The following is a 46,019-nucleotide window of genomic DNA, read 5'->3' on the forward strand; positions in this document are numbered from 1 at the left end:
TTTGTACAGGAGATCAAGGGGCAGCTGGAGAAGACCAACTGTCCGATCATCGGTGCAATTTTGAACAAGGTAGATACTAAGGAATATGGTAAATACGGTAAGTATGGTAAATATGGCAAATATGGCAAGTACGGAGAATACGGAAAATATTGATCCGTCATTATTCGAGATTGTTATATGAAAAGATTGGAAATGGGCGAAGCGAATGAAAGGTATTTATGATATTCACTGTCATATTGTTCCGGGAGTTGATGATGGAGCGAAGGATCTCAAGACATCTGTACGCATGCTCCAGAAGGAATATGATGATGGTGTCCGCAACATTATTGCCACTCCGCATTTTCGATATGATATGTTTGAGCCGTCTCTGGAACAGGTTAAGAAGCAGTTCCTTCGTGTGAGGAAGGCTGCCGCTGAGATTGGAGAAGACGGTATTCAGATGTATCTGGGCTGCGAGCTTCATTCCAGTATGGATATGACAGACTGTCTGAAAAAAGGGGAAAGACTTACCATGTCAGGTTCCCGTTATGTGTTAACGGAGTTTCGGACTTCAGACGAAAAGTCCTATATCAGGGAACGGGTGCAGGCATTGATCCGGAAAGGGTATTATCCTATTATCGCACATGTAGAACGCTATCATTCGGTAGTAAAAAACGGTCTGGATTTTATTGATGAACTCAGGGATATGGGTGCCTATATTCAGATGAATGCGGACAGTATTATTGGTGAGGATGGCTTTATGATCAAGCGTTTCTGCAAGAAAGTAATTAAAGAAGAAATGTTGGATTTTGTGGGGTCTGACGGTCATGATCTGGCCAGACGAACGCCTCACATTGGCAAATGTTACGACAAAATTGAAAAAATGATGGGTACGGATTACGCGGATATGATTTTTATCAGCAATCCGGAGTGTATTATAAATAACGAGAGATTTTGACTTTTATATATGGGATGTCGTTGGAAACGATGTATCTGTTTAGAAAAAGTAAAGAAAATTACAGGGTAACGGAGAAGAAGAATGGAAAATCAGGTTACAAATAATAACGATGAAATTGAAATCGATTTAGGTGAGATTTTTCACCTGATTCTTAGCAGGCTGGGAGTGATTATTCTTTCCGGTATCATTCTGGGTGTGATTTCCATTATCGGAACAATGCTTTTTATCACTCCACAGTATGAATCTACCACGAAGATCATGGTGCTGAATAAACAGGACAGCAATACACTGACCAGTGCTGATATGCAGACCAGTACACAGCTGACTAAGGACTATGCGGAACTTATTAAGAGCCGTACAGTTCTTGAAGGTGTAATTGCACAGCTGAATCTTAATATTACCTATCAGCAGCTGCTTGGCAAACTGACGGTAGATACTTCTACAGACAGCCGTATTGTAACGATCATAGTATCTGATGAAGATCCATATACAGCAAGCGAGATGGCCAATGCTATCCGTGATATGGCAGCAGAGCACATTCAGTCAGTTATGGATATTGAGGCGGTTAACGTAGTTGATAGCGCAAACATCCCAAGTGAAAAAGCCAGCCCAAGCCTTGCGAAGAATGGTGTGATCGGTGGACTTTTAGGTGTTATCATTGCAATGGCGATTGTGATCATCATTTATCTTACAAATGATACGATCAAGGTTGAGGAAGATGTAGAGCGTTATCTTGGACTTTCTGTTCTGGGAAGCATTCCATATTCAGAAAAAGAAAGCAGATCCAAGAAACAGAAATCAAGAAAACGTCGCTGATGAAATTGAGTATAAGGAGCTGCAGATATGCGTAAATGGTTGATTGTTTTAATGGCGGCAGTGGCAATAGGAGCGACCGGAATCCTGGGATGGCTGTATATGAGGCAGGATCGCAAGGGACCGGAAATTACCATTGCAGAGAGCAAGAAAAACAGCTACACTTCGGATATGACAACGGAAGATCTTCTGGAAGGAGTAAAAGCTGTTGACAAGAGAGATGGAGATGTTTCAGCCAGCCTGACAGTTGAGAATGTTTATCCAAATGAAAAAGGGGATGAAGTCACAGTTGTTTATGTTGCAAAGGATAACAGTAACAATGTAACAAAGGTAACTTATCATATGACTTCCGAGGGAAATCTTATGGGATTTACTTCAGAAACCAAAACTTCTTCTGACAATACAGATACAGATGCAGAAACGGATGAAGCCCTGCAGGATGAAAATGAGACTGATTCAGAAGATGAAGAAGAACCAGAAATGACAGAAGAAGAAAAAGCGCAGGAAAGGGAAGAAGAAAAGATTGACCAGCTGAACCCTCAGGATCCGCGTTTTTATCTGAATACTTACTACGTTGAAATTGCCAAGGGAACACAGATTGACAGACTGAGTTATGTCAAAGACATTCAAGACGATAAAGATTCAACAAGTGATCTTTATCGTAAGATTCAGATCACTGGAACCGTTGATGTGAATACTCCGGGTACTTATGAACTGACTTATTATGTTGTTGACTCCAATGGTAATGCTTCAAACGGAGCTGTTCTGACAATTGTAGTAAAATAATGATTACTGTGAACGGAGTGAACAGTAATCAATAGCGACTGCTGGTTATGAAAGAACCGGCAGAAAGATTCCTTTTTGACCATGCACATGTACATAGGAGCAAATATATGAGATCTACCATATGGAAGAAGACCCTTATCTGCCTTGGCGCGGTGCTGTTTCTGGAAAGCCCGGCTGTGAGTACGGCGTTTGCATATACAGTAAAGGCAGAGAATACGGATGCTGAAGCGGCCACCAGCAATATCAAGAGTATTTTGCTGATCGGACAGGACAAAAGAGAGGGAGAGTCTCGTCAGCGTTCCGATTCCATGATTCTTGCTACATTGGACAAGGATCAGGGTACTGTAAGCCTGACCTCTTTTATGAGAGATCTTTATGTTGCCATTCCTGGATATTCGACTACTCGTATTAATGCGGCTTACGCATATGGAGGAATGGATCTTTTGGACCAGACTCTGGAAGAAAATTTCGGAGTAAAGATAGATGGAAATGTGGAAGTGGATTTTGAAGTTTTCCAGGTTCTGGTTGACAAGGTTGGAGGAATAGATCTGGAGCTGACTCAGGCGGAAGCAGATTATATCTGCGGACGAGATCAGAGTGTTCTTTACCCTCAGCCTCTTCGAAGCGACTGGAATCTTCAGGAAGGAATGAACCATCTGGATGGAGAACAGGCACTTATCCATGCACGCAACCGTTCTATTGGAAATTCCGATTATCGGAGAACAGAGCGGCAGCAGGAAGTACTTATGGCTGCTTTTGCCAAGATAAAAGATCTGGGAGTTTTTGATATTGCAGGTCTGGTTAAGGATGTTCTTCCAATGGTTACTACGGATCTTTCTTTGTGGGATATAACCGGATATGCCATGGATGTGATGAACATCGGTACAGATGAAATTGCATCATACCGGATTCCGGAGGATGGAGCCTACACACCTCAGACGATTGACGGCATGCAGGTTCTGGTTCCTGATCTTGAGCAGAATCGGCAATATCTTCAGCAGATCCTGTATCACGCAGGTGAATAAGAATTAAAAAGAATTAAGACGGTTCGCACCACACGAACCGTCTTTTACGCTATAATAACGAAATAAAAGCAGCTGTTGAGTTCCTTTGCAGTTACACACTGTCTGCTGAACCATTATAAAAATAAATTATAGAAATATATAGACAGCAATCAGAATTGAAAGCGGGTGGAGGATAAGTGGAATTGCTTGAATGGATACATAATATTGATGCACAGATTCTGCTTTTTATACAGCAGTATTTAAGAAGTGATCTGTTTACCTGGCTGTGGAAGGGAATTACCTTTCTAGGAGACGGAGGCTGGTTCTGGATTGTTTTGGGGCTGCTCTTTCTTTTTCCAAAGAAGACAAGAAAGGCAGGTGTAACCGCACTTCTGGCACTAGCTATAGGGGCAGTGGTTACGAATTTATGCCTTAAGGATCTGGTAGCGCGTATAAGACCTTATGATTCTGTGGAGGGACTTGTGCCTCTGGTTGCCAGGCTGAAGGACTATTCTTTTCCATCAGGTCATACCTGCGCATCTTTTGCCTGTGCAGGCGTATATTATAAAGCCTTTCCTGGAAAATGGGGAAAAGCAGCCATGGTCCTGGCAGTACTGATCGCTTTGTCCCGATTGTACGTGGGAGTACACTATCCTACAGATGTGCTGGCTGGAGCCCTTGTAGGCACTTTTAGTGCGTTGGCGGCGCTGAAGCTAGAGCACGCTCTAGTCAGATATTATGAAGAACGAAAAGCAAAATAAAGATAAGGGAGAATTTATGGAAGAGAAAAAAACACAGACAGTCTGTCCATACGCAAAAAAGTGCGGTGGGTGCCAGTATCAGGGTGTGCCTTATTCCGCACAGCTTAAAAAGAAACAAAATCAGGTACAGGGGCTTTTGAAGAAGTTTGGGAATGTGAAGCCGGTAATTGGAATGAAAGATCCTTATTTTTACCGGAATAAAGTTCATGCTGTATTTGACCGTGACCGGAAGGGAAATATTATTTCTGGAATTTATGAGGCTGGTACCCACAGAGTGGTTTCTATTGAACAGTGTCTGATTGAGGATAAGAAGAGTCAGGAAATCATCCGTACCATTCGGGGAATGCTGAAGTCTTTTAAGATCAAAACATATGATGAGGATACCGGATATGGACTTCTGCGCCATGTACTGGTGCGTCGTGGCTTTTCTACAGGTGAGGTAATGGTAGTACTGGTGGTCGCCTCTCCTATTTTTCCATCCAAGAATAACTTTGTGAAGGCATTAAGAAAAGTTCATCCAGAGATCAGTACTGTGGTATTAAATATTAATGACAAAAATACAAGCATGGTTCTTGGCGAGCGGGAAATCGTGCTTTATGGCAAGGGATTTATCCGTGATACCCTTTGTGGAAAATCCTTCCGTATTTCACCGAAATCCTTCTATCAGGTAAATTCAGTGCAGACCGAAATTCTTTATGGAAAGGCTGTGGAATTTGCAGGGCTGACAGGGAAAGAAAAAGTCATTGATGCATATTGTGGAATTGGCACCATCGGTCTGGTAGCTTCTGGTAAGGCAAGAGAAGTGGTCGGAGTGGAACTGAATAAAGATGCAGTCAGGGATGCAAGGATCAATGCAAGAGAGAATAAGGTGGTAAACATATCTTTCCGCCAGGGTGATGCCGGTGAATTTATGGAGGCAATGGCAGAAGCTGGTGAAAAGGCAGATGTGGTATTTATGGATCCTCCCCGCTCAGGCAGCAGCGAGAAATTCCTGAATTCCGTAATAAAACTCTCTCCGAAGAAAATTGTTTACATTTCCTGTAACCCGGAAACACTTGCAAGAGACCTTAATTTCCTTACGAGAAAAAACTATATAGTTAAAGAAATCCAGCCTGTGGAAATGTTTTGTTTTACAGACCACACAGAAGTGGTGACCTGGCTGGAGCAAAAATAAGAAACTGTTGCTGTTTGCAGGCTGTGCAGCAATGAAAATACATTCTGTAAGAAAAGGTATCCTGTCAGCAGGAAAAAGGAGGTACCTATGATGACGACCATAACTGGAATTATGGAGTGGGTTCTGGAGAATATTGCTGGTTTCGCCATTGTAATTTTTGAGTTTATTGGAGTTGCCATTATTATCTGGAGTGGAATTACCGGATTTATCAAATGGCTGAAACATGCCGGAGATACTGGTGTCTATCTGGCGAGGGGACTTGCCATGGGACTGGAATTTAAAATGGGAAGTGAGATTCTTCGTACTGTAGTGGTACGTGAGTGGAAAGAAATCGGAATTGTAGCCGGAATTATTGCTCTTCGAGCAGCCCTTACGTTCCTGCTTCACTGGGAAATCAAGGAGGAAGAAAAAAGCGGCGGACATAAGGAATAAAGGTTCGCTGTTTATAGATCATATCTGTGGGTTTAGAAGAGCACATATAAAGGTTGATAAAGGTATAACAAACAATGGAAATGAAAGTAATTGCTCATATCAGAAGCGATTTTCCAACGAAATTTGGAATTCCCCATCAGAGCGGCAGAATACAGGAACTAAAGGCGGATATTATTTTTGAACCGGAATATCGGAACCATGAGGCATTTCGAGGGCTGGAAGAGTATACCCATATCTGGCTGATCTGGGAATTTTCACAGGCTGTCCGCAAGGAGTGGTCTCCTACAGTGCGTCCTCCAAGACTTGGGGGAAACGTCAGAATGGGCGTTTTTGCTACAAGGTCTCCTTTTCGTCCAAATCCCATAGGACTTTCCAGTGTAAGGCTGGAGAGCGTAGAGTTTTCTGAAAAGTATGGACCGGTGCTTCATGTATCAGGAGCGGATCTTATGGACGGAACACCTATTTATGATATAAAGCCCTATCTGGCTTACGTGGACAGCCATCCGGAAGCAGCGGGCGGATTTACCGACCAGATTCAGGATCATAAGCTGAAAGTAGAGTTTCCGGAAAAGCTTTTGAAGAAGATTCCAGAGGAAAAAAGAGAAGCACTTCTGGCTGTCCTTGCAAACGATCCAAGACCTGGGTATCAGAAAGACCCTGAAAGAAAATACGGAATGTCTTTTGGATCCTGGGATATTCATTTTAAAGTAGATGGAGAACAGCTGCAGGTATTGGAGGTATTTAACACTTTCACGAATTAAATCGAAAAAACCCTTGCAAAAAGTCGAATTTTTTCATAAAATGGAGAAAAAGTTTTTGAGGAGCATAAGGATTATGAGAAAAGTAGTAAAATTTGGTGGAAGCTCCCTTGCAAATGCGGAGCAGTTTGAAAAAGTCGGAGATATTATCAGAAGTGAAGAGAGCAGACGTTTTGTTGTTCCTTCTGCACCAGGTAAGAGATTTGACGGGGACACGAAGGTAACAGATCTTCTTTACAGCTGTTATGACGCAGCTGCAAATGGCGGTGATTTTGAAAAGGTTTTAGAAGAAATCAAATCTCGTTATTATGAGATTATTAAAGGGCTTGGCCTAGCTCTTTCCATGGAAGAGGATTTCCAGTTGATCAAAGAGAATTTTAAAGCACAGATTGGCAGGGATTACGCCGCTTCCCGTGGAGAATATCTGAACGGCAAAGTGATGGCTGCTTATCTTGGTTATGAATTTGTGGATGCAGCAGAGGTGATCCGTTTTGATAAAAACGGAAATCTGGATTCGGAGAAAACAGACAAACTTCTGAACAAGCGTCTTTCAAAATGTGAGAATGCAGTTGTGCCGGGCTTCTATGGTGCAAAGGACGATGGAACTGTGACCACTTTTTCCAGAGGTGGTTCTGATGTGACAGGTTCTCTGGTTGCCAAGGCAATTAAGGCTGATATGTATGAAAACTGGACTGATGTATCCGGTTTCCTTGTAACAGACCCGAGAATTGTAAAGAATCCGGCTGTGATTGAGACCATTACATACCGTGAACTTCGTGAGCTTTCCTACATGGGAGCTACTGTTCTTCATGAAGATGCTATTTTCCCTGTAAGAAAAGAGGGAATTCCGATTAATATCCGTAACACCAACCGGCCGGAGGATAAGGGAACTTTTATTGTGGAGAGTACCTGCCGCAAGCCGAAATATACCATAACCGGTATTGCAGGAAAGAAAGGTTTCTGTTCTATCAACATTGAGAAGTCCATGATGAACAGTGAAATCGGATTTGGCAGAAGAGTGCTTCAGGTATTTGAAGACCAGGGAATCAGTTTTGAGCATGTTCCATCCGGTATTGATACCATGACAGTATATGTTCACCAGGATGAGTTTGAAGAAAAGGAGCAGCAGGTAATTGCGGGAATCCATCGCCTGGTTCAGCCGGATTTTGTGGAAATGGAATCTGACCTTGCCCTGATCGCAGTTGTAGGACGTGGAATGAAATCCACCCGCGGTACAGCCGGAAGAATTTTCTCTGCCCTCGCACATGCAAATGTAAACGTCAAGATGATTGACCAGGGTTCCAGTGAGCTGAATATTATTATCGGTGTGGAAAACCGTGATTTTGAAAATGCAGTGAAAGCAATTTATGATATTTTTGTGCTGACACAGATTTGAAATTGAGTGGATAGGTCACCTGTCGGCAGCATTCACATATATGAAAATCTGCTCATACGTTCAGAACGTCTGGTATTCATGAATTCGCTGATGTAAGCATGTACCATTTCTGGCTGTCGTCCGGGAGCTTTAATAGTAAAAGAATGAGATAAGAGCCGTAAATCAAAGGTAGTGTTAGAATTAATCTTTGATTTATGGCTCTTTTTGTATAGAAAAAATTTCGTGCCGTTTTATGATATTGACAAAACAGAACATACGTTCTAAAATAAAACAAGAACAAACGTTCTGAAATTGAGAATAATAAAGAACGCGAAACACAGATTACATAAAAGGAGTTTTGTTACGGGATGATTATTCAGGAATCAATGACATTGAAGCGGAAGCTGGAGATTTTATCGGATGCCGCGAAATATGATGTGGCTTGCACATCCAGTGGTGTGGATCGAAAGGGAGATGGAAAGGGCATGGGAAACAGCATTGCTGCCGGAATCTGTCATAGTTTTGCTCAGGATGGCAGATGTATCAGTCTTTTGAAGATCCTTTATACAAATGAATGTGTATTTGACTGTAAATACTGTATAAACAGAGCCTCCAATGATGTGGTGCGTACCAGTTTTACCCCAGAAGAAGTGTGTCGTCTGACTATGGAATTTTATAGGAGGAACTATATTGAAGGACTGTTTTTAAGTTCCGGAGTAAAGGAAAGTCCAGACAGGACTATGGAAGAACTGCTTTGTACAGTAAATCTTCTTCGTAATAAATATCATTTTCAGGGATATATTCATTTGAAAGCCATTCCAGGTGCTGCTCCTGAACTGATCGCCAGGGCGGGGTATCTGGCAGATCGCATGAGCGTGAACCTGGAACTTCCTACTGCAGACGGGCTTAGGAAACTGGCACCGCATAAGAGCAGGCAAACCATTCTTCGCCCCATGAAGCAGATTCAGCAGCAGCGAGATCAGAATAAGGAGGAATTGGTTCTGTACCGTCATGCCCCTAAGTTTGTACCAGCCGGTCAAAGTACCCAGATGATTATTGGAGCTATGGGGGAGAGCGATTATCAGATCGTGTCAGTAGCAGAATCTTTGTATAAGAACTTTGCATTAAAAAGAGTTTTTTATTCGGCTTTTGTCGCCGTAAATGAAGATAAGGATCTGCTCATGTCCTTATCAGGTCCGCCTCTTCTTCGAGAACACCGACTTTATCAGGCAGACTGGCTTATGCGGTTTTATGGTTTTCGGGCTTCAGAACTGCTTTCAGAGAAGCATCCGGATTTTAACCTTCTTCTGGATCCCAAGGCAGACTGGGCAGTGTCACATCTGGAGTTTTTTCCGGTAGAGATCAACCAGGCAGATTATTATGAACTTCTTCGTGTACCGGGAATCGGTTATACCTCTGCCAGAAGAATCATTGGGGCCAGGAGAACCCATTCCCTGGAATTTGCAGATTTGAAGAGGATTGGTGTGGTTATGAAGCGTGCCTTATATTTTATTACCTGTAATGGCCGCATGATGTACAATACCAGGTTGGAGGAATCTTATATTACCCGTAATCTTCTGGATGAAGAGAACTGTCGGAAGCATGGGAATGAAGCTGCATTTCAGCAATTATCCCTCTTTGGAGATGAGATGGGGAGCAGAAGACTGTATACAGAAAATACAAAGAATCATGTGGACAGAAAGGTGGGAGCTATATGAATCAAGAGAAAAGAATCCTGGTATGTGAGGACTCTATGGAGGGAATTTTTTCTGCTGTCTATGATGGATGGAAAGAGTGTGCAGGCGGCTGTAAAGTGAGCATTCAGACCAGTTTTCCTGTAAGCATGGAATTGTTCACTTCTTATCGGGAGATTGCTACAGATCAGAGTAAGGCTGGTAAGGTTATGAGGACGATTCTTATGAGACTGGGAAGCGAGGTTTACGAACAGATTTGTCTGGCGGCAGCTTCAGCAGATGAAGACAGGGGAACTGCCATTTATTATGTGCTGCACCGGGCTTTGGGGGGAGGCAGATGCGAAAAACGTGTAATGGAGGCACTGGCAGATCCATATGTATCCAGGGTTGCGAAAATGGCACTCTGTGTGAAGCGGGAATATCACCATTATTTTGGGTTTGTCCGTTTCAGGGAGATTGGCGGAAGGTTTCTGTTGGCAAAGATCCAGCCGGGGAATGATATCCTGTCTCTTATGGCTCTTCATTTTTCCAATCGCTTTCCCAATGAGAACTGGGTAATCTATGATGAGAAGAGGCAGAAGGCGTTGTGCCATGAGAAAGGGAAGGAGTGCGTCATGAGAAAAGAAGTGCGTATACAGGTGCCAGGGAGCGCCGTAGGGGATATGGGAGAGTACGAGGAACTGTGGCAGACATTTTGTGATAGCATATCCATTGAAGCAAGGAGGAATGAGAAACTTCAGAAGCAGATGCTTGCTTTGCATTTTCGGAGTAATATGCCGCAGTTTTCTGTGAAAGGATAGGCCGATAAGTAAAATTCGTGTTATAATGCTTACAGATAAGGTATCTTTGTTTGGAAGGCAGCAGACCAGTAAAAGGCGGTAAATTGGAAATGGACAATCCGGTAACACGAATATCAGTAAGAAATCTTGTGGAGTTTATATTGCAAAGCGGTGATCTTGATAACCGAAGAGGTACTATAGACAAAGATGCTATGTTAAAGGGCAGCAGACTGCATCGGAAGCTTCAGAAACAAATGGGCGGAGACTACAGAGCAGAGGTTGCTTTGCGGATGAATTGCAGCTATGAGGATCTGGACATTCGGTTAGAAGGTCGTGCAGATGGAATTTTTACAGAAGATGAAGTTGTCTGGATCGATGAGATTAAAGGAATATATGGAAATGTGGAACAGATGGAAGAGCCTGTGAAGGTTCATAAGGCTCAGGCTATGTGTTATGGCTATATTTACGGTGTTCAGGAAGGCTTGTCGAAGATTGGAATCCAGATGACATATGCCAATCTGGAGACAGAAGTGGTGAAAAGGTTCCGGGAGGTGATCTCCATAGAGGAACTGAAAGAATGGTACCAGAAACTTCTGGATGAATATCATAAATGGCTCAGTTATCAGAAAAAATGGAAGGAAGAGAGAAATCATTCTCTTCAGAGCCTGGAATTTCCATTTTCCTACAGAGAAGGTCAGAGAAAGATGGTGAGCAGTGTTTACCATGCAATTGGAGCCAGTCGTCAGATTTTTATTCAGGCACCTACCGGTGTAGGAAAAACTATGTCTACCATATTTCCGGCAGTTCGTGCTGTTGGCGAAGGGAAAGGGGAGACGATCTTTTATCTTACAGCCAAGACTATTACAAGAACAGTGGCTCAGGAAGCTTTTGAGGTGCTGCGGGAAAAGGGAATGAAATACAAAGTGGTGACCATTACAGCCAAGGAGAAGCTGTGTTTTATGGACGAAACCAAATGTGATCCGGTACATTGTCCTTACGCCAGGGGACATTTCGACAGGGTCAATGACGCTGTCTATGAGCTGTGGACGACGAAGAGCAGATATGACAGGGAGACTATCCGGGAGCAGGCAGAGAAATGGCAGGTATGTCCTTTTGAAATGTGTCTGGATCTGTCTGTGTGGGTGGATGCTGTAATTTGTGATTATAATTATGTGTTTGACCCTACGGTTCATTTGAAACGTTTTTTCGGGGAAGGTGCAGGTGGAGATTATATCTTTCTCATTGATGAAGCTCATAATCTGGCAGAACGGGGAAGAGAGATGTACAGCGCTTCTATTTGCAGGGAAGATGCTGTTCGGGTTCGAAAAGTTATGAAAGAAAGAGCACCCCGGCTTTACCGCTCCCTTGGAAAGCTGGATAAACAGCTGAAAGAACTACAGGTGGACTGTGGAAATTACCTCGTTCTCCCAGGCACGGGTTCCATAACTATGACGATTTTAAAGGTCCAGGGAGAATTTGATGCTTTTCTGGAAGCACATAAGGATGTGGAACTGGAAGATGAAGTAAGGAAGTTTTATTTTGATATTCGTAATTTTCTGAATATTGCAGAACTGATAGATGAGAACTATGTAGTTTATGCTGAGAATGGAGAAGATGGTCTGTTTCGCCTGAAACTGTTCTGTGTAAATCCGGCAGTGAACCTGGGGGAATATCTGAAGAAAGGCCGCAGTGCCGTATTCTTTTCTGCCACATTGCTGCCCATGAACTACTACAGGAAATTGCTCAGCAACAGGCAGGACGATTATGGAATCTACGTGGAATCACCGTTTTCACAGAAGAACCGCTGTATTTTAAATGCCGGCGATGTAAGTTCCTTATATAGTCGCAGGGGATATGAGGAATATCATAAAATTGCGGAATATATAGCAAAGACTGTATGGCAGCGCAAGGGAAATTATATGGTATTTTTTCCTTCTTACAAAATGTTGGAAGAGGTTTATGCAGTCTACGAAGAAGAATTTTCTGTAAACTGGGTGAAGTGTATCTGTCAGAACAGCTCTATGAAGGAACAGGAAAGAGAAGAGTTTCTTCAGGAATTTGAACAGAATCAGGAATCACTGGTAGCTTTTTGCATTATGGGTGGTATTTTTTCAGAGGGAATTGATCTGCTGGGAGAAAAACTGATTGGAGCCATTTTAGTGGGAACCGGATTGCCCCAGTTGGGAAATGAGAGGGAAATTCTTCGTTCTTTTTACACAGAAAATGGGGAAAATGGATTTGATTACGCCTATAGGTATCCTGGCATGAATAAGGTTCTGCAGGCTGCTGGAAGAGTAATCCGCACAAGGGAGGATCATGGTGTTATTCTCCTTTTGGATGAACGGTTCCGGCAGAGAGAATACAGCAATCTTTTTCCGGTGGAGTGGAATGACAGGAAAACGTGTACATTGTCAAATGTGGAAGCACAGCTGCAAAAATTTTGGGAGAGTATTCCGGACAAAATCTCTCACAAATTGTGACGTACATCCTGCAGAAAGTCTTTTCAAACACATTCCAGAGCCTGTAAAAATGTTATGGAAAACAAAGAGGTTGCATACAAAGCAGAAACAGGTTATACTGCCCTTATTAAAAGGAGAATAACATGAAAAAAGGCAAAAAAACCAGATGGCTGTATAAAGCAGCTGGAATGGCAGTCCTTTTGGGGGCAGCATTTTGGTGCAGCAACAGCGGGCTCCTGTTATGGAAGCCTGAAGTTCTGACTGTATTGGCGGAATCAGAAAGTGGCGGCAGCCTGTCATCTGTTACAGAGGAAGCTAAGATACTTCCTATTCCCAACAGTGATGGCAAATATATGTTGAAAAGTGACGGCTTTTACTGTCTGAATGAAGATGGTTCAGGAGACTGCGTTCAGGCTATACATTATTTCGACCATTTTGTTGTAGATGGAACAGTGTTTAATGGATATTATTATCACGACGAGACAGGAAAATTTAAAGCTTCTGAAGCACATCTTACAGCCATTTCACAGGAAGCACTCCCGAAAGCAGAAGATGGAACTGTGGAAGCAGGATGGACTTCGGGGATTTATGTGGTAAATAACCTTGGAAGGCTTTCTGGTACTGGAAGAGTTTGTATTCTAAAAGAAGAGATTGGACAGATAAAACTAGATGGCGGGTATTATGTTGATAGGAATGGAAGAGTGTGCCAGGAAGGCGGTATTTATTATATCCCGGAAATGAATGTAGGAGAAAAGAGATTTTCCGGGTATTATTATTTTGATGAATCAAGCGGCGTATTAGCGGAAGAAGCTGGTACTACACCAGAGGGCTTGACAATCCAAAAAGATGGCAGCATCAAAGAACTGACGGATCCGGGGATCAAAAATCTGAAGAAAGCTGTGAAGAAATTTACAGAAAATTTGGAAGGGGACTGGAGCGTCTATGTGAAAGATCTGAAGAGCGGAGAGAAGTTCTCTATCAATGATAAAGCCATGTCTTCTGCAAGTCTGATAAAAGCATTTACAATGGCTGCAAGTTATGAAAATATGGAAAAAATCAGGATAGCTGAGGGGATGCTTCTGAAAGCAGATTCAGCTAGTCAGACTGTGACAGACAAGCTGTTTCGGCTTATGGAGAATATGGTAACCTACAGTGACAATGAGTCTTTTAATGAAATGGTAAGGCTTCAGACTGCTTCCAATCAATTCAATGCAGGTGCACGTGTAATTAACAGGTATCTTAGGGAACAGGGCTATAAAGAGACCGCTGTGCTTCATACGCTTGCGCCTTCGAATACAGATTCGGAAGGGATTGGCAGCAGTAATATGACCTCTGTGGAGGATTGTGGCACTCTGCTGGAGAAGATTTACCGAAGAGAATGTGTAAGTCCGGAGGATTCTGACCAGATGCTGTCTTTGCTTCTGAATCAGGATACCAGAACAAAGATTCCTGGCGGGCTTAAGGAATCTGTTCAGGTAGCGAATAAAACTGGTGAAAATGATAAAAGCCAGCACGATATTGGAATTGTCTATGGAGCCAGAACGGATTATATTCTATGCGTAATGTCTGAGAATGCAGGAAAGGAAGCAGATGCTGTTTCCAATATTCAAAGGATTTCTGCGATGGTTTATTATTATTTGAATTAGAGCATGTTTGAAAAAGGCTTTCTGCAAGATGTGCGTCACAATTTGTGGGAGATTTCGCCCGGATGAGGGTGCCGTAGCGGGCTACTGCAACCGAATTCGGGTGAAATCTCCCACAAAGTGGGGCGTGCAGATTGCGGGAATGATTTTTTAAACACGCCCTAAGACTGTGCAGCAAACATTATTTATGTAATAGGAAAATCCTGCAAGGCAGAATCCGTTCCAGACTTGTACAAAAAAATTACTTTCCAGATTCGTACAAAAAAATTGCTTGACACTAATAAAATTTTGCGATAGCATGAAGACAATAAAAGAAAAATTGAAAGGAGATTTACACCATGAAAGTAGTTTATACAGAGAAGGCACCAGCAGCAATCGGACCATACTCCCAGGCAATGATCTTAAATGGAGTATTATTCACATCTGGACAGATTCCGGTAAATCCTGCAACAGGCGAGATCAACGGAAATACCATTGAGACTCAGGCAGAGCAGGTTATGAAGAATCTTGGCGAAGTACTGAAAGAAGCAGGAAGTAGCTTTGAGAAGGCAGTTAAGACAACATGCTTCCTTGCTGATATGGGAGATTTTGCCAAGTTTAATGAAGTGTATGCGAAATACTTTGTAAACAAACCAGCACGTTCCTGTGTCGCTGTGAAAACTCTTCCGAAGAATGTTCTTTGCGAAGTTGAGGTAATCGCAGAAGTTTAATAGTACTGTCCACAGGAAAATGTGTCAAATGTTTTTGTATTTAAAGATATGCAAATATTTAGAATATATATTGTCAGGCCTTCTGGGGTTCACCCGGGAGGCCTTTGTCATAAATAAAAATTGTGCAGAATTCTGTTGCAACGCAGTCTGGAATGTCAGACAGAAATCCCTGGCATATTAAACTGTTGACGGATTGCTTTTTAGTTGGAAATCATGTATAATAGCGAACGATAGCATGGGGATTTTTTGCTATGCAGGAAAATCCCTTTCAAGAAGAAAGGCAGGGACGAAATGTGGATAATCTTATGAAAGTGGGAATGGGATATGATGTACACAGACTGACAGAGAACCGGAATCTGATCCTTGGCGGTGTGAAGATACCGTGGGAGAAAGGCCTGCTGGGACATTCAGATGCAGATGTACTGATTCATGCGATTATGGATGCTCTTTTGGGAGCTGCAGCTCTTGGAGATATTGGACAGCATTTTCCAGATACAGATCCGGCATACGAGGGGATTTCCAGCGTAAAGCTGTTGGAACATGTAGCCTCTCTTCTGGAAAAAAAAGGATATGGTGTAGGAAATATTGACGCTGTGATCATTGCCCAGAAGCCGAAGATGGCACCTCATATTCCACAGATGAAGGAAAACATTGCGAAAGCGCTGCATATGGAGCCTGACTGTCTGAATATCAAGGCTACCACAGAGGAGAAGCTGGGTTTTACCGGAAGAGAAGAGGGAATTGCTTCCCAGGCAGTCTGCCTTTTATACAAGAAATAATGTTGTTGTGCGCACAAGTACAAAATGCTGCAGAAGTCTGGAATTGGTAGCTGCGAAATAACATTTAGAGAAATTGACCGGAGGGAGAAATAAAATGAAGATTTTTAATACGCTGACCCGTCAGAAAGAGGAATTTGTACCCCTTGAAGAGGGAAAGGTAAAAATGTATGTCTGCGGACCTACTGTATACAACCTGATCCATATTGGTAATGCACGTCCAATGATCATTTTTGATACAGTCCGCCGTTATCTGGAATATAAAGGATACGAAGTAAACTATGTATCCAACTTTACAGATGTAGATGACAAAATTATCAAGAAAGCAATCGAAGAGGGAGTTTCCGCAGAAGAAATTTCCCAGAGATATATTGAAGAGTGCAAAAAGGATATGGCAGGAATGAACGTGAAGCCTGCTACTACACATCCTCAGGCAACTCAGGAAATTGACGGCATGATCAGCATGATCCAGACTCTTATGGATAAAGGATATGCTTATGCAGTGGCAGACGGAACTGTATATTTCCGTGTAAAGAAATTTAAAGAATATGGAAAGCTTTCCCACAAAAACCTGGATGACCTGCAGTCTGGATTCCGTGCACTTCAGGTATCAGGAGAGGACCAGAAAGAAGATCCGCTGGATTTCGTACTCTGGAAACCGAAGAAAGAAGGGGAACCATACTGGACTTCTCCGTGGTGCGATGGCCGTCCGGGCTGGCACATTGAGTGCTCTGTTATGTCTAAGAAATATCTTGGAGACGAGATTGATATCCATGCCGGTGGTGAGGATCTTATTTTCCCGCATCACGAGAATGAAATCGCACAGAGCGAATGCTGCAATGACAAAATTTTTGCAAGATACTGGATGCACAATGCATTCTTGAATATTGATAACCGTAAAATGTCCAAGTCCCTTGGAAACTTCCGTACTGTGCGTGAGATCAGCGAGCAGTATGACCTGCAGGTGCTTCGTTTCTTCATGCTGAATGCACACTACAGAAGTCCGCTGAACTTTAGTGCTGATCTTATGGAGTCTTCCAAGAATGCCCTTGAGAGAATTACAGAGGCAGCAGGACGCCTGAAAGACCGTAAGGAGAAGGCATCTGCTGTTGAACTTACTGAGGCTGAGAAGAAACTTCTTGCAGAGGCAGAAGGATATGTAAAGAAATTTGAAGAAGCAATGGAAGACGATTTCAACACAGCTGATGCGCTTGCAGCTGTATTTGAACTGGTCAAATTTGCCAATACAAATGTAACAGAAGAAAGCAGCGCCGCTTTTGCAGAAGGAATTCTTGAAATTCTTGTGAAGCTTTGTGATGTGCTTGGACTTGCTGCTGTGAAGAAAGAAGAAATTCTGGATAAAGAAATCGAAGATCTGATTGCAGAGCGCCAGGAGGCAAGAAAGGCAAAGAATTTTGCAAGAGCAGATGAGATTCGTGATGAACTCCTTGCAAAGGGAATCATTCTTAAAGATACACGTGAAGGAGTAAAATGGAAACGGGCTTAAGTGAATTAAAAGAACTGTTTGAACTGAAAGACAGGGATCTGCGAACCTATTCCCCGCTGACACTGGCTTATATTGGAGATGGTGTTTATGAACTGGTGATCCGGACAATCCTTGTTAAAAAAGGCAACTGTCCGGTGAATCAGCTTCATAAAAAGGCCAGCAGCCTGGTAAAGGCAGGAGCGCAGTCAAAGATGATGGAGCTTCTGGAACCTGATCTTACAGAAGAAGAACTGGCTGTCTATAAAAGAGGCAGAAATGCACATTCCCCTACAATGGCCAAGCATGCTACAATGGCAGATTACCGCAGGGCTACAGGCTTTGAGGCACTGATGGGATATTTGTACCTGAAAGAAGATTATTCCAGAATTGTGGAACTGGTGAGAAAAGGAATTCCGGAAGAGAATTTATAAAGAACAACAGCAATGATTTTACAAAGGCAATAAGAGACAGGAGGCTGCAAATGAGCGAGCAGATTGAAGGAAGAAATGCGGTATTAGAGGCATTTCGCTCAGGAAAATGCGTGGACAAGCTTTTTGTTCTGGACAGATGCCAGGATGGACCAGTACGCACCATTATCCGTGAGGCAAGAAAAAAAGATACGATCATTAATTTTGTACAGAAAGAGCGTCTGGATCAGTTAAGCGAGACAGGCGCCCATCAGGGCGTGATCGCGCAGGTGGCTGCATATGAATATTCCACAGTTGAGGATATTTTAAATAAAGCAAAGGAAAAAGGAGAAGCACCTTTCATTATTCTTCTTGATGATATCGAAGATCCCCATAATCTGGGAGCTATTATCCGTACTGCCAACCTTGCAGGCGCACATGGTGTTATCATTCCGAAAAGACATGCGGCAGGGCTTACATCAACAGTTGCAAAAACTTCTGCAGGGGCTTTGAACTACACACCAGTTGCCAAGGTATCTAATCTTGGACAGACCATCGAAGAGCTGAAAAAAGAGGGTATGTGGTTCGTATGCGCAGATATGGGCGGAGATCTGATGTACAATCTGAATCTTACCGGTCCTATGGGTGTGGTAATCGGAAATGAGGGAGAGGGCGTGAGCCGTCTTGTAAAGGAAAAATGTGACTTTGTGGCAGCTATTCCTATGAAGGGAGATATTGATTCTCTGAATGCGTCTGTTGCAGCAGGAATCCTTGCCTATGAGGTGGTTCGCCAGAGAATGAAATAAAATCCGGAGGAAATATGGGAAAGTTCGATGGTGTAAGTGATGAAGAACTGATTGCCCGTCTGCGGGCTGGAGAGACAGCCATAGAAGATTATCTGATGGAGAAATATAAGGGGCTGGTGCGTCAGAAAGCCCGGGCCATGTTCCTCATCGGAGGAGATACAGATGACCTGATTCAGGAAGGAATGATCGGTTTGTTTAAAGCAGTCCGGGATTTTCAGACAGATAAGGAGGCATCTTTTGCAACTTTTGCCAGAGTGTGTATTGACAGGCAGATATACAGTGCCATTCAGAATTCTAACCGCCAGAAGCACCAGCCTCTGAATTCCTATGTATCGTTGAATCAGGAGGATGAAAGCAGTCCAATCTGGGAACTGAGCGTGGAGAATCCGGAATCTATCATTATTGATCAGGAGACTACAGAGGATCTTCGGAAAAGAATTTCAGATTATTTAAGTCCTATGGAAAATAAAGTGCTGGATTTGTATCTGAAGGGAAAAGGATATGTGGAAATTGGAGGAATCCTGAATAAATCTCCAAAATCTGTTGATAATGCTCTGCAGAGAATCCGCTCCAAAATCCGCGAGGTAATAAGCTAGAGCCTTTTCTAGTCCAGGAGCTGGTACAGGAAATAGAAAAATTCTATTTCCTGTATTGACTTTTTCAAAAAACATGTTATCATATCAATTAATCAATGCGTCACAGAAGACGCGTCAATTTAATCTTTAATTCAAATTTGTTAATTCAGTTATTAAAATCCATTTAATTAATTATTGTATCTTAGAAATTGTTAAAATATTAATAATTATAGTTTCTATTTATTTCACTGATCTCAGATGTATTTATAAATCAAATCTTTTATTCTTTTTACTATTTAATTTTCGAAAAAATCCCTAATGACAGATATGACCGTTCTGGTTCTTTGTAAAGGAGGTGGTACCCATGTGCTGATTTTATGGTTACTGGTCTTTTTGAGCAGTAGCTGTTTTGCAGCAGGTCTGCAAAATAACAGAAATTCCAGGAGGAAAGGAGTAAGCAGGAACGGTTCCTGCCGTGATTGATCCATGAGAAAGAAATGGATGCTGTTTGTACTAGCGTTCTGCCTTTTGGCGGGAGCAGCAGGTTCTATGGTGTATGCCTATTTAATTGACCGCCAGGAAACTGTTAACAGGATAAAGATAGTGGAGAATAAGACACACATTGAAGAAGAGTTTGATCCTCCGGCCGATCCTGGACCAGGATCGGTCATAAAGAAAAAGCCATGTATTGTAAATGATTCTGTGATTCCGGTATATGTCCGGGTCAGGGTAGTATTCAGCAATCTGGATGCACAGGCGCAGTGTGAGCCTCTTAAGATAAAAGACAGTTGGAAAACAGGAGAAGACGGATACTATTATTATCAGAAACAGCTTCAGCCAGGACAGCGAACAGATACGGTTTTTGATAATATTGTTATAAAAAACATAGTAAAAAAAGAAGATTTAGTTCCATTTGATATTCTTGTGTATGAAGAGTCGGTTCAGAGCGAAGGATTTTCTTCTCCGGAAGAAGCCTTTGCAAGACTGTAAGGAGGTGCACATGAAAAAAATGAAAAAGGCAGCACTGATCTTTGGAACCGGGTTATGTCTGGCTGTGGGAACTGGCGGCACACTTGCTTATCTTGGTGACACAGGACAAGTTGCAAACAGGCTGACATTTGCCGGGGAAAAAGGCCTGGATGCAGTTCTTACAGAGCCGTCATGGAATCCACAGAAAGGATTACTTACTGTTCCAGGTTCTTCTGTTGCAAAAGATCCTCAGATAACCAATACATCAGAACTGAATATGAATGAGCTTGCAGCATTGAAATGTGAGTTCGTTTACAGTCAGAATTGCCCGGATAAGAGCAAAAGAGGAAAAGTCTTAAGCGCTCAGGATATGGAAAAAGTAGTCCAAGTTTATACCATTGATTATAACAGTGATGATGCCGCTAAAGGAGAATGGGTGCGATTTGCTGATCAGAAAAAGACAGACCCTGTACAGTATTTTTACTATTCGAAAGTTTTGAAAAGGAACCTGAATGGTACAGGAGAAACAACTGTTCCTCTATTTACAAAGGTCTGGGTGGATAAAAAGGTAAATAACCGCAGGCAGACCTGGATTCAGGAAATGGGCGGGGTGGAAATTAAGATTTCCGGACAGATTCTTCAGCAGATGACAGGAGAAGAATATTTTGGTCTTAACAATCCAAAAAGTGCGTATGAAGCAGGATTGTTTCATTTTTAATGAGAGAAAGGAAGAGAAAATATGAAAATGAGCAGAGGAAAAAGAAATGTATTATTTGCGGGAGCACTTTCATGTGCCATGTTATTTGGAATTGGAAACACAATGGCTTATTTCACGGAAAATTCTGTGCAGACCAATGTTTTTACCACAGGGGACCTTGATATTGGTCTGAAAGAACCGGACTGGGATCCAAATGAAAACGATGGAAAGAATATGTATCCGGGATACACGGTATACAAAAATCCAACTGTAAAGAACATCACCTCCGACAAAAACGGGGACGAGCCCTGTTATGTGAGAATGAGTGTGGACATTCTGAATAGTCAGGGGACACCGATCACAGACGATCAGGCGTTGAATCTGATTTATAAGACCATTTATTTTGATAAGACTTTTACCGGTGGATATGACAAAAAAGAAGGTAAGGCTACCGGACTGATTCAGGATAGGATTCCTGGCTACAACCTTGCACAGCTGGCAGCCTATCCAATGGTAAATCCATTGTGGACAAAGGACACGGCACGCTCCACTGCTTCAAAACTTGTTTTCAATTATATGGGAGCAAAAGGGGATGGAATTTTAAATATTGGAGAGGAGTCTACCCTGTTTACCAATATTGCGATTCCTACAGACTGGAACCAGACACAGATGCAGAAAGTTGGAAATTATCAGCTGAAAGTAACAGCACAGGCAATTCAGAGCAAAGGATTTGCTACCCAGTCAGAAGCTTACCGCATGTTGGATGAAGAAATTAAAGGAGGAACCTTGCAGGAAATAAACCGCGGCAGTGAGAACTGATCAGAAAGGAAGAGATACCATGAAGAAGCATAAGTGCACAAGTATCTGCATAACTGTGGTGGCAGTACTGCTGCTTGCATGCGGTACTGCGCTGGCTGCCTGGAATGTATCTGAATATGCAGTAAATCTGCTGTCCATGTCCTCTTACAAAAATTCCATACAGGAAAATTATGTAAGGCCAGATCATGTAGATCCGGGACAGAAAGTGGTGAAAGAGGTAAATATAAAAAATGAAGGAACTGTGGATTCCTTTGTCCGGATAAAAATTGGAAGAGTGTTTGGGAGTATCAGTGAAACCGGTCAGTTTCTGGAAAATCGGGAACTGGATCCTGAGATGATCGAAATTCATTACAACACCGATCTCTGGAAGCTGTGTGAGGACGGCTACTGGTACTATAAGGATGTATTGCCGGCAGGAAAAACCACGAAAAAGCCTCTGATGGACAGCTACTATCTCTCTGAAAAAGCAGACAACCGTTATAAGAACAAAGAGGCAAGAATTATTGTAAATCTGGAGAGTATACAGGCAGAGAGCGGCGAAATGAAAGCAATATGGGGAAAAAATGAGAAGGATCTTGGAATTACCTATCAGCCATGTACTTGCGAAGTTGTTACCAGTGTGATTTTTGACAAAAATCATAAGCTGATCATTGGCGGCGAGAAAACAGATCTGTTTGCAAATTTTAAGAACCTGCAGCCTGGATGTACAAGAAGCCAGACAATAAGGCTTGCTAATAACTCGGATTTAAACATTAAGATGAGCCTTCGGGCGGAAGCTGCCAAACAGAACAAGTACAGCAAAAAGAATCTGGAGCTGATACGGAAGCTTCTTACCAGTTATGCAAAGATTGAAATTCTGGAGAACAATAAAGTTCTTTATCATGGAACTGTAGATGGAAATCTGACGAAAAAAGGCTGGAGCATGAAAAAAGACATTTCCCTTGGTGAGTTTAAACCAGGAGCAGGAAAAAATCTGATTGTAAAATTGTCTTTAAGTGAAGAGATGGATAATGAATATCAGGAACTGTTGGGAAAAGTGAAATGGGTATTTTCTGCGAGTCAGGCCTCTTCGGATTCATCTTCCGGTCAAAATGGAAATGGTGACCGGGGGCACAATGACGATGAGAACAATGGAGATGACGGAAATAACGGCGGAAGTGGAAATAAAAGCGGAAATGGAAAGTATGGCGAAAACGGAAACAGTGGCGGAAGTGGATACAACGGTGGAGAGGAAAGCTTAAATGGAGCAGCAGGAGAAAAAGTGTATGCAACTGCGTCTGCAAGCCCTAAAACCGGAGATAACACAAATCTGCTGGCAAGATGGTTTGCGCTATTTGTAGCTGCGGTGGTTCTTGCAGTAACTGCAAGAAAACTGTACAGAAAGGAAAAAGACAGATGAGATTAAAAATCTGGGGAAAAGGTCTGTTGAAAATCATATGGGTGATTTTTGTCATTTTGTTAGTCGGACTTTCGTTTCCCCAGATATATGGCATGAAATGTTACAGCGTAATGTCTGGAAGCATGAGCCCTGATTTGCCAGTTGGAAGTGCCATATATGTGAAGGAAAAGGAGCCGGAAAAAGTAGAAAAAGGGGAGATCATTACATTTACCACAGAACAAGGGAGAACAATGATTACACACCGGGTAGCTGAAAACAATAAGGAAAAGCATTTTTTTGTAACAAAAGGGGATTCCAATCAATATCAGGATACAAAACCGGTAAAGTGGGAAAATCTGCAGGGCACGGTTGTATTTTGCATCCCTTTTGCCGGATATGTGCTGAACTTTACAGGAAGCAGAACGGGTAAAATTGCGGCAGTCTTTTTCCTGTTTGCAATTTATCTGGCAACAGAAATTTTTGAAGGGCAGACAAAAAGGAGAGTGAGATAAGTTGAGGAAAAAAAGAAGCTTTTTGGCAGTTATGGGGCTGCTTGTCGGAACTATGTCTTTTGCCGGGGGAACAGCTGCGTATTTAAGCAAATCCGCCGGCGAAGTAAAGAATGTTTTTACGGCAGGATCTGTAAAGGCGCAGCTTACAGAAGCCCACTGGGATACGCAAAAAGCGTCAAAGGTTTATCCCGGTCAGATCCTGGAAAAAGATCCGGTTGTAAAAAATATAGGGGAAAACAGTGCAAATGTTTTTCTGGAGGTAAATGTTCCTATGAGAAGTATAGCTGTTCTGGATGGCAGTACAGGCAGAAAAACAATAAGAGAAAACAGAGAATTGTTTACATTTCAGGCAGACGAGACGAAGTGGACTCTTCTTTATCAGGAGAAAACCTCAGGAAACAAAAAATATATTTACGGCTATAAAAGTGTTTTGAACCCAGGAGAATCCACTACACCGCTATTTCGAAAACTTGCTGCTGTTTCCTATTTAGAGGGGGAATTGGATGCAAGTGTAAGCTATGATGTACCTGTGATTGCCAGCGTTATTCAGGAACAGGATGGAAGCAAAACCATGAAAGAAATCTATCAGGAATATTTGAAACAGGCTGATATTGACCAGAAGGAGGCGAGGGGATGAGAAAAAGAAATCTGAAAAAAACTATATTGGCCGCGGCTCTGGCTGTGCCTGTAGCGTTCTCCTATCCTGGCTGGGCAGTAAGGGCACAGGAAGATGAGAAGGTGTCAACTGAAACGGAAGCGCAGGAAGTAATGCAAGACAATACAGCGCCTGAAGAAGCTGAATGTGAAGAAAATCCTGCTCATGATGAAATGGATGGGGCAGAAACAGATAGTACAGAAACAGACAGTACAGAAGCCGACAGGAATGTTTCAGAAGAGGAGAAATTTTTTCAGAGTGGACTGATTGCAAATGAGGATGGAGAATTTTTGTCTTCTTTGGAGGAAATGGAAACTTCAGGAGAGGATTCCATGTTTTTTCAAGATGGTCTGGAAGTGCTTGAAGATGGCAGCACAGATGACTTGATTGATGCATATGTTGCTCCGGAAAATTATGCACAGGAAGGAACTCCTGTAAGAGAAGGAAAGGGCGGTTTTACCGCTGTTGCAAATGGAAGTACGCTTTTCAGCAGCAAATATACAAGACTTGGCTGGAATGCGGATACCCAGGTTTATTCATGGAACAATGCAGGAAATGACGTTATTTCAGGAATGAAGCAGGGAGCAATGGTAGAGGGACCGTATTTTGTTCCACTTAATAACAATGCAAAAGGAAAATTTGGTTTTCGTGTTACACATGTAGGATACAATAAAGAAGCAAATACGAAGGTAGACCTTCTTCTTACCTGTAATAATTATCAGGATTATACCTACGATTACAAGGGAAATAAAATAACGGGAATTTATCCTATGTTTGGCGTCAGCAATTCAAATGAATTGTGGATCAGCTTTAAGGATGAGCTCTCTGCACAGGAAATCAAAATTGATATTGTAAAAAGCGGTACAGATATTCCGGTTGCAGGCAACTATCGTTTTCGATGGCTGGATATTGATTTGTACCAGAGATTTGGAATCAATCTTCAGAATGGTTCAATAGGACACCGGTATGCGACAACTGATTCTGTAGTAAACGTAGTGAAGAAAACTTTATTTTCCAAAAACTTTGAAGTTCTTACCGCACCGGCACCTGCCGTTGATGGAGAGGTTCCGCAAAATACAGTTGTTTATGAACTGGACAATTCATCCGGCTTCTATCTGGCAATTCTGCGGCCTGGTTGCGGAGCTTATTCCATTGAAACTGCAAGCCGGATCAAAAGTGTATTTGCTGATGTAAAGACTGGAACCTGTAAAACATCTGCCGGACTTAACTGGGATGCGAAAGGCTATGGTCCGGTAGAGTATCCTGGCCTTGTAAAAAAGACTGGAAATACACTGGCTTCCCAGGGAACGTCAAACACCTTGTCTGACAGTACCTCGGAATTTTATTATACCTTGCAGACAGATATCCCGGAAGAGCATTCAGCGTATTATTACAGCTCTTGCGAAGTCAGTGATACCCTGCCGGCAGGAGTCGATTTCGCTGGTTACGCAGCTGTAAAGATGCTGCCTTCAGAGAATGATGTAACCTCATGGTTTAGTATTTCTACAGATGGGGATGTGATAAATTTTCAGGCTACACAGGCAGCATTGTCACAGGCGGACTTTTATGGAAAAACATATGAGTTTCAGATAAAAGTGAGAATGGATCCTACTGAAATAACACCGGTTTACAGTGGTGACAGTTACCGTTATGAGGTAAAAAATAAGGCTTCGATTACCTGTCAGCATATAAATGGGCTCGCAGGAACTTCCTGGTCAGATGAAGTGACTACAGATTGTACAAGATATAAAAACAAAGTAGTGAATGCCTCTGTAAAGAAGTATACTGCCAATTTGCAGGATGGGGTATGGAGAGAAGACCTTCTTCTTCCAGGTCCGGACAGTGAGTATAAATATAAACTGAATATAAATGTGCCGGATAATGAATTTGGCGGGTATATGACCAGAATGGAAATTGCAGATACATTGCCTGCGGGAGCAGAATTGACAGCTGCAACAGCGGAGGTTTATGAAAACGGGCAGAACAGAGTGGATGGACGGTTCCAGATATCTGTAAATGGAAAGAACATTACCTTAAAGGCAACAGAAGCTGCTCTTGGTGACAGAGGATTTTATGGGAAATCCTATGATGTGATTTTTAACGCCAGAATGGTACCAGGAGAGATTTCCTGTACTTATAACGGAACTGTAGCTTCTTATGTGACCAGCAATCATTTTACTGTTACGACACAGCATAAAGGAGACTCGCAGGCTGTAACAATTACCTCGAACAATGTTGCAGATAGGGCAAGCGTAAACAGAACCGAACCAAAGAATCCTCAAAAATGGATTCTAAGGGAAAATCAGAGAATAGTTACTGCAGAGTATAATGGCAGAGATTTTGAAAGTGTGTTTGAAATTGTTCAGGAAATTCCTTCCAATAAAAGAGAATGGAAAATTTCCAAATTTAAAATCCAGGATACTTTGGCAGACTGTTTTGAACTGAAAGGGGTTCAGATATATCTTGATCAGACAGTAGAAGCTTCATTTGGCGCTTCTGACAGTGTACGCGGAGATTGGAGTCTGAATGTTGCTGGAAATTCGATTACCTTGTCTTCTGTGGCAGAATTGCCAGAGCGCTGTTATGGAAAACCCGTGCGTCTTTTACTTACTGTTGGATTGAAGAGTAACAGTAACTTACAGCAGTACTATGTAGCAAATCAAAATCCGGATGTACTGGAAGCCCATATATACAATATTGCTACAAGTACTTTTAACTGGATCGGAGGAGAACCTTCTTCCACATCAAAAAATACAGAAAAGACCAGGGTGATTGTAAAGGAAAAAGTTCCAAAAGGTCATATTACTATAAGAAAAGTGGATGAGACAGGAAAGGCACTGCAGAATGGAAAATTTCAGATCACAGCTTTGGAGGACATCCGTTCTGCTTCTGGAAATATTTTGCTGAGAGCTGGGACTGTAGCAGATACTATAGTAACGGATAGAAATGGAACAGCCATTTCAAAAGATATTTATCTTGGAAAATATAAGGTAAGTGAGGTAAGACCACCGGAGGGATATGCAATCAGCCGGCAGGTATTTGAGGCGAATTTAAGCAAAACAGAGCCTGAAAAAGCGATCCTTGTCAGAAATCAGAAAATGCATCTGTACATCAAAAAAGTAACAGAAACGGAAGAAGCAGGAGGAAATCGTCCTCCTATTGAAGGCGTAAAATTCCGTTTATGGGAAAGCAGTGCAAATGCAGATTCGGCGGGAACAACATACACAACAAACAAAAACGGATTAATAAAATTGGAAGGGCTGTCACCTGCCACATATTGTATACAGGAGACAGCAGTACCTGCCGGATATGTTTTAGATAACACAGTTTATAAATTTACTGTGGATGCAAATGGATTGGTAAAGAATGAGCAAGGTTATACAATGGTAATTGAAAACCGTTATATAAAAGCGGAATTTTTAAAGACGGATAAGGTGACAGGTGAAGCTGTTGCAGGAGCTGTTATGCAGTTGACGGATAAAAGCGGAAAAGTGATCGACACCTGGACGTCCGGGAAAACTGCTCATAGGATTAATAAACTGCCAGCCGGAGAATATGTACTTACAGAAATAACAGCTCCTTCCGGTTACAAAAAAGGAAAACCGGTGATTTGTACGGTAAAAAGTACATCTGGAGTTCAGAAGTTCCAGATGACAGATGTGAAGATGGTGACTCTTACAATAAACAAAATTCTTCATGGAGATGAAATTGTCTGGGGACAGGGAAATCCGGCCTTTACATTCACGGTGAAAGGAACAGATCTGGATGGAGAAGAACGTATTTACTCTAAAACTGTGGAATTTACAAAAGAAAACACAGACATCCGGGCAGATGTAAGCAAAAGGGCTGTATTCGCACTTCCGGCAGGGAAATACCAGGTTCAGGAGAGTAAAGTTATGCGGTATAAACTGGAGAAAATTGACCAGGTAGTAAATGGAACTGTACAGGGAAATACTGTTCAGTTTGATCTGTCCGGAAATCAGAATGGGACCGCTTCCTTTACAAACAAGAAAAGCGGAGATGGCTTACTGACAGATACAGATTATGTGCGGAATATTGTTATTCCTGAAAAATGAAAAATGCAGTATAGCAGTACCTGCCAGGTTGCAGCGGCAGGTGCTGCAGCAAAGAATTTTAATTATTTTATATTTTTTGAAAAAATTTGAAAATAGGTGTTGACAATAAGATAACCTTCTGGTAATATAATCAACTGTGAGCGGCAGAAATGTCGGACATGAGAGTGCTGATGTGGCTCAGTCGGTAGAGCGTCGCCTTGGTAAGGCGGAGGTCACGGGTTCGATTCCCGTCATCAGCTCTTTTTAATCCCTGATTATATATCAGGGATTTTTTTGTGGCATAAATTAATATATTCTCATAGATAGGGATAAAAATCAATATTTTTGTAAGAAAAACTTTTAAAATGCACCTATTTATGATAAGATAAATCATCAAAGAACAGAATATGTTTGAGAAATTATTCCCGATACACATATTGAAGAAAATTTTTTAACATGCTCTGACAGATATTGGAATTTATGCTATAAAAGAGTTGATATCAGGAGGGAGAACCATGGAGAACGAAAAGGTTTCCAAAAATTTTATTGAGAATATCATTGATAAAGACCTGGCAGAAGGAGTTTATGACACCGTTCATACACGTTTTCCGCCAGAGCCAAACGGTTATCTTCATATAGGACATGCCAAATCCATTCTTTTAAATGCCGGACTGGCGAAAGAGTACAATGGTAAATTCAACATGCGTTTTGATGATACCAATCCGACTAAGGAGAAATCTGAGTTTGTTGAGTCCATTAAAGCCGATATCAAATGGCTGGGAGCTGACTGGGAGGACAGACTGTTCTTCGCTTCCGATTATTTCGGACAGATGTATGAAGCTGCAGTAAAACTGATTAAAAAGGGTAAGGCATATGTCTGCGATTTAACTGCGGACCAGATCAGAGAATATCGTGGAACTTTAAAGGAGCCTGGCAAAGAGAGTCCGTATCGCAACAGAACTGTAGAAGAGAATCTTCAGCTTTTTGAAGAGATGAAAGAAGGCAAATATGCTGATGGTGAGAAAGTTCTGAGAGCAAAGATTGACATGGCTTCTCCAAACATGAACATGCGAGATCCGGTTATCTATCGTGTGGCTCATGTAAGCCATCACAGAACAGGAGATACTTGGTGTATTTACCCGATGTATGATTTTGCTCATCCTATTGAGGATGCAATTGAGGGAATTACACATTCCATTTGTACTCTGGAATTTGAAGATCACAGACCATTATATGACTGGGTTGTAAGAGAACTGGAATATCCACATCCTCCGAAGCAGATTGAGTTTGCAAAGCTGTATCTGACGAATGTAGTAACAGGTAAGCGTTATATTAAGAAGCTGGTAGAGAATGGAATTGTTGACGGATGGGATGATCCAAGACTGGTATCTATTTCCGGTTTACGTCGCCGTGGTTACACACCTGAATCTATTCAGAAGTTTGTGGAACTTTGTGGTGTATCCAAAGCTGACAGTTCAGTAGACTATGCAATGCTCGAGTACTGTATCCGTGAGGATCTGAAATTAAAGGCTCCTCGCTATATGGCAGTCCTTGATCCGATCAAACTGATCATTGACAATTATCCGGAAGGACAGGTGGAATATCTGGATGCTCCGAACAATATGGAAAATGAAGCCCTTGGTAGCAGAAAGGTTCCATTTGGAAAGGAACTTTATATTGAAAGAGAAGACTTTATGATCGATCCTCCAAAGAAATACAAACGACTTTTCCTTGGTACGGAAGTTCGTCTTATGAATGCATATTTTGTTACATGCACAGGTTTCGAGGCATTGGATGATGGAACAGTTACTGCTGTACATTGTACTTATGATCCGGAAACAAAGGGCGGAAATGCACCTGACGGACGTAAAGTAAAAGGAACCATTCACTGGGTTGAAGCGTCAAATGCAGGTAAGGTTCCGGTACGTCTTTATGAGAATATCGTAGATGAGGAAAAGGGTGTTTATGATAAAGAGACAGGAGAACTGAATCTGAACCCGAATTCTCTTATAGAGATGTCTGCTTATGTTGAACCAGAGCTTCTGAAAGCCAAAGGACTGGATAGTTACCAGTTTGTAAGAAATGGCTTTTATTGTGCAGACATTCATGATTCCAAAGAAGGGGCACCGGTATTTAACCGTATTGTTTCTCTTAAGAGTTCATTTAAACTTCCAAAAGCGTAAAAGAAACCCCCACGGAAAATTATATTCAAATTGCCGTGGGGGTTTTTGCAATAGAAAATTCTGTTGGAACTTCTTCTTGCAAAGTGAAATCTAAATACTGTCAACGAAAGTGGCAAGCCTGATTGTCACTATTTGTAAAATGTGGAATAATTATGAATTTACCTGCAATTAATCAATGTGGATAGAAGCTTCTTCTTCGTCCTGCTCTTTCTCAGCTTCAGCAAGTTCTTCCTCGAATTTATCTTCATCTTTCGCTGCTTTTTCAAGAGCATCGGCTATAGCATTATCCTGCTCTTCTGCATTTTCAGCAGAATCCTCTTCTGTATCCTCTGAACTTTCTTGTGAATCAGGCTCCTCAGAGCCTTCAGTTTCATCATCTTTTTCATCTTCGGAAGTAGCTTCCCAGGTTACGAAATCTTCGTGGACATCCTTTGCTTCAGGCTGCTCGTCATCTTCCTGCTCATCTTCAAAATCATCTTCAAGGTCAGCTGCCTCTTCCAAAGCATGTCTTTTGGCAAAAGCTGCTGCTACGGCACCGGCTACTGCTGCTGTTGCTGCTCCGAGTGCAACCATTCCCCAATATTTGTTAATCTTAGCCATATTGTCTGCTCCTTTCGGTATTTTCCATCTGTCTAAACAAAGCTTAATGGAGTTGTCTATATTGTAATACTTTTTACGCAAAAAGAAAAGAAAAAAATCGTTGCACCCATATAAATGGAGGGTTATACTGTTAAGACAGAAAAGGAGAGATTATGGAGAAAATTGTTTTAGCTTCTGGGTCCCCACGAAGAAAGGAACTGCTTGCAAGAACCGGTGTGGTTTTTTCTGTGGTTGTAAGCAATGGGGAAGAGAAAACCAACCTGACAGATCCAGCGGAAACGGTGGAAAAGCTTTCGCAGGATAAAGCAATATCGGTTGCAGACAGACTTGAAAATGAAAGTGAACCTTGTCTGATCATTGGTGCGGATACCGTAGTTGCATTTGAAGGAAAGATTCTTGGAAAGCCGTCAGATGAAGAAGATGCATTAGATACATTGTTAAAACTTCAGGGGAAATCCCATCAGGTCTATACCGGTGTAACCCTTCTTGTAAAAGAACAGGGTATCTGGAAGCCTTATACTTTCAGTGAAAGGACCGATGTTGAATTTTATCCTGTTTCCAGGGAAGAGCTTCTGGAATATATAAAAACAGGGGAGCCTATGGATAAAGCAGGAAGCTATGGAATCCAGGGGAAATTTGGAATTTACGTAAAAGGAATCTGCGGAGACTACAATAATGTGGTTGGGCTTCCTGTAGGAAGACTGGTTTATGAACTTAAGAAAATGAAAATCAATATAAGGGGAATGAGAAAATGATAAAAGCATGTATTTTTGATCTGGACGGAACTTTAGCCTACACATTGGATTCCATGGCTGTTGTAGGAAATGAAGTTGTAAGAAAATACGGTTTGAAACCAATGCCTATAGAAAATTACAGATATTATTGCGGAAACGGTGCTGACATGCTGGTGAAAAGACTTCTGGTCGATGCAGGAGATCCGGAATTGCTGCACTATGAGGAAGCAAGAGCGTTATATAGAAAAGAATTTGATAAAGACCCATTTTACAAAATACAGCATTATCCGGGAATGCCGGAAACCTTAAAAGAGTTGAAAAAAAGAGGCGTGAAGCTGGGGGTGTGCTCAAATAAACCACATGAAGCAGCCGTGAAAGTGGTAGAAAGAATGTTTGGGTCTCAGATTTTTGATGCAGTTATGGGACAGAGTGATTCTGTAAGAAAGAAACCAGCACCGGATGGTCCGCTTAAAATCGCGGAGCAGTTTGGAATTAAGCCAGAAGAGTGTATGTATCTGGGAGACTCCGGAACAGACATGCAAACTGGAAAAGCAGCCGGGATGTACACGGTAGGTGTTCTGTGGGGATACAGGGAAAAAGAAGAACTGCTGAAAAATGGAGCGGACTATCTTGTGGATTCTCCAGAGGATATTCTTGATTTATATGAGGAAAAATGCGAAGAGTAAAATTTTGATAATTATTTAGCATGCTCTAAACAGTTATAACTTTTATTATAAAACAGGAGGTCGGAAAAATGTATACAGAGGAGTGTATTCAGACATTTTTGGAAAAACAGGAGCAGCTTTTTGATGAACCGGTTGCAGAAACTTACGAAGAAGCAGAGGAATTCCTGGAGGATTGCATGGCTGTAGTTGCAGATTCTATTGACGAAGTGCGAAAATATCTGTCTGGAATGGGTGCAGATGTGGATGGCATGAGTAATGAAGAATTAGAAGAAGCAAGTGAAGTATTTGCCCTTCCAGATGGAAAATATCTGATTGTGGAGGGATGATCTTTTGAAGCAGAGGTTTGCAGCTGCAGAGTAACTGACTTTCACATAAGGTGATGAAACTGGCGAAAAGGCAGTATGTCCGGTTGGAATTCCGAACAGTTATCGGATAAATTCATATTACATAAGTATAAAATCAGGTTGCTATAATGACACTAAACAAGAGAACATAATGTGTTACTGTTCAGAAGAGAAGATACATCCCATAAGATGTTTTCCGGAGAAAGAAGTGACCAGCAACTATCGCGTTATGGTTCACTGGCAATGTTCCGCGAGGTGTTTTTTGTAAACAAATTTCACAGAAAACCCGAGAATCTGGGCGCGGAATCATGCGGATGCATGATTCCTGTGCAGCGCGAAGTGGTTGCGGTGCGCGGAGCGAACAGTAGCACTGTCACATGCACTGTAAGAATTACAATAAAATAAAAGTGCTTGTGAAAATGTTTAAAATATGTTACAATAATGTTACAGGTCAGCCTAAAAGGGGAATGTAAAGGAGGATGGCATATGAGACCTAGGAAAATTATAGCAATGGTCATGACTTTTCTTATGATGCTTTCATTGCTTCCGTCTCTGGTATTTGCGGCAGCAGCACCAGAGGGAGAACTTGGGGGTCAGCTTAAGATTAAGGGAACTGCAGCTGTAGGCTCTGAGCTTAGCGCCGATTATGAAAAGGTTACACCGGAAGGACTTACAGACGATTATGTAACGTTCAGCTGGTCAAGAAAAGTTGGAGATCAGCTCACTGAAGTAGGCACTGAGAAGACCTATAAGCTTGTTGATGAAGATCTTGGAAATAAGATCGAGCTGAAAATTACCGGAAAGACCGAAATGGGCATAACCGGAGAACTGAAAGTAAATACAGTTGAAATTGTGGCTACACCGGAAGAGGCTCCGGAAGAGGCAACCGAGCTTCGAGAGGAAGGGCAGGAGGCTGCACCGGCAGAGGAAGCCCCTGTTCAGGAAATTGCAGCAGAGGATACACCTGCGGAAGGTTCCCAGACAGATGAGAACACACAGCCGGCTCAGGATGTAGCAGAAGATACACAAACCGAGGAAGTAATTGACATTGGTGCTGATGAACCAACTGATTCTTCCGCTGATGTTATGCAGCCGGCAGATGGACAGGACACAGAGAATTCTGCTGACAATTCCCAGTCTGAGATCACTACAGATGACAGTGTGATTAACATTGGAACAGAAGGCTATCTGGAAGTTCCTGAGAATGGACAGGCTGAGGCTGCAAATCAGGGAGCATCAGCTGAATCCCCTGCCAAGCAGGAACCTGTGTATACAGCAGAAATTGTTACAGAAAATACTGCAGAAGATGGTACTGCAGTACTTGATTTTGGAACCGTAAATGCAGGCTTCACACAGGAAAATGCAAACTCTTCCATGACTAAGAATGTAACTGTTAAGAATACTGGCAACAGCACTCTTAATTTCAAAGAAATCAGTCCGGAACATTTTATGGTAAAGGATCTGGGTTCTCTTGCGGCTGGAGAATCAGTTGATGCATGGGTTATGCCAAGAGAAGGTACAGCTGTTGGAGAATACAGTGATACGATCACTTATGAAACAGAGGAAGGTGTAAAGGTTTCCTTTATTGCAAAGCTTACAGTAGCTGAGCAGAAGCAGGATGATACGAATACAGATCAGCAGCCAGCAGAGAAACCAGCTGCACCGGAAACCACCCCGGAAGTGACACCAGAGGTAACTCCAGAAGTGACACCGGAAGTCACCCCAGAGGTAACTCCAGAAGTGACACCAGAAGTCACCCCAGAGGTAACTCCAGAAGTGACACCAGAAGTCACCCCAGAGGTAACTCCGGAAGTAACACCAGAAGTCACCCCGGAAGTGACTCCGGAGATTACTCCAGCTCCTTCATTTACTACCGACATTTCCGAAGTGAAATTCGACAGTAAAGAAGCTGGTTACAAAGAAGCACCGGCTGCAGTTACAATCAATGTATCCAATACTGGAAATGTGAAATTAACCGGTATTGCTGTAAGTGTAAGCGGAAACGAATTTACAGTAAGTGCTCCGTCTGCTTCAGAATTAGAGGCAAATGCAAACCAGTCTGTATCCTTTACTGTTGCACCGGCAGTTGGATTGGCAGCAGGAACCTATACACAGACTGTTTCCATTAAGACAGATCAGACAGATTACCTGAATATTCCAGTAAGCTTTACAGTAACAGAAGCTGCTGCCAAGCTTACAGCTGTAGGCAAAGTATCTGATATCAGTCTGGCAAACGGGGTTGAGAAGTCAGCAGCTGGACTGCAGCTTCCATCTACTGTTAAGATTACTACAAACAAGGGCGATATGAATGCCTCTGTAAAATGGGATGTAAAGGGCAGTGCATATAATCAGAACAGTACAGAAGCACAGAAGTTCTCTGTGAAAGGTACTGTTGCTCTTCCAGACGGTGTTACAAATCCGGATAACCTGAGCCTTGTAGTATCTGTTAATGTCACTGTAAGCCGTGGATCGATTGTATCTGATGCAGGGAATAACAGTATCACAGGAATCAGCTCCGATGGAAACTATACTACAGAAACCAAGATTACTTTCACTGCAGTTGGCGCAGGTATGGATATTGAAAATCCGATTAAGGGAGATGTAAGATATCAGCCGCTGAACTGGGAGGTCCTTGAGGCAAGAAGCTGGGACGGCGCACCATATTCTGCAACTTTCCGCATGGGCAAGAATGGAAATTATACTTTGACTGTCACATATAATCAGCAGCAGTTTGATGGAAGCAACTGGGTAAACACTGGAACACAGGATACCAAGCAGGTTAATTTCACTGTAAATGCTGCACCGAATCAGACTCTGACACCGGCTGCAGACAAAACAGATGCAAATCAGAAGAATGCAGTAAAGACCGGGGATAATACTCCAATCCTCCCATTTGTAATTATTCTGATCGTTGCGATTGTCTTAATTGCAGGAATTCTTGTTTACCGCAATAAGAAAAAATAATAGTGGATTCTCAAATAAACAGTAATTGTGAATGAGAGCAGAACGAATGAGGGAGACCAGAAATGGTCTCCCTTCTTTTAATAATAATTACTAGGTTACTGTTCACTCCGTGACCAGTAACACGCTTCGCGATGCACAGAAATCATGCATTCGCATGATTTCGCGCTGAGATTCTCGGGTTTTCTGTGAACTTTGTTCACAAAAAACACCTCGCGGAATGTTACCAGTGAACAGTAATATTACTAGCACTCAATTAAAATGAGTGCTAAATTTTCCTTGACTTTTAGTCAGTTTGGTATTACTATAGTTTGTATAATTAAGAAGACAAAGGAGAGTGAGCTGCATGGCTGAGAAGCATGGTAGTTTATCAATTAACAGTGAAAATATTTTTCCAATTATAAAGAAATGGTTATATTCTGATCACGACATTTTTGCAAGAGAGTTAATCTCCAATGGTTGTGATGCAATTACGAAGCTTAAGAAACTTGATGTTATGGGTGAATACACACTTCCGGATGATTACAAAGCTGAAGTACAAGTTATTGTGAATCCGGAAGAGAAGACTTTGAAGTTTATTGATACAGGTCTTGGTATGACGGCCGATGAAGTGGAAGAGTATATTACACAGATTGCTTTTTCAGGAGCTACTGAGTTTCTTTCCAAATATAAAGATAAGACCACGGATGATCAGATCATCGGTCATTTTGGACTTGGCTTTTATTCAGCATTTATGGTAGCAGATGAAGTTCATATTGATACTCTTTCTTATAAAGAGGGCGCTGCTCCAGTACATTGGACCTGTGATGGTGGTACAGAGTATGATATGCAGGAAGGCAATAAGACTACAGTTGGTACTGAAATTACTCTGTTTTTAAATGATGAGAGTACAGAGTTTTCCAACGAATATCGTATGAGAGAGATTATTGAGAAATATTGTTCTTTCATGCCGGTAAATATCTATCTGTCTAAGGAAAATGCACCGCAGGAGTATGAGACCATTGATGAGGCTGAGCTTCGTGATGATGATGTAATTGTAGAGCGTATCCACGAGGAGGCCAAGACTGAGGAGAAAGAGAACGACAAAGGTGAGAAAGAAGTCGTAGAAGTATCTCCTGCGAAAGATAAAGTAAAAATCAACAAACGTCCGGTATCTTTAAGTGATCCGGAGCCATTGTGGATGAAACATCCAAACAGTTGTACAGATGAGGAATATAAAGAGTTTTACCGTAAAGTCTTTATGGATTATAAGGAGCCTTTGTTCTGGATTCATTTGAACATGGACTATCCGTTTAACCTGAAAGGTATTCTGTACTTCCCGAAGATCAATACAGAATATGATTCCATTGAAGGTACGATCAAACTGTACAATAACCAGGTATTTATCGCAGATAACATCAAGGAAGTAATTCCAGAATTTCTGCTTCTTCTGAAAGGTGTAATTGATTGTCCGGATCTTCCACTGAATGTATCCAGATCCGCACTGCAGAACGATGGCTTCGTGAAGAAGATTTCCGAGTATATTACAAAGAAAGTAGCGGACAAGCTTACCGGAATGTGTAAAACAGACCGTGAGTCCTACGAGAAATACTGGGATGATATCAGTCCATTTATCAAATATGGCTGCATTAAGGACAGTAAGTTCTCAGATAAGATGAATGATTATATCCTCTTCAAGAACATTGATGGCAAATATCTGACTCTGAAAGATTGCATCGAAGAGAACAGGAAACCAGAAGATGAGACTAAGACAGAAGAGACTGTTGAATCCACAGAAGAGAAGAAAGAGGACGGCGCGAAAGACGAGAAAGAGCCTGAGAAGACTACTATCTTCTATGTAACAGATGAGGTTCAGCAGAGTCAGTATATTAACATGTTCCGTGAGGCAAAGAAGGATGCTGTTATTCTGAAACACAATATTGACAGCGCTTTTATTTCCCATCTGGAGCAGAAGAATCAGACTATCCAGTTTAAGAGAATTGATGCAGATCTTACAGAAGAACTGCGTGGGGAGGAAGCTGCTGACGAGGAGACTTCCAAGACTCTTACAGAAGTATTCAGAGATGCATTGAAGAATGACAAACTGGAAGTGAAGGTTGAGAATCTGAAAAATGAAAAAGTTGCTGCTATGATGACCCTTTCTGAAGAGAGCCGTCGTATGCAGGATATGATGAAGATGTATAATATGTACGGCATGGATCCATCTATGTTTGGTGGTCAGGAAACTTTGGTTCTGAATGCGAAACATCCGTTGGTTCAGTTTGTAGCAGACAACAAGGATTCTGATAAGACCCCGGTTATTTGCGAGGAACTGTATGATCTTGCCATGCTGAGCCATAAACAGCTTTCACCGGAAGAGATGACCAGATTTGTTCAGAGAAGCAATGAAATTCTGCTTATGCTGACAAAATAAGTTATGACAAAAAGGGACAGACGCATAAATGAGTATTGCATTTAGGACGCCTGTCCTTTTTATATGAAAAATTGGAAAAGGTTATCCTGTTATTCTGTTTTTCTATAGAATTTTATCTCGAAATCTCTAAAAAATATTACAATTTTCTTAATTTTCGTCTCAAAATGCTAAAAAAGGCAAATTTAACTCGTATTATATGTAGAGGCAAATCAAGGGCTGACTGCAGATGCAGAATCAGAAGTATAACTTATTGTGGGAGGGACAAAAATGAGAGAGGTATACGGCACGATACGCAAACTTGGTGCGACATCGAAATATAAAGGATATTATTTTGTGGCGGAAGCCATACGCATGACAATGGAATTTCAGGAAAGACCAATGAAGATCACAAAAGATATTTATCCAAGGCTTGCAAAGAAATTTAAATCCAAGCCATCTAATATTGAGCATGATATTCGTACAATTGTAAATGTATGTTGGGAAAATCATCGGGAAAGACTGGAAGAGATTGCCGGATATCCTCTGGAATACAGACCTACCAACAGTGAATTTGTAGATATGATCGCCTTTTATCTGGGAGATGAAAAAGAAAGCAAGGTTCCAGACGTGGAATGCCAGAATAACTCTATTGGAAAATTAATGGAGAACCTATTCTGACAGGATTAAACTTCTTCTACAGATAATCCGCTGCGATGAAAAAAATCCATCACATATTGCTCCCAAAGGTGGTCCAGTTCTTTACCGGGAAGAAAGGTTTTCATAGATGTTCCGGTAATACAAAACAAGGTCTTATTCTTATATTGGAGATTCAAATACAGACCTGTTATCAGTTCGGGAGAAAGTGAAAATGCAGAACTCTGCAATAATGCAGCGGTCTTGTTCGGAGAAAACTGAAGCACGATTTTGAAAGAAAGAGGCGCTTTTTTTCCACGGATAACAGAATAACAAAATGGTTTTACTTCTTTCCAGAGAGAGAATGTACGGTGGCTGGAAGCTAAAAATTCCTGCTCGTCATTATCGAAAAAATCAGTTTGGAGTTTGCCGTCAATGGAAAAAACATTGCTGGTAATGATCTCTGCCTGGTTTAGCCAGAAGAGATCGAAGGTATCTCCAAGAAAAAGCTTATTGGTAAAATTCTTCTGGTCAGTGATTTTTAAAGCGAGCATAGGGACCTCCTTTCTAAAGGGCATGTCGCCTGTCGACGACATCAATATATGAAAATCAGTTGCTGATGAACAATAACCATTATAAAGCAATTTGGGGGAAAATGGAAGAAAAAACTCTTTTCAAACACATAGTAATGTGTTAATATAGATGTGGTATTTAAAACTACATATTACGGAAAAGAGGACGATATAATTGAGTTATAAAATTGTGATAGATAGCTGTGGAGAACTTCTGGAGCAGTGGAAACAGGATGAAAGATTTGCTTCCGTACCGCTTACACTGACTGTTGGAAGTGAGAATATAATAGATGATGAGACATTTAACCAGGCAGATTTTTTACAGAAAGTTGCCGCCTGCCCGGAATGTCCGAAATCAGCTTGCCCGTCGCCAGAGAGCTACAGAAAGGCATTTGACTGCGAAGCTGAACATATATATTGCGTTACTCTTTCCTCTGAACTCAGTGGTTCCTATAACAGTGCAGTGCTTGGAGCAAGTCTTCTTCATGAGGAGAAGAAAGGCGTTCAGATTCATGTTTTCAATTCCTGTTCTGCTTCTATAGGGCAGACTTTGATTGCAATGAAAATTGCACAGTGCGAAGATGCCGGCCTTCCGTTTGAGGATGTTGTTAGCGTTGTGAATAAATATATTGAAGAACAGCACACTTTTTTTGTGCTGGAGAATCTGGAAACCTTACGTAAAAATGGCCGCCTCAGCCGTGTGAAAGCGCTTGTGGCAACAGCCCTTAAGATCAAACCGATCATGGGATCTACTCCGGAGGGGACGATCTGCCAGCTGGATCAGGCACGAGGCATGAATAAGGCGCTTGTGAAAATGGTGGATAAAATTGTGGAAGTGACAGAAAACAGTGAGAACAAAATTCTTGCTATTTCCCACTGCAACAGCCCGAAGAAAGCAAATATGCTTAAAGAAGCCATCCAGGAGAAGATGAAGCTGGCTGATATTGTGGTTCTTGACACAGCCGGTGTCAGCAGTATGTATGCAAATGATGGAGGAATTATTGTAGCTGTCTGATGCTAGAGCCTGTTTGAAAAATCATTCCCGCAATCTGCACGCCCCACTTTGCGGTATATTTTGTCCGCGCGAGGCGTTTTTGTGAACTGTAAGTGAACATACTTCCATTTTGTTGGGAAATATGATATACTCATCTAAGTTGATATTTTATCCCAAAGGAGACGTGCGGCTATGAGTCAGAAGAAAGTAGATGCCTATAAAGCAGAAAAAGCAAACCGTGAGAAAATTATGAAAAAGGAGAAACTGATCCTTACTATTGAGAAACTGGCAGCGCTTGTTGCGTGTATGGTTGCTGTATGCTGGATTGGTTATTCTGTTTACGGAAAAGTTACAGAAGGTCAGGAGACTGTGACGACAGAGACTGTTATGGATACTTCTGCACTGGATTCTTATCTGAATGGACTTAGTGCAGATCCAGAGGCGGAATAAGTATGAAATATAAGAAAATATAAGAAAAAACTGCCTGAGGTAGCTTAAAACGATGGGGATGGATTTCGAATCTGTCCCCATTTTGTTTATATAATAACAATAAAAAGAATCCTGTCTACAGGACTCTCCGCCTACGGTGGGGCGTCTTGGGCGATATTTACCCTTCCGCTGCAGTGTAATCCTGCCAGGTAGGGATTTTTTTATAATAGGAAATTCTGAGGGGATTTCTTATTACATAAAAAATTCCCCCCGGATATGATTCCGAGGGGAAATTTCTGCTTCAGTTGCTTCAATTATAACTTAGTAACGTTAGCAGCCTGCATTCCGCGAGCGCCTTCTGTTAAGTCATATGTTACAGCCTGGCCTTCTTCAAGAGATTTGAAGCCTTCACCATTGATTGCAGAAAAATGTACGAATACATCAGCTCCGTCTTCTCCTGTGATGAAACCATAACCTTTTTCAGCGTTGAACCATTTTACAGTGCCCTTGTTCATTTTGAGTTACCTCCATAAAAAATAAAAAATTAAAAAGATGTTCTGGCGAAAAAAATCACCAGATTTTACAGACTATATCATGTAAATATATAATCTCTAAAAACTAGTGATTTTACATTAAATAATCTTCGACATGGATTGATTATATAACCTGAACTAAAAAAAGTCAAGGATAATTAAAATTGTGCAACAAAAAATATAATTGGATGGAAGATATAAGGAAAAATGACGGAAGGGAAAAAAACTCTTTATTAAATGAAAAAATTCGTGTATGATAGGTTGTGATAAAGTTTACGTTATACCAGAAGGGAGAGAACCAAATGGGTATTCTGATTCGAGGCGGACGTGTTGTGGATGCGGCTGCTCAGATTGATAAAATTGCGGATGTTTATCTGGACGACGGCGTAATCCAAAAAGTGGGAGAGAAGCTGGAAGCAAAGGATAAAGATGACAAGATTATAGACGCTAAGGGACTGGTAGTAATGCCAGGCCTTGTGGATCTTCACGTACATTTTCGTGATCCTGGACAGACGGAGAAGGAAGACATTGAAACCGGTTCCCATGCAGCTGCAAGAGGCGGTGTGACTACTGTAGTGGCGATGCCGAACACCACACCGGTTATTGACAGCCCTGACCGTGCAAACTATGTGAAAAATAAAGCTGCGCAGGTTTCCGCTATTCATGTGCTCCAGGCAGGAGCCATGACAAAGGGAGAACTTGGGGAGGAGCTTTCTGATATTGCAGGCATGGCAGCAGCAGGAGTACCTGTTCTTTCCGAAGATGGTAAATCTGTTATGAAAGCAAGCCTTTGCAAGCAGGCGATGGAAGAAGCCGTGAAAGCCGGACTTCCTATCTTTGACCACTGTGAGGATATGTCTCTTCGTGGAAACGGCTGCATGAATGAGGATGAAAACGCCAAACGCCTTGGGCTTCCGGGAATCTGCAATTCCACAGAAGATACCATTGCGGCAAGAGATTCTTTGCTTGCCATTGAGACAGGCGCTAAGCTGCACCTTTGCCACTGTTCTACAAAAGGTGTTGCAATTATGATGAAAATGTTAAAGGCAGAAGGCATTGAGAATGTAACAGCAGAAGTTTGCCCCCATCATTTTATACTCACATCTGATGATATTGAAAGAGATGATCCAAACTATAAAATGAATCCGCCTCTCCGTACCAGGAAAGATGTGGATGCGCTGATTGAAGGTCTGAAAGAGGGCTACATTCAGGTAATCAGCACGGATCATGCCCCACACACCCAGAAAGACAAAACCGGTTCCATGAGAACCGCAGCTTTCGGAATTGTGGGAATCGAGACCAGCTTTGCACTTAGTTACACCGCTCTTGTAGAGACTGGAATCCTCACTCTTTCCCAGCTTGTAGAGAAGATGAGCTACAATCCGGCTCAGATTCTGAACCTGCCATGTGGAACCTTACAGAAAGGACATCCGGCAGATGTGATAATCGCGGACATTAAGAATCCATATACCATTCACAAAGCAGACTTTGTTTCCAAAGGCAAAAACACCCCATTTGAGGGCAAAGAGGTGAAAGGAAAGATTCTATACACTATTTGCGACGGTAAGATTGTGTACAAGGATTCTGCTGCTAAATAAGAAAAAATGAAATTTCCAGGAAAACATATTAAGGAGGAAACACCCATGATCAACAAACTTATTGCCAATATCAAGAAAACCGGAGCCCCTATTGTAGTAGGACTTGACCCAATGCTGAATTATATTCCGAAGCAGATCCAGGAAGCTGCATTTAAGGAATTCGGAGAGACTCTGGAAGGTGCTGCAGAAGCAATCTGGCAGTACAATAAGGGAATTGTGGATGCCACATATGATCTGATTCCTGCTGTGAAGCCGCAGATCGCTATGTATGAACAGTTTGGAATTCCGGGACTTATGGCTTACAAGCGTACTGTAGATTATTGCAAGGAAAAAGACCTTGTAGTAATTGGAGATATTAAACGTGGTGATATCGGTTCCACATCTGCAGCTTATGCCGTCGGACATCTTGGAAAGGTTCAGGTAGGAAGCAAGACTTATGTTCCATTTAATGAGGATTTTGCAACTGTAAACCCATATCTTGGAACAGACGGAGTGAAGCCTTTCATGGATGTTTGTAAAGAAGAGAAAAAAGGAATTTTTGTTCTGGTTAAGACCTCCAATCCGTCCAGCGGTGAGTTCCAGGACAGAATAATTGAAAAACGTCCTCTCTATGAGTGGGTTGGTGAGAAAGTTGCCAAATGGGGAGATGAGCTTATGGGAGACGGTTATAGCTATGTAGGCGCAGTTGTAGGTGCTACCTATCCGGAAATGGGCAAAGTATTAAGAAAACTTATGCCAAAAACCTTTATTCTGGTACCAGGATATGGCGCACAGGGGGGGAAGGGTGCAGATCTTGTACATTTCTTTAACAAAGATGGTCTTGGCGCTATCGTAAATTCCTCCAGAGGAATTATTGCAGCTTACAAGCAGGAAAAATACGCAAAGTTTGGTGAAGCGAACTATGCAGATGCTTCCCGTCAGGCAGTGAAAGACATGATTCTTGATATCAGCACTGCACTTGAGAACCGCTAGGAGGAAGAAAATGGGTACAAAGGTAAAAGAAACCTGTACAGTCCTCAGCCAGGAATGTATTGGAAAAGACATTTACAGCATGTGGATTCAGACAAAGACCATTGCAGGGAATGCGAAGCCTGGACAGTTCGTTTCCGTTTATACACAGGATGGAAGCAAACTGCTGCCACGTCCTATCAGTCTTTGTGAGATTGATAAAGAAAAAGGTGCACTTCGCCTTGTCTATCGTGTAACAGGTCCGAAAACAGGTACAGAAAGCTTTTCCAGACTACATGCAGGTGCACAGCTTGAACTTCTTGGACCTCTTGGAAATGGATTTCCACTGGAAGAGGCTGCTGGCAGGAGGGTATTCCTTATGGGCGGAGGAATCGGTGTTCCGCCTATGCTGGAGACCATGAAGCAGCTGGATGCTAAGAAGATTGCAGTTCTTGGCTATCGTGATGAGCTGTTTTTAAATGAGGAATTTGAAAAAAATGGTGAGGTATACATTGCAACAGAAGACGGCTCTGCCGGAACCAAAGGAAATGTAATGGATGCGATCCGGGAGAATGACCTGGAAGCAGACGTGATTTTTGCCTGCGGACCTAAGCCTATGCTTCGCGCCATCAAGGCCTATGCACTGGAGAAGGGAATCCCCTGCTGGGTTTCCATGGAAGAGCGCATGGCTTGTGGAATCGGTGCCTGCCTTGGCTGTGTATGCCAGTCCACAGAAACGGATGCCCATTCTCATGTACACAATAAGCGCGTATGTAAAGACGGCCCGGTGTTCAGAAGTACGGAGGTGGAGTTATGAGCAAAATGAGCGTAAATCTTGCAGGAGTGACTCTGAAAAATCCAGTAATGACTGCATCTGGAACATTTGGTTCCGGTGCGGAATACAGTGAATTTGTAGACCTGAATAATCTTGGTGCAGTCGTGACAAAAGGCGTGGCAAATGTGCCGTGGCCTGGAAATCCTACGCCCCGTGTGGCAGAGACCACAGGAGGAATGCTGAATGCTATCGGTCTTCAGAATCCCGGAATCGATGTTTTCTGTGAGAGAGATATTCCATTTCTGAAGAAATTCGATACGAAGATCATTGTAAATGTATGCGGAAAGACCACAGAGGACTACTGTGAGGTTGTGGAACGTCTTGGAAATGAGCCAGTAGATATGCTGGAGATCAATGTATCCTGCCCGAATGTAAAGGAAGGTGGCATTGCCTTTGGACAGAATCCCAAGGCTCTGGAGGCCATTACAAGAGAAGTAAAAAAATATGCCAGACAGCCGGTGATTATGAAGCTGAGTCCTAATGTAACAGATATTACAGAGATGGCAAGGGCAGCAGAAGCAGGCGGTGCAGATGTGGTTTCCCTTATTAACACCATTACCGGAATGAAGATTGATATTAACCGCAGAACGTTTGCACTGGCAAATAAAACAGGCGGTATGTCCGGTCCGGCTGTGAAGCCTGTGGCAGTGCGTATGGTTTATCAGGTGGCAAATGCAGTGAAGATCCCAATCATCGGAATGGGTGGAATTGCAAGTGCTGAAGATGCCCTGGAATTTATTATGGCGGGCGCCACCGCAGTATCTGTAGGAACTGCAAATTTCATCAATCCATATACTACTCAGGAGGTTGTGGATGGTATGGCTGCATTCCTTGAGAGACAGAAAGTGGAAGATATTAATGAGCTGATTGGATGTGTGAAATAGGTTACTGTTCACTGGTGATATTCCGCGAGGTGTTTTTTGTGAACGTAGTTCACAGAAAACCCGAGAAGTGCGGCGCGAAATCATGCGAATGCATGATTTCTGTGCATCGCGAAGCGTGTTACTGTGAACGGAGTGAACAGTAACACTGAAATAGGTTGGTGCTAGAATATAAATAGTACAAGTCAAAATGAGAATCCCTAATTACAAATTTTATGGTACTATGTAGTTACCGC

The 46,019-nt window shown here is 42.1% G+C and carries 44 protein-coding genes, 1 tRNA gene and 2 pseudogenes (1 of these 47 only partly in view); 42 read left to right on the forward strand and 5 right to left on the reverse strand.

The genetic code is table 11. The annotated features are described in order from the left end of the window. The 14 genes from I4V84_RS10505 to I4V84_RS10570 form a co-directional block, all read left to right on the forward strand. Positions 1 to 153: the end of a CpsD/CapB family tyrosine-protein kinase gene (locus tag I4V84_RS10505; protein WP_118579145.1), read on the forward strand. It extends 546 nt beyond the left edge of the window; the window shows 153 of its 699 coding nt (coding positions 547–699); the start codon falls outside the window, past its left edge; its stop codon occupies positions 151 to 153. 52 nt (positions 154 to 205) lie between these two features. Beyond that, positions 206 to 937 carry a CpsB/CapC family capsule biosynthesis tyrosine phosphatase gene (locus I4V84_RS10510; protein WP_173716439.1) on the forward strand — a complete coding sequence of 244 codons (732 nt, stop codon included), beginning with the start codon at positions 206 to 208 and terminating at the stop codon, positions 935 to 937. Between the two features lie 81 nt (positions 938 to 1,018). Beyond that, complete coding sequence (locus I4V84_RS10515) at positions 1,019 to 1,753, forward strand: Wzz/FepE/Etk N-terminal domain-containing protein (protein ID WP_118579139.1); 735 nt, start codon at positions 1,019 to 1,021, stop codon at positions 1,751 to 1,753. A gap of 27 nt (positions 1,754 to 1,780) precedes the next feature. Then, entirely contained in the window at positions 1,781 to 2,536 is a 756-nt protein-coding gene (locus I4V84_RS10520) for an immunoglobulin-like domain-containing protein (protein ID WP_173718263.1), read from the forward strand. A 107-nt stretch (positions 2,537 to 2,643) separates the two neighbouring features. Further along, positions 2,644 to 3,561, forward strand: coding sequence for an LCP family protein (locus I4V84_RS10525; protein ID WP_178090676.1), 918 nt, complete (start codon positions 2,644 to 2,646; stop codon positions 3,559 to 3,561). A 176-nt stretch (positions 3,562 to 3,737) separates the two neighbouring features. After that, on the forward strand, positions 3,738 to 4,301 hold the full coding sequence (locus I4V84_RS10530; RefSeq protein ID WP_118579130.1) for a phosphatase PAP2 family protein: 564 nt from the start codon (positions 3,738 to 3,740) through the stop codon (positions 4,299 to 4,301). Next, the gene (gene rlmD / locus I4V84_RS10535; RefSeq protein ID WP_334286059.1) at positions 4,279 to 5,475 is read left to right on the forward strand and encodes a 23S rRNA (uracil(1939)-C(5))-methyltransferase RlmD; all 1,197 of its coding nucleotides are present in this window, start codon (positions 4,279 to 4,281) and stop codon (positions 5,473 to 5,475) included. The genes I4V84_RS10530 and rlmD overlap by 23 nt, the downstream gene beginning before the upstream one ends. Positions 5,476 to 5,562: 87 nt before the next feature. Continuing rightward, positions 5,563 to 5,907 carry a DUF1622 domain-containing protein gene (locus I4V84_RS10540; RefSeq protein WP_195409451.1) on the forward strand — a complete coding sequence of 115 codons (345 nt, stop codon included), beginning with the start codon at positions 5,563 to 5,565 and terminating at the stop codon, positions 5,905 to 5,907. An 80-nt stretch (positions 5,908 to 5,987) separates the two neighbouring features. Beyond that, a complete protein-coding gene (gene tsaA, locus I4V84_RS10545) occupies positions 5,988 to 6,668 on the forward strand; it encodes a tRNA (N6-threonylcarbamoyladenosine(37)-N6)-methyltransferase TrmO (RefSeq protein WP_148462800.1) in 681 nt (226 codons plus the stop codon). 73 nt (positions 6,669 to 6,741) lie between these two features. Continuing rightward, a complete protein-coding gene (locus I4V84_RS10550) occupies positions 6,742 to 8,061 on the forward strand; it encodes an aspartate kinase (protein WP_148462768.1) in 1,320 nt (439 codons plus the stop codon). Positions 8,062 to 8,408: 347 nt separating this feature from the next. Further along, on the forward strand, positions 8,409 to 9,758 hold the full coding sequence (locus I4V84_RS10555; protein ID WP_195991899.1) for a putative DNA modification/repair radical SAM protein: 1,350 nt from the start codon (positions 8,409 to 8,411) through the stop codon (positions 9,756 to 9,758). Beyond that, complete coding sequence (locus I4V84_RS10560) at positions 9,755 to 10,534, forward strand: TIGR03915 family putative DNA repair protein (protein WP_195991901.1); 780 nt, start codon at positions 9,755 to 9,757, stop codon at positions 10,532 to 10,534. The genes I4V84_RS10555 and I4V84_RS10560 overlap by 4 nt, the downstream gene beginning before the upstream one ends. A 50-nt stretch (positions 10,535 to 10,584) precedes the next feature. Further along, positions 10,585 to 12,993, forward strand: a complete 2,409-nt coding sequence (locus I4V84_RS10565) for an ATP-dependent DNA helicase (RefSeq protein ID WP_334286060.1) — start codon at positions 10,585 to 10,587, stop codon at positions 12,991 to 12,993. Positions 12,994 to 13,115: 122 nt separating this feature from the next. Beyond that, on the forward strand, positions 13,116 to 14,618 hold the full coding sequence (locus I4V84_RS10570) for a serine hydrolase (RefSeq protein ID WP_195991905.1): 1,503 nt from the start codon (positions 13,116 to 13,118) through the stop codon (positions 14,616 to 14,618). 40 nt (positions 14,619 to 14,658) lie between these two features. On the opposite strand, the pseudogene I4V84_RS20570 reads toward I4V84_RS10570, so the two are convergent. Further along, positions 14,659 to 14,709 (reverse strand): annotated as a pseudogene (locus I4V84_RS20570) (DUF6783 domain-containing protein); the annotation flags it as partial. On the opposite strand from I4V84_RS20570, the pseudogene I4V84_RS20575 reads away from it, so the two are divergent. The 16 genes and pseudogenes from I4V84_RS20575 to I4V84_RS10645 all read left to right on the forward strand — a co-directional run. Next, positions 14,686 to 14,769 (forward strand): annotated as a pseudogene (locus I4V84_RS20575) (DUF6783 domain-containing protein); the annotation flags it as partial. The pseudogenes I4V84_RS20570 and I4V84_RS20575 sit on opposite strands and share 24 nt — an antisense overlap. Before the next feature lie 184 nt (positions 14,770 to 14,953). Further along, a complete protein-coding gene (locus I4V84_RS10575) occupies positions 14,954 to 15,325 on the forward strand; it encodes a RidA family protein (protein WP_148462763.1) in 372 nt (123 codons plus the stop codon). Positions 15,326 to 15,630: 305 nt separating this feature from the next. After that, positions 15,631 to 16,104, forward strand: coding sequence for a 2-C-methyl-D-erythritol 2,4-cyclodiphosphate synthase (ispF, locus tag I4V84_RS10580; protein ID WP_118579255.1), 474 nt, complete (start codon positions 15,631 to 15,633; stop codon positions 16,102 to 16,104). A 94-nt stretch (positions 16,105 to 16,198) separates the two neighbouring features. Beyond that, a complete protein-coding gene (cysS, locus tag I4V84_RS10585) occupies positions 16,199 to 17,608 on the forward strand; it encodes a cysteine--tRNA ligase (protein WP_173716451.1) in 1,410 nt (469 codons plus the stop codon). Then, positions 17,593 to 18,018 carry a ribonuclease III domain-containing protein gene (locus I4V84_RS10590; RefSeq protein WP_118579103.1) on the forward strand — a complete coding sequence of 142 codons (426 nt, stop codon included), beginning with the start codon at positions 17,593 to 17,595 and terminating at the stop codon, positions 18,016 to 18,018. Before cysS ends, I4V84_RS10590 begins: the two co-directional genes overlap by 16 nt. 50 nt (positions 18,019 to 18,068) lie before the next feature. Further along, positions 18,069 to 18,800, forward strand: coding sequence for a 23S rRNA (guanosine(2251)-2'-O)-methyltransferase RlmB (gene rlmB / locus I4V84_RS10595; RefSeq protein WP_195991906.1), 732 nt, complete (start codon positions 18,069 to 18,071; stop codon positions 18,798 to 18,800). 14 nt (positions 18,801 to 18,814) lie between these two features. Continuing rightward, positions 18,815 to 19,396 (forward strand): RNA polymerase sporulation sigma factor SigH, encoded by a 582-nt coding sequence (gene sigH / locus I4V84_RS10600; RefSeq protein ID WP_118579097.1) that lies wholly within the window; start codon positions 18,815 to 18,817, stop codon positions 19,394 to 19,396. Positions 19,397 to 19,861: 465 nt separating this feature from the next. Continuing rightward, positions 19,862 to 20,365, forward strand: a complete 504-nt coding sequence (locus I4V84_RS10605; RefSeq protein WP_195991908.1) for a hypothetical protein — start codon at positions 19,862 to 19,864, stop codon at positions 20,363 to 20,365. A gap of 10 nt (positions 20,366 to 20,375) precedes the next feature. Next, positions 20,376 to 21,062 (forward strand): hypothetical protein, encoded by a 687-nt coding sequence (locus I4V84_RS10610; protein WP_173773351.1) that lies wholly within the window; start codon positions 20,376 to 20,378, stop codon positions 21,060 to 21,062. 21 nt (positions 21,063 to 21,083) lie between these two features. After that, positions 21,084 to 21,860, forward strand: a complete 777-nt coding sequence (locus I4V84_RS10615) for a SipW-dependent-type signal peptide-containing protein (RefSeq protein ID WP_118579088.1) — start codon at positions 21,084 to 21,086, stop codon at positions 21,858 to 21,860. Between the two features lie 19 nt (positions 21,861 to 21,879). Then, on the forward strand, positions 21,880 to 23,259 hold the full coding sequence (locus I4V84_RS10620) for a hypothetical protein (RefSeq protein ID WP_195991910.1): 1,380 nt from the start codon (positions 21,880 to 21,882) through the stop codon (positions 23,257 to 23,259). Continuing rightward, positions 23,256 to 23,750, forward strand: a complete 495-nt coding sequence (locus I4V84_RS10625) for a signal peptidase I (protein ID WP_173772378.1) — start codon at positions 23,256 to 23,258, stop codon at positions 23,748 to 23,750. Before I4V84_RS10620 ends, I4V84_RS10625 begins: the two co-directional genes overlap by 4 nt. Position 23,751: 1 nt before the next feature. Further along, positions 23,752 to 24,387 (forward strand): hypothetical protein, encoded by a 636-nt coding sequence (locus I4V84_RS10630; protein WP_148462756.1) that lies wholly within the window; start codon positions 23,752 to 23,754, stop codon positions 24,385 to 24,387. Continuing rightward, a complete protein-coding gene (locus tag I4V84_RS10635) occupies positions 24,384 to 28,481 on the forward strand; it encodes an isopeptide-forming domain-containing fimbrial protein (protein WP_195991912.1) in 4,098 nt (1,365 codons plus the stop codon). The genes I4V84_RS10630 and I4V84_RS10635 overlap by 4 nt, the downstream gene beginning before the upstream one ends. Before the next feature lie 166 nt (positions 28,482 to 28,647). Further along, positions 28,648 to 28,720, forward strand: a tRNA-Thr gene (locus tag I4V84_RS10640). A 255-nt stretch (positions 28,721 to 28,975) separates the two neighbouring features. Next, positions 28,976 to 30,643 (forward strand): glutamine--tRNA ligase/YqeY domain fusion protein, encoded by a 1,668-nt coding sequence (locus I4V84_RS10645; RefSeq protein ID WP_118579073.1) that lies wholly within the window; start codon positions 28,976 to 28,978, stop codon positions 30,641 to 30,643. Between the two features lie 168 nt (positions 30,644 to 30,811). Here I4V84_RS10645 and I4V84_RS10650 read toward each other — a convergent pair whose 3' ends face one another. After that, the gene (locus I4V84_RS10650; RefSeq protein ID WP_148462754.1) at positions 30,812 to 31,243 is read right to left on the reverse strand and encodes a hypothetical protein; all 432 of its coding nucleotides are present in this window, start codon (positions 31,241 to 31,243) and stop codon (positions 30,812 to 30,814) included. Between the two features lie 152 nt (positions 31,244 to 31,395). On the opposite strand from I4V84_RS10650, the gene I4V84_RS10655 reads away from it, so the two are divergent. The 6 genes from I4V84_RS10655 (at position 31,396) to I4V84_RS10680 (ending at position 39,038) form a co-directional block, all read left to right on the forward strand. Further along, on the forward strand, positions 31,396 to 31,998 hold the full coding sequence (locus I4V84_RS10655) for a Maf family protein (RefSeq protein ID WP_195991914.1): 603 nt from the start codon (positions 31,396 to 31,398) through the stop codon (positions 31,996 to 31,998). Further along, positions 31,995 to 32,663 (forward strand): HAD family hydrolase, encoded by a 669-nt coding sequence (locus I4V84_RS10660; RefSeq protein ID WP_118579064.1) that lies wholly within the window; start codon positions 31,995 to 31,997, stop codon positions 32,661 to 32,663. The genes I4V84_RS10655 and I4V84_RS10660 overlap by 4 nt, the downstream gene beginning before the upstream one ends. A gap of 68 nt (positions 32,664 to 32,731) precedes the next feature. After that, positions 32,732 to 32,989: a glyoxalase gene (locus I4V84_RS10665; RefSeq protein WP_118579061.1), complete on the forward strand. Its 258-nt coding sequence runs from the start codon at positions 32,732 to 32,734 to the stop codon at positions 32,987 to 32,989. A 504-nt stretch (positions 32,990 to 33,493) separates the two neighbouring features. After that, positions 33,494 to 35,971 (forward strand): hypothetical protein, encoded by a 2,478-nt coding sequence (locus tag I4V84_RS19935; protein WP_243284072.1) that lies wholly within the window; start codon positions 33,494 to 33,496, stop codon positions 35,969 to 35,971. Positions 35,972 to 36,314: 343 nt separating this feature from the next. Then, entirely contained in the window at positions 36,315 to 38,381 is a 2,067-nt protein-coding gene (gene htpG / locus I4V84_RS10675) for a molecular chaperone HtpG (protein WP_187566247.1), read from the forward strand. 267 nt (positions 38,382 to 38,648) lie between these two features. Beyond that, a complete protein-coding gene (locus I4V84_RS10680; protein WP_173772382.1) occupies positions 38,649 to 39,038 on the forward strand; it encodes a sporulation initiation factor Spo0A C-terminal domain-containing protein in 390 nt (129 codons plus the stop codon). A gap of 5 nt (positions 39,039 to 39,043) precedes the next feature. On the opposite strand, the gene I4V84_RS10685 is transcribed toward I4V84_RS10680, so the two are convergent. After that, positions 39,044 to 39,547: a DUF5721 family protein gene (locus tag I4V84_RS10685; RefSeq protein ID WP_173718273.1), complete on the reverse strand. Its 504-nt coding sequence runs from the start codon at positions 39,545 to 39,547 to the stop codon at positions 39,044 to 39,046. Positions 39,548 to 39,740: 193 nt separating this feature from the next. Here I4V84_RS10685 and I4V84_RS10690 point away from each other — a divergent pair, with 193 nt between their 5' ends. Next, complete coding sequence (locus I4V84_RS10690) at positions 39,741 to 40,580, forward strand: DegV family protein (RefSeq protein WP_173718274.1); 840 nt, start codon at positions 39,741 to 39,743, stop codon at positions 40,578 to 40,580. Here I4V84_RS10690 and I4V84_RS20580 read toward each other — a convergent pair. Further along, positions 40,564 to 40,680 carry a DUF6783 domain-containing protein gene (locus I4V84_RS20580; RefSeq protein WP_334304193.1) on the reverse strand — a complete coding sequence of 39 codons (117 nt, stop codon included), beginning with the start codon at positions 40,678 to 40,680 and terminating at the stop codon, positions 40,564 to 40,566. The two genes, I4V84_RS10690 and I4V84_RS20580, sit on opposite strands and share 17 nt — an antisense overlap. 71 nt (positions 40,681 to 40,751) lie before the next feature. On the opposite strand from I4V84_RS20580, the gene I4V84_RS10695 reads away from it, so the two are divergent. Beyond that, positions 40,752 to 41,009 (forward strand): hypothetical protein, encoded by a 258-nt coding sequence (locus I4V84_RS10695; RefSeq protein WP_195991916.1) that lies wholly within the window; start codon positions 40,752 to 40,754, stop codon positions 41,007 to 41,009. A 293-nt stretch (positions 41,010 to 41,302) separates the two neighbouring features. On the opposite strand, the gene I4V84_RS10700 is transcribed toward I4V84_RS10695, so the two are convergent. Next, on the reverse strand, positions 41,303 to 41,503 hold the full coding sequence (locus I4V84_RS10700) for a cold shock domain-containing protein (protein WP_008705499.1): 201 nt from the start codon (positions 41,501 to 41,503) through the stop codon (positions 41,303 to 41,305). Positions 41,504 to 41,823: 320 nt separating this feature from the next. Between I4V84_RS10700 and I4V84_RS10705 the strand changes: the two genes are divergently transcribed. From I4V84_RS10705 to I4V84_RS10720, 4 genes are read left to right on the forward strand one after another with little or no spacing between them, the layout of a single operon-like run. Beyond that, complete coding sequence (locus tag I4V84_RS10705) at positions 41,824 to 43,119, forward strand: dihydroorotase (RefSeq protein WP_173770349.1); 1,296 nt, start codon at positions 41,824 to 41,826, stop codon at positions 43,117 to 43,119. A 45-nt stretch (positions 43,120 to 43,164) separates the two neighbouring features. Beyond that, positions 43,165 to 44,091, forward strand: coding sequence for an orotidine-5'-phosphate decarboxylase (gene pyrF, locus I4V84_RS10710; protein WP_173770350.1), 927 nt, complete (start codon positions 43,165 to 43,167; stop codon positions 44,089 to 44,091). A gap of 10 nt (positions 44,092 to 44,101) precedes the next feature. Further along, on the forward strand, positions 44,102 to 44,884 hold the full coding sequence (locus tag I4V84_RS10715; RefSeq protein WP_173718277.1) for a dihydroorotate dehydrogenase electron transfer subunit: 783 nt from the start codon (positions 44,102 to 44,104) through the stop codon (positions 44,882 to 44,884). Continuing rightward, positions 44,881 to 45,786, forward strand: coding sequence for a dihydroorotate dehydrogenase (locus I4V84_RS10720; RefSeq protein ID WP_118579040.1), 906 nt, complete (start codon positions 44,881 to 44,883; stop codon positions 45,784 to 45,786). Before I4V84_RS10715 ends, I4V84_RS10720 begins: the two co-directional genes overlap by 4 nt. The last annotated feature ends 233 nt before the right edge of the window (positions 45,787 to 46,019 follow it).

Source organism: Ruminococcus sp. 1001713B170207_170306_F1 (genome assembly GCF_015668065.1).
GTDB lineage: Bacteria > Bacillota > Clostridia > Lachnospirales > Lachnospiraceae > Blautia_A > Blautia_A faecis.

Bases quoted from the DNA above. Each gene is read 5' to 3' on its own strand.
- I4V84_RS10510 (WP_173716439.1), top strand. From the start codon at position 206: ATGAAAGGTATTTATGATATTCACTGTCATATTGTTCCGGGAGTTGAT.
- I4V84_RS10515 (WP_118579139.1), top strand. From the start codon at position 1,019: ATGGAAAATCAGGTTACAAATAATAACGATGAAATTGAAATCGATTTA.
- I4V84_RS10520 (WP_173718263.1), top strand. From the start codon at position 1,781: ATGCGTAAATGGTTGATTGTTTTAATGGCGGCAGTGGCAATAGGAGCG.
- I4V84_RS10525 (WP_178090676.1), top strand. From the start codon at position 2,644: ATGAGATCTACCATATGGAAGAAGACCCTTATCTGCCTTGGCGCGGTG.
- rlmD (WP_334286059.1), top strand. From the start codon at position 4,279: ATGAAGAACGAAAAGCAAAATAAAGATAAGGGAGAATTTATGGAAGAG.
- I4V84_RS10540 (WP_195409451.1), top strand. From the start codon at position 5,563: ATGATGACGACCATAACTGGAATTATGGAGTGGGTTCTGGAGAATATT.
- tsaA (WP_148462800.1), top strand. From the start codon at position 5,988: ATGAAAGTAATTGCTCATATCAGAAGCGATTTTCCAACGAAATTTGGA.
- I4V84_RS10550 (WP_148462768.1), top strand. From the start codon at position 6,742: ATGAGAAAAGTAGTAAAATTTGGTGGAAGCTCCCTTGCAAATGCGGAG.
- I4V84_RS10555 (WP_195991899.1), top strand. From the start codon at position 8,409: ATGATTATTCAGGAATCAATGACATTGAAGCGGAAGCTGGAGATTTTA.
- I4V84_RS10560 (WP_195991901.1), top strand. From the start codon at position 9,755: ATGAATCAAGAGAAAAGAATCCTGGTATGTGAGGACTCTATGGAGGGA.
- I4V84_RS10570 (WP_195991905.1), top strand. From the start codon at position 13,116: ATGAAAAAAGGCAAAAAAACCAGATGGCTGTATAAAGCAGCTGGAATG.
- I4V84_RS10575 (WP_148462763.1), top strand. From the start codon at position 14,954: ATGAAAGTAGTTTATACAGAGAAGGCACCAGCAGCAATCGGACCATAC.
- ispF (WP_118579255.1), top strand. From the start codon at position 15,631: ATGAAAGTGGGAATGGGATATGATGTACACAGACTGACAGAGAACCGG.
- cysS (WP_173716451.1), top strand. From the start codon at position 16,199: ATGAAGATTTTTAATACGCTGACCCGTCAGAAAGAGGAATTTGTACCC.
- I4V84_RS10590 (WP_118579103.1), top strand. From the start codon at position 17,593: ATGGAAACGGGCTTAAGTGAATTAAAAGAACTGTTTGAACTGAAAGAC.
- rlmB (WP_195991906.1), top strand. From the start codon at position 18,069: ATGAGCGAGCAGATTGAAGGAAGAAATGCGGTATTAGAGGCATTTCGC.
- sigH (WP_118579097.1), top strand. From the start codon at position 18,815: ATGGGAAAGTTCGATGGTGTAAGTGATGAAGAACTGATTGCCCGTCTG.
- I4V84_RS10605 (WP_195991908.1), top strand. From the start codon at position 19,862: ATGAGAAAGAAATGGATGCTGTTTGTACTAGCGTTCTGCCTTTTGGCG.
- I4V84_RS10610 (WP_173773351.1), top strand. From the start codon at position 20,376: ATGAAAAAAATGAAAAAGGCAGCACTGATCTTTGGAACCGGGTTATGT.
- I4V84_RS10615 (WP_118579088.1), top strand. From the start codon at position 21,084: ATGAAAATGAGCAGAGGAAAAAGAAATGTATTATTTGCGGGAGCACTT.
- I4V84_RS10620 (WP_195991910.1), top strand. From the start codon at position 21,880: ATGAAGAAGCATAAGTGCACAAGTATCTGCATAACTGTGGTGGCAGTA.
- I4V84_RS10625 (WP_173772378.1), top strand. From the start codon at position 23,256: ATGAGATTAAAAATCTGGGGAAAAGGTCTGTTGAAAATCATATGGGTG.
- I4V84_RS10635 (WP_195991912.1), top strand. From the start codon at position 24,384: ATGAGAAAAAGAAATCTGAAAAAAACTATATTGGCCGCGGCTCTGGCT.
- I4V84_RS10645 (WP_118579073.1), top strand. From the start codon at position 28,976: ATGGAGAACGAAAAGGTTTCCAAAAATTTTATTGAGAATATCATTGAT.
- I4V84_RS10650 (WP_148462754.1), bottom strand. From the start codon at position 31,243: ATGGCTAAGATTAACAAATATTGGGGAATGGTTGCACTCGGAGCAGCA.
- I4V84_RS10655 (WP_195991914.1), top strand. From the start codon at position 31,396: ATGGAGAAAATTGTTTTAGCTTCTGGGTCCCCACGAAGAAAGGAACTG.
- I4V84_RS10660 (WP_118579064.1), top strand. From the start codon at position 31,995: ATGATAAAAGCATGTATTTTTGATCTGGACGGAACTTTAGCCTACACA.
- I4V84_RS10665 (WP_118579061.1), top strand. From the start codon at position 32,732: ATGTATACAGAGGAGTGTATTCAGACATTTTTGGAAAAACAGGAGCAG.
- I4V84_RS19935 (WP_243284072.1), top strand. From the start codon at position 33,494: ATGAGACCTAGGAAAATTATAGCAATGGTCATGACTTTTCTTATGATG.
- htpG (WP_187566247.1), top strand. From the start codon at position 36,315: ATGGCTGAGAAGCATGGTAGTTTATCAATTAACAGTGAAAATATTTTT.
- I4V84_RS10680 (WP_173772382.1), top strand. From the start codon at position 38,649: ATGAGAGAGGTATACGGCACGATACGCAAACTTGGTGCGACATCGAAA.
- I4V84_RS10685 (WP_173718273.1), bottom strand. From the start codon at position 39,547: ATGCTCGCTTTAAAAATCACTGACCAGAAGAATTTTACCAATAAGCTT.
- I4V84_RS20580 (WP_334304193.1), bottom strand. From the start codon at position 40,680: ATGTTCACTTACAGTTCACAAAAACGCCTCGCGCGGACAAAATATACC.
- I4V84_RS10695 (WP_195991916.1), top strand. From the start codon at position 40,752: ATGAGTCAGAAGAAAGTAGATGCCTATAAAGCAGAAAAAGCAAACCGT.
- I4V84_RS10700 (WP_008705499.1), bottom strand. From the start codon at position 41,503: ATGAACAAGGGCACTGTAAAATGGTTCAACGCTGAAAAAGGTTATGGT.
- I4V84_RS10705 (WP_173770349.1), top strand. From the start codon at position 41,824: ATGGGTATTCTGATTCGAGGCGGACGTGTTGTGGATGCGGCTGCTCAG.
- pyrF (WP_173770350.1), top strand. From the start codon at position 43,165: ATGATCAACAAACTTATTGCCAATATCAAGAAAACCGGAGCCCCTATT.
- I4V84_RS10715 (WP_173718277.1), top strand. From the start codon at position 44,102: ATGGGTACAAAGGTAAAAGAAACCTGTACAGTCCTCAGCCAGGAATGT.
- I4V84_RS10720 (WP_118579040.1), top strand. From the start codon at position 44,881: ATGAGCAAAATGAGCGTAAATCTTGCAGGAGTGACTCTGAAAAATCCA.